We start from the raw sequence: 57,671 nt of genomic DNA, 5'->3' as shown, positions 1-57,671 counted from the left end.
CTTTTACGCAGCTTTTCTCCGGCGGTTCAGCTCGCTGAACCTCTCAACACGGCGGCATCGAAGCCGTTGTTCCGTGTCAGTGGTGGCGCATTATAGGGAGTTTGTGCGCCCTGACAAGGGGTTATTGAAAATAAATTTCTGACTGATTCTTTTTTCATCTTTAGAGTAAATAAACGTCGCAATACGTCTGTTTTCAAAGCAAATCAACCCCTGAAACCCTTTTTAAGTAATGTGATTCCTGCTGACACAATGCTATCCTTATTCATTGCAGCTCACATCCGCTACTCTAATCAACAAAAAGGATGCCCAATGATAAAATCCGTGCACAGTATGGCCGGGCTTCCGTGGATAGCCGCCATGGCTTTCTTTAATGCAGGCGATGGATGCCACCATACTGAACAGGGCAGGCTGACGGCCGCAAATTGAAAACCGTGCCGTCAGCCTGACCCGGAGTTGCCATTCACTGGTTCGAATATGTATGATCTGGCTACATATTTTGCTCAGAGACCACCACCATGATGACACGTAAAAGTATCGACACCGTCCTGCTCTCCGTTGCCGCTGATAAGCTTTCCCAGCGTGAATGGGACTGGATTAAGCTGATGAAGCCCATGGCTCCACCTCCGGCAATGGTCGCCAGCGCCATACTTGAGCATCGTCACGATGCAGCAGCACTCACCCGACTACAGGAAGCCGGAAATTAATCTGTCCCGTGGTTTCTGATTTCAGCCCCCGTCCGCTCAAAAAGCTCTTCACCACCAACCAGTGCTGGGCTTCCTTTCTGGATGCCGGCGGCCTGCGTGATATCGAAGTTGAAGCCGTCACAAAAATGCTGGCCTGCGGCACCCGCATCAGCGGCGTGAAAGAGTATGCCTGCGACAACGCGCAGTGTCCTCACGTCAGGTACATTACCAACGCCTGTCACAGCCGTGCCTGTCCGTCCTGCGGTAAAAAGGCCACAGACCTGTGGATTGCCGCGCAGCTTAACCGCCTGCCGGACTGCGACTGGCAGCATCTGGTCTTCACCCTGCCCGACACGCTGTGGGCCCTGTTTGAAGCCAACCGCTGGCTGCTCAACGACCTCTGCCGCCTGGCCGTCGACAACCTGCTGTATGCGGCAGGAAAACGCGGGCTGGATATCGGTATATTCTGCGCCATTCATACGTACGGCCGCCGCCTTAACTGGCATCCCCATGTCCACGTCTCCGTCACCTGCGGCGGTATTGATGAGCACGGAAAGTGGCGAAAAATCAGCTTCCGTAAGGACGCCATGCGCACCCGATGGATGTGGAATGTCCGGCAGCGCCTGCTGGATGCCTGGTCAGAAGGCATTGCGCTTCCTGTGGAGCTGATGCATATCACCACAGACTCACAGTGGCGGACGCTGATACTGACTGCAGGCGGACAATGCTGGAACAGGGCAGCCTGACGGCCGCAAATTGAAAACCGCACCATCTGCCGGACTCTGAGTTATTATACAGTGATTTGAATATATATGATCTGGCAACATATTTTTCTCAGAGTCTTTCCCCATGATGCCCCGTAAAAGTATCGATACTATCCTGCTATCCGTTGCCGCTGATAAGCTTTCACCGCGTGAATGGGGCTGGATAAAGCTGATGAAGCCCATAGCCACACCTTCGGTGATGTTCGCTGACGCCATACTGGAGCACCGCCACGATACAGCATCGCTCACCCGCCTCCAGGACACCGGGGATTAATCTGCCACGTGCTTTCCGGTTTCAGCCCCCGCCCACTCAAAAAACTGTTCACGGCTAGCCCGTGCTGGGCGTCTTTCCTCGACGCTGTGGTCTGTGCGATATCGAAGTCGAAGCCGTCACCAAAATGCTCGCCTGCGGCACCCGCATCAGCGGTGTGAAAGAGTATGCCTGCGACAACGCGCAGTATTCCCACGTCAGGTATATCAACAACGCCTGCCACAGCCGGGCCTGACCGTCCTGTGGTAAAAAAGCCACCGACCTGTGGATTGCCGCCCGGCTTAACCAGCCTGCCGGAATGCAACTGGATACACCCGGTCTTCACCCTCCCCGCTTCGCTCTGGCCACTCTTTGAAGTCAACCGATGGCTGCTTAACGACCTCTGCCGCCTGGCCGTCGATAACCTGCTCTATGCCGCCAGCAGGCGTGGACTCGATAGCGGTATTTTCTGGGCCATCCATACTTACGGCCAGCGACTCAACTGGCACCCTCATATCCACGTCTCCGTCACCTGCGGCGGTATCGATGCGCACGGGAAGTGGAAAAAATCAGTTTCCGTAAGGATGCCATGCGCGCCCGTTGGATGTGGAATATCCGCCAGTTACTCCTGAGCGTCTGGTCTGGTGGCGCGGCCTCATACTGACTGCCGGCGGCGATTACTGGCATGTGTGCATGTCAAAAAAGACTGCAGGGGGCAAAAACACCGTGAAATACCCGGGCCGTTACCTGAAAAAGCCGCCGATAGCGGCCTCACGGCTGGCGCACTACGCCGGGGGCGCGACGCTGAACTTCCGCTACCACGACCACAATACCGGTGAGCAGGCGACGGAAACGCTGACTCAGCGTGAGAGTCTGGCGCAGCTGAAACAGCATATCCCGGAGAAGTTCTTCCGGATGGTGCGTTATGTTGGTTTTCTGTCCAGCCGGGTGTGCGGAGAGAAGCTGCAGGTGGTCTACATATCAGATGGCATACAAATCAAAGTCTGATTGAATTTTAACCACCCCATTCCAGCGCAGAAATGGTTTCAATTTCCTGTACGTAAGGCAATACCAATTTTGAAAAAATCGAAGACGCTGATAGCGGTGAACACTCCAGGTGAATTAGATTACGGCCAGAATAAACAGAAAAGAGGGAGAGAAATAAATGGGATATTCTCGCCCTCTGTATTTCATAACGTTTATGGTTAACCGACCAAGCTGAATACAATGGCTGACATGGCAATCAGACCCATAATCACAACAAACACATTACTGATGTGGCCGCTGTATTTTTTCATCGCCGGAACTTTGTGGATAGCATACATTGGCATCAGAAATAGCAGCATCGCAATAATCGGGCCGCCGAGGGTTTCAATCATTCCCAGAATACTAGGGTTCAGCGTTGCGACCAGCCAGGAAGTTAACAACATAAAGATGCCGGTATACCGATTCAGCGTTGACAGCGCAATCGTTTTACCCTTGCTGCGCAGCGACTTAATTACCATACCGTTGAAACCTTCACGCGCCCCCAGATAATGGCCAAGGAAAGATTTAGTAATCGCAATAAAAGCAATGAATGGCGCGATATATTCAATCATCGGGCTTGAGAAATGGTTAGCTAAATAAGACAAGATTGAAATGTTCTGAGCTTTTGCTTCCAGCAGGTCGGCTGGCGACAGACTCAGGACACAGCTGAAGACAAAGAACATCACCGAGATAACCATCATGATGTGGCTAACTGCCAGAATGCGCGAACATTTTTTCTCGGCGTCATTACCGTATTCTTTATGTTTTGCGACAGCAAAAGAAGAGATGATCGGCGAGTGATTGAAGGAAAACACCATGACCGGAATGACCAGCCAGAGGGTCATGAGCATGCCGTGCCCTGGGGCGTTACCGGAAAGGGAGATATTTTCAAATATTGAGGCATTCCAGTGAGGGATAAGGTAAAATGCCAGCGCCATCAGCACAGCAACAAACGGAAACACCAGAATACTCATCGCTTTGACGATTATATCCTGGCCGAAATGGACAAGCGTCATTAAGCCGAGAATCAGAATAAGTGAAAGCAGCGTACGCGGGGGCGCATTCATATGCATCTGGTTAGTTATAAAACTCTCAACCGTATTTGTGATCGCCACACTGTACACCAGCAAAATAGGATAAATGGCGAAAAAATACAGCAGCGTAATCAGTTTACCTGCCGAAATACCGAAATGTTCTTCCACCACCTCGGTAATATCACCCTCCACATTTTTACCGGATAGAACAAAACGAGTTAATCCGCGATGAGCAAAGAAAGTAATCGGGAAGGCGAGAAATGCCATAATAATTAACGGAATTAATCCGCCAATTCCAGCATTAATAGGAAGAAAAAGAACACCTGCACCAATTGCTGTACCATACAACCCTAACATCCACATGATGTCAGTTTTGCACCAGTAACTTATCGATTTTTTAGGCAAAGCCCCGATCATTGTATTGTTCATTATTCCTCAGTATCTCATTATAAAATAATTATTTTTTCCACAAGAACGGTTGATGTTTTTTACTGCACACTTCATCGAAAAACCATCCTGACATGGTAACCCCTGCGATTAAATGTGGGCATAACACCCATCAGAAGCATAAAAGGCTGACCACCAATGTAACTTTGAGATCATAGTCAATAATATCGTTAAAAAGCACGGTTGCAAAGAGGTGATGAGATAGCCTCCCGTATTACTGAAATGCTTTATCTTTCAGATACACAGCTTCCCAGATGCATCTCGCACTAAGGACAGATGAAGAAAGTATCACAATAAAATGTGACGAGTATAAGTGCGCTCCGACCGGAGTGAAAGAAAACGCTACCTGGCGAAGCCGCAATGTATCGGAGACTTAGAGTCTGTCCCAAAAGGCGTCATCGTATAATGCATCCCGGTCATATCTGAGGGCAAAGTATGGCAGGCGGTAAAGGGCAGATTAGCGATGAACTCCGGGACAAAATGGCCCCGCTTATCCCGGAACACAAAACCGCCATCCTCCGGGTACGCGCCGAAAACGTGTTGATAATCGGGTCGCAATGAACGCCATTTTCTTCGTCCCCAGCACAGCCTGTCAGTGGAATGCACTCAATGCCACAGGGATAGGTTTATCAGATTCTGCGCACCGACGCTTCCGGGAACGGAGAGACGCAGGTGTCTTCGGGCGTTTCTGGCAGAACGGATCACTGGCCTGTGAGCACCCGGACAGCACGGACTGCTCATGGTTGTCGGTGGATGGCGGTATGACAACATCACCGCTGCCCGGGACAAAAAAACAGGACGCAACCCCACGGACAGAGGGAAACAGGGCGTAAAGCCCAGTCTGATGACAGATACCGGGGGGCTTCCTCTGCCACGGCTCGTCGCAGCAGCAGACAGGCATGACATCAAACTGGTGGCGGACACACCCGGTGCTCTTCAGACGGGGCGCCCGGGGCAAAAAACCGTACTCTGCCCGGACAAAGGCGACGGAGCGCCCGGGCTGAAAACAGACCGGTTGAGCCGTCGTGACGAACCTTATATCCCGCCCCGTAAAGAGGAATGAGATGCCAGTAAAACCACGAACTTCATGGCCCGTCGCCGGGAGGACGCACAGCCGGATGAACCGGTTTCGCCGGGCCCTGACCCGACGGGAAAAGACGCCTGAGAATGACGGGGGCCTTTTGCGTTTTTCCTGTGGTCTGATTGTCTGGAATAAAGTTCTGTTGAGACAGGCTGTTAGTCAATATTATCAATAAATTGACGTTGACAGTATTATTTTCCCCTTATCTCAAAAAACGGTCAGTGTGAATTACCACAGCTAATCCAGACACTTCCGGGCCGTTAATAATATTGGTTTTCATATTCAGTCGGTGACATCTGATTGTTCAACATCCTGGCGTTTCAAACTTTTTGAGATCCCTGATTTCAGGTCCAGTAACGACAAAAAACGGCTCTTTTCACATGCTCACGTTCGGGCTTGACCCTGTAAATAATTCTGTGTAACAGCCAGGGTATTAAAGGTGATCGATCAGCTCTCTCAGCACACCGTGCCAGAACAGGGCAGACAGCAGAAAGGACAGGGAATGAAATCGTTGTTATGCTGGAAGGGGAACAAACAGGTTATGACCAGAGGGTCTGGTCATAACGAAGATCAATCAGGCAGGAAGGTTGCTGTTGTCCTTATCGCCAGTCAGCAGCTTATCAAGCTGGTCGCCGCCAACATGACGAAAATCCTGACCTTTGACAAAATAGAAGATAATTTCACAGATGTTCTGACAACGATCACCGATTCGCTCAATGGCCCTGGCGCAAAACAGTGCAGTCAGCACGCTGGGAATAGTGCGCGGATCTTCCATCATATAGGTCATCAGCTGGCGCACGATGCTCTCATATTCTTGATCCACCTTTTTGTCTTCGCGATAAACATCAATGGCGGCATTCACATCCATTCGTGCAAACGCATCCAGCACATCATGCAACATCTGAATGGTGTGGTAGCCCAATGATTCCAGGCTAACCAGCAGCGGCTGATGCTGTTGACCAAATTTTTCAAGCGCGGTACGACTGATTTTCTCGGCTACGTCACCAATACGTTCCAGCTCAGAAATAGCTTTGATAATCGCCATTACCAGCCGCAGGTCACTGGCGGCAGGCTGGCGTTTGGCAATAATACGTACGCAGGCCTCATCAATGGAAACCTCCATCATATTGACCTTGTTGTCGCCATCAATGACCCGCTGCGCCAGCTCACCATCCTGATTGTGCATGGCAATAATGGCGTTGGTCAGCTGCTGCTCCACCAGCCCTCCCATGGTCAGCACCTGGGTACGAATATGCTCCAGCTCGGCGTTGAACTGACCGGAGATGTGTTTATTCAGATTCAGGTTATCCATTCTATTCTCCAGTCAACTCAACCGTAGCGGCCGGTAATATAATCTTCAGTTTGCTTCTGATAAGGCTTGGTAAACAACGTGTCGGTATCGCTAAATTCGATTAATTCGCCCAGATACATAAACGCGGTGTGATCGGAACAGCGCGCTGCCTGCTGCATATTGTGCGTCACAATCACCACGGTGTAATCCTGCTTCAGCTCGGTAATTAACTCTTCAATTCGTCCGGTGGAAATGGGGTCCAGCGCCGAGCAGGGTTCATCAAGCAGCAAAACTTCCGGGCGAATGGCAATGCCGCGCGCAATACACAACCGCTGCTGCTGGCCACCAGACAGGCTATAACCACTCTGGTGCAGCTTATCTTTGGTCTCGGTCCACAGGGCAGCCTTGCTTAACGCCCACTGCACGCGTTCATCCATATCAGCCCGGGAGAGCTTTTCAAACAGGCGCACGCCGAAGGCAATATTGTCGTAAATAGACATGGGGAAGGGCGTGGGTTTTTGAAAAACCATTCCAACTCTGGCGCGCAATAGTGAGATATCCTGGCTGGCCGTCAGAATGTTTTCGCCGTCGAGCAGAATCTCACCCTCTGCCCGCTGCTCAGGATAAAGAGAAAACATTTTGTTAAAGGTGCGCAGCAGGGTGGATTTGCCGCAGCCGGATGGGCCAATGAATGCCGTCACCTGGTTTTTAGTAATATCCAGGTTGATATTTTTCAGCGCATGGAATTTTCCGTAATAGAAGTTCAAATCGCGAACCTGAATCATCTTAGCGGAACTGTTGTCAGCCATTCTCTTTCTCGCTTATTTACGCCGCCGTAGCCGCGTATCTTAATTAATGTTTGCCTTTGGCAAAGATCACGCGCGCCAGTATATTCAGCAGCAGCACACAGACGGTAATCAGCAGCACGCCAGCCCAGGCAAGACCCTGCCATTGCGCAAAGGGACTCATGGCAAATTTGAAGATGGTCACTGGCAGGTTAGCCAGCGGCTGCATCATGTCCGTGCTCCAGAACTGATTCGATAGCGAAGTAAACAGCAAGGGTGCCGTTTCCCCGGCGATACGCGCCACCGCCAACAGTACGCCAGTCAAAATTCCTGAAATCGACGCTTTTAGCGTGATAGCTGAAATCATCTTCCACTTGGGCGTTCCCAACGCATAGGCCGCTTCACGCAGGCTGTCTGGTACCAGTTTCAGCATGTTTTCGGTGGTGCGAATAACGATGGGGATCTGCAACAGCGCCAGCGCGACCACCCCGGCAAGGCCGGTGAAATGCTGCATTCGGGCCACCACCAGTGTGTAGACAAACAGCCCAACCACGATAGAAGGCGCGGAGAGCAGGATATCGTTGATAAAACGAATCACCTCAGACAGCCAGAATTTACGGCCATATTCCGCCAGATAAATCCCCGCCATGATCCCAAGCGGTGTGCCTGCGACGGTTGCCCAGAATATCATCAGGCCGCTGCCTACCATCGCATTGGCCAGTCCACCACCTGCGGTATTCGGCGGCGGCGTGCTTTCGGTAAACAGCGTCAGGCTCATGCCGTCGAAACCCCGAGTTACCGTGGCCCAGAGGATCCATATCAGCCAGAACGGACCGAAGGCCATAGTCAGCAGAGAGAGGGTTAGGGCAATGCGGTTCTTAACGCGCCGCCAGGCCTGCATCTTACGGCGTGACGCGGCCAGTTCGACCCGTGCCTGAAGCTCCATCGCGGTCATGAGCGCGCTCCTTCACTTTTTGCCAGTCTGAGGATCATCAGTTTGGAACAGGCGAGAACGATAAAGGTAATCACAAACAGAATAAGGCCCAGCTCCATCAGCACAGCCGTATGCACGCCAGATTCCGCTTCCGCAAATTCATTTGCCAGCGCTGAGGTAATGCTGTTGCCCGGCATAAACAGCGACGGGCTGTCGAGCTGGTAGGTGTTACCAATAATAAAGGTCACCGCCATAGTTTCACCCAGAGCACGGCCCAGCCCCAACATCACGCCACCAATGACGCCATTTTTGGTGAACGGTAACACGATGCGCCAGATCACTTCCCAGGTGGTACAGCCAATGCCGTATGCGGACTCTTTCATCATTACCGGCGTCTGCTCAAATACATCGCGCATGACGGAAGCAATGTAAGGAATGATCATTATCGCCAAAATTATCCCGGCAGCCAGGATGCCGATACCGAATGCCGGCCCGGAGAAGAGCGCCCCGATAATGGGAATATTTGACATCACGTTGCCGAGTGGCGTCTGGAAATAAGTCGCAAACAGCGGGGCGAAGATAAACAATCCCCACATACCGTAAACAATACTGGGAATCGCTGCCAGCAGCTCAATGGCGACACCGAGCGGACGACGCAGCCAGTTGGGTGACAGTTCCGTCAGAAACAGTGCAATACCAAAGCTGACCGGGACGGCAATGATCAGGGCGATGATTGAGGTGACAATAGTGCCGTAGATCGGCACCAGCGCACCAAATTGTTCGTTGGGAGCATCCCAGGTTTTACTCCATAAAAAAGCGAAGCCAAACTTCTGAATGCTGGGCCAGGAAGAGATAATAAGCGAAACAATAATGCCGCCGAGTAACAACAATACAATCAGCGCAGCCAGTTTAACCAGCGCACCGAAAATAATATCGCCCTGTTTGCCGGGGGCTTTAAATATCAGTCGGGTTGTAGCCATAAAATTCCCGATGTTAAAAGTGTAAGGGCGGCATCGCTGCCGCCCGGGAGTAAGGACCGATTCAGTCGCTCCCTGTCACTGCTTAGTAAAGCGCTTTACCTGCGCTGTCTTTTACATTGGTTTTCCAGGCAGCGCGGATCCTTGTAACCACGGAATCTGGCAGTGGAGCATAATCGAGGCTGGTGGTGGTTTTGCCACCGTTCTTATATGCCCAGTCGAAGAACTTCAGTACTGCCTCACCTTTATCCGCGCTGACCTGCTCTTTTTTTACCAGGATGAAAGTGGTGGAGGTAATTGGCCAGGCATTGTTTCCTTTCTGGAAAGTCAAATTCTGGGCGAAAGATTGACTCCAGTCTGCGCCTTTTGCCGCATCGCTAAAGCTCTGCTCACTGGGTTCAACCGGTTTGCCATCGGCATCAACAAGTTTGGTATAGGCCAGATTATTCTGTTTAGCGTAGGCGTATTCCACGTATCCAATTGAGCCGGGCAGACGCTGAACAAACGCCGCCACGCCATCATTGCCTTTACCACCCAAACCCGTTGGCCAGTTTACGGTGTTACCTTTGCCAATTTTGCTGCTCCAGTCGCTGTTCACTTTTGACAGATAGCTGGTAAAGACGAAAGAGGTGCCGGAACCGTCAGCGCGGCGCACCACGTTGATATTGCTGTCTGGCAGTTTCACATCGGGGTTAAGTTTAGTGATAGCCGGATCGTTCCATTTTTTAATAGTGCCGAGATAAATATCCCCTACGGTTTTGCCATCAAGAATGAGCTGACCTGATTTGATGCCCGGAATATTTACCGCCAGCACCACCCCTCCAATCACGGTTGGGAACTGGAACAAACCGTTTTTAGCTAAATCTTCTTCTTTCATCGGTGCATCGGACGCACCAAAATCCACCGTTTTAGCAATGATCTGTTTCACGCCGCCGGAAGAACCAATCCCCTGATAGTTAACCTTTGCTCCAGTCACTTTGTTGTAATCTGCTGCCCACTTGTTATAAACGGGTGCAGGGAACGTGCCGCCAGCACCAGTCAGATTCGTCGCAGCAAGTGCTGAAACAGCGGTCAGAGAAAGGGCAACTGCCACGCAACGAGCCACCGTTTTTTGCATCAGAGTCATGTTCCCTCCAGGGGATAAAATTCAGGCTTTATACAGTTTTACTATCTATAAATATTGCTGCTGGAGGCAAAATAGGACAGTTTGATGACAGTAAAATGTAGGCTGTATGACAGTTTTGTGACAGAAAGCAAGGTCATGGTCGACTTTGTTTCATTAGGTTACAGCAGGAACGGCAATGCAAAGTCGGCGACGAATCGCCAACAATGGGAATAAGCGGGGACGGAAAATCCGGCCCCATAGCGAATCATTCCACAGTAACTGATTTAGCCAAGTTACGCGGCTGATCGACATCTGTCCCTTTAATCAGTGCAACGTGGTAAGAGAGCAGTTGCAGCGGCACCGTATAGAAAACCGGCGCGATAATTTCTTCAACATGGGGCAGCGATATAATGCGCATTCCATCGCAGTTGCTGAACCCGGCATCCCTGTCTGCAAAAACATACAGCAGGCCGCCACGGGCACGGACTTCCTCAATATTCGACTTCAGTTTCTCCAGCAGCTCGTTATTTGGCGCAATGACAATCACTGGCATATCAGCATCAATCAGCGCCAGTGGCCCATGCTTCAGCTCGCCTGCCGCGTAAGCTTCAGCATGGATGTAAGAGATTTCTTTCAGCTTAAGCGCGCCTTCCAGCGCGACAGGATACTGATCGCCACGCCCCAGGAACAGCGCGTGGTGCTTATCAGAAAACTCTTCTGCCAGCGCTTCTATCAGCTTATCCTGCGACAACATTTGCTCGATACGGCTGGGCAACGCCTGAAGCGCGTGAACAATATCGTGCTCGATTTCTGACGCCATGCCCTTGAGACGGCCAATTTTTGCCACCAGCATCAGCAATACCGCTAACTGTGTGGTAAAGGCTTTGGTGGAGGCAACACCGATTTCCGTCCCCGCTTTGGTCATCAGCGCAAGATCGGACTCGCGTACCAACGAAGAGCCAGCCACGTTACAAATGGCCAGCGATCCAAGGTAGCCAAACTCCTTTGACAGGCGCAATGCAGCCAGCGTATCCGCCGTTTCACCGGATTGCGAAAGCGTAATCAGTAAACTGTTTTTGCGCACGGCCGATTTGCGGTAGCGGAACTCCGAGGCAATCTCCACGTCACACGGCAGATTCGCCAGAGCTTCAAACCAGTAGCGGGAAACCATACCAGAATTGTAAGAAGTACCGCAGGCAACGATCTGAATATGTTCAACCTGCGTCAGTAACTGGTTCGCCTGTGGTCCCAGTTCGGAAAGATCAACTGCCCCGTGACTGAAACGCCCGCTAAGGGTGTTTTTAATCGCCATCGGCTGCTCGTAAATCTCCTTTTGCATATAGTGGCGATAAATGCCCTTATCCCCCGCATCATACTGCGCAGTAGATTCGATTTCACTGCGCAGTACCTTTTCGCCAAGGTGATCGAAAACCGTCACGTCGCGGCGGGTTACCTCGGCGATATCCCCTTCTTCCAGATAAATAAAACAGCGGGTGACAGGCAGCAGGGCAAGCTGGTCTGAGGCAATGAAGTTTTCTCCAACGCCACGTCCAATCACCAGCGGGCTGCCGGATCGAGCCGCTACCAGCACCGAGGGATCGCGGCTGTCGAGAATAACCATGCCATAAGCACCGCGTAACTGGGGGACAACCCGCTGCACCACTTCTCGCAATGACCCCCCCTGCTGCTGTTCCCAATGAGCCAGATGAGCAACCACCTCGGTGTCCGTCTCAGACGCAAAATGGTAGCCACGGGCGATAAGCTGCTCACGCAGCTGTGCATGATTTTCGATAATGCCGTTGTGAACAATGATGATATGTTCAGAGATATGCGGATGGGCATTCGCTTCCGAAGGTTCTCCGTGCGTTGCCCAGCGCGTGTGCGCAATTCCCGTTCCGCCGGGTAATGGCGTACTTTCTGCCGCTTCCGCCAGTATCTTCACTTTCCCAAGACGTCGAAAGCGGGTAACCTCGCCTGCAGCGGTGACCACCGCCAGCCCGGCTGAGTCATAGCCGCGGTATTCAAGGCGGCGTAATCCTTCCAGCAGAATTTCAGCGATATCACGTTGCGCTACTGCACCTACAATTCCACACATATTTTTTCCTGAGATCATGTCACGTCAGACCATTCATCTTGTCTTCTGACCTGATTATTCTGGTCTTTGCCGGTTCCCCGAGCCTTGTAGAGAGTGGGGATTATCGTTATTTATTGCTGATGCGTTGCAGCTCATCCATGGAACAAAAGCGGTCAACTAAAATTATTTTTTCTTTACGGGCCGCTGCCAGTCAGTTTTCAGAATTTGTTCTTTACGGTTATACAGCAGCCCTTTTGTGCTAACGTCTTTCATCACCGTTGTACCCGCAGCTATGGTCACACCTGCGGCAACGGTGACCGGTGCGACCAGCTGGGTGTCTGAGCCAACAAAAACGCTGTCGCCAATCACCGTCAGTGACTTGTTGGCACCGTCATAATTGCAGGTGATTGTCCCGGCACCAATATTGACATTAGCACCGATTTCCGCGTCGCCCAGATAACTAAGATGACCAGCTTTCGATCCCTTGCCCAGCGAGGCTTTCTTCATCTCAACAAAATTGCCCACATGCGCCCCTTCTGCGAGCGTTGCTCCCGGGCGTAAACGGGCAAAAGGCCCAACCGTACAGGACGCTGCCAGTTCGGCATTTTCCAGCACGCTGTAGGGACTGATTTCACAGTTATCCCCGATGACACAGTTTTTCAGCACGCAGCCACTGCCAATTTTTACGCGGTCACCGAGTGTGACGTCGCCTTCGATAATCACATTGGTATCGATTTCCACATCGCGGCCACAGCGTAGATTTCCGCGCAAATCGAAACGGGCAGGATCTTTCAGCATCACCCCGGCTAACAGTAATTTTTCGGCCTGTTGAACCTGATAAACACGTTCCAGCGCGGCGAGTTGCAGACGGTTATTTACGCCATCCGTCTCCGAGCTGTGTGAAGGCTGCACAGTTTCTGTTTTGCGGCCTTCCTGGTGGGCCAACGCGATAATATCGGTAATGTAATATTCGCCCTGCGCATTATTATTATTCAGCTTGCTCAACCAGCGTTTCAGATCTGCGCCATTGGCCAACAGAATGCCCGTATTAATCTCGCCGATTTTCAGTTGTTCGGGCAAGGCATCTTTCTGCTCGATAATCCCCACCACCGAGCCATTGTCACGAAGAATACGGCCATAGCCCGCAGGGTTATCCAGAATCACCGTCAGAAGTGCGATTCCGCCTTCTGGTTTCGCTTTGCGAAGACGTTTCAGTGTTTCAGGCGAAATCAACGGCACATCGCCGTAGAGCATCAGAATATCTTCATCATCGGAAAAGTAGGGTGCTGCCTGCTGCATCGCATGTCCAGTCCCCAACTGTTCTGCCTGTAAAACCCAGTTCAGCGAAGGTTCAGTCAGGGTTGCCTGTATCTGCTCCCCGCTGTGGCCATAAACGAGATGGACTCTGTCAGCGCCCACACCTTTAGCAGCATCAATGACGTGCTGCACCATCGGTTTGCCTGCAAGGGGATGAAGAACTTTGGGGAGATCGGAGTACATACGGGTTCCCTTGCCTGCTGCAAGGATCACCACACTTATCGCACTGTTTGACATAGACATCCTGCTTCTGATTTCTGACTCTCTGCTTTACGGCAAAAAGTAAACCTATAATGCGGCTAAAATACTACTTCTTTTACCGTTCAAAAATACTCTTTACCGGACGAGGGTCAACACCATTTTTCACCACGTTGGTGCAGGAATAATAGCATCAAAACGTCGACGATTTTTATGGTTTATGAATTATCCTCTGCTTAACTGGCAACCGCTGGCAGCTTACTACTGAACGCTTTCCAGAATGCTGCTGAAGATAGCAAATCATCTTTCAACAGGGCCTGTATTCTAATGCAATCAACGCCGATTTCCAAAAAGGCGGCGTTGATTGCATCCCACAGGAATGCGCTAATAACTCAAAAAGAAGTCCTGGCCGGCATGGTAAGATGCAAAACAGAAAGATAAACCTGTTTATAACCACGTCCACAGAACGTAGCGCCCTTACAGGGCGAGCGTCATCGCTTCGCGCTTCCGATGGTTTGCATGCCCTGAGCCCCGTTTTATACTCTGTGACATGTATATTCCGCGCCCTGCCAGACTGCTCTTCCAGTCGATGACGGCTGGAGTTTGTTCATCAATACGTTCGGCGACAGCGTGATCCCGTGGACCTGTCTCTGCGGTGTATTATTCACCATGAACAGCTGATTCATTGAGAACTATGGTTTGTTTATGAATAATGAGTTGGTGTAAAACCCTATTTCGTAAGGAGTGACGGGGTTTAACACCTTTGTATGTTAATAACTTCTTTTCTTAGACCCTACGAAATCTTGATGTATGATATGGGGCAGCATCATACTATGATGCTGTTTTTAAAATGGATTTCATCTTTTACGTTTAACGGGTATGCCTGACTTAAAATTTATGCAATTTTTTAATGCCAGATCCGTTTCTCTGGCATTAAATATGGCATGAGTCATGGTTAGGTAACGAATGAAATGGAAATAATCATCCTAATCATGATTTTTACTTAGAATCGATATTGCAGACCCGCTGTAATCGTATAGTTTTTATTTGATATCCCAGCAGCATCTCCTCCAATGGAGGCGGACTCGCCACTTTTAGTATCAATAATCTGAGTCCCTGCCTTAGCCTCCTCATATTTACTGTAGGTGAACTCAGCAAATACTTTGGCATTCAGAGTTACGTAATATCCGGCATCAATTGAAGTGCCATAGTAACGTGAACAGGGCAGGCTGACGGCCGCAAATTGAAAACCGTGCCGTCAGCCTGACCCGGAGTTGCCATTCACTGGTTCGAATATGTATGATCTGGCTACATATTTTGCTCAGAGACCACCACCATGATGACACGTAAAAGTATCGACACCGTCCTGCTCTCCGTTGCCGCTGATAAGCTTTCCCAGCGTGAATGGGACTGGATTAAGCTGATGAAGCCCATGGCTCCACCTCCGGCAATGGTCGCCAGCGCCATACTTGAGCATCGTCACGATGCAGCAGCACTCACCCGACTACAGGAAGCCGGAAATTAATCTGTCCCGTGGTTTCTGATTTCAGCCCCCGTCCGCTCAAAAAGCTCTTCACCACCAACCAGTGCTGGGCTTCCTTTCTGGATACCGGCGGCCTGCGTGATATCGAAGTTGAAGCCGTCACAAAAATGCTGGCCTGCGGCACCCGCATCAGCGGCGTGAAAGAGTATGCCTGCGACAACGCGCAGTGTCCTCACGTCAGGTACATTACCAACGCCTGTCACAGCCGTGCCTGTCCGTCCTGCGGTAAAAAGGCCACAGACCTGTGGATTGCCGCGCAGCTTAACCGCCTGCCGGACTGCGACTGGCAGCATCTGGTCTTCACCCTGCCCGACACGCTGTGGGCCCTGTTTGAAGCCAACCGCTGGCTGCTCAACGACCTCTGCCGCCTGGCCGTCGACAACCTGCTGTATGCGGCAGGAAAACGCGGGCTGGATATCGGTATATTCTGCGCCATTCATACGTACGGCCGCCGCCTTAACTGGCATCCCCATGTCCACGTCTCCGTCACCTGCGGCGGTATTGATGAGCACGGAAAGTGGCGAAAAATCAGCTTCCGTAAGGACGCCATGCGCACCCGATGGATGTGGAATGTCCGGCAGCGCCTGCTGGATGCCTGGTCAGAAGGCATTGCGCTTCCTGTGGAGCTGATGCATATCACCACAGACTCACAGTGGCGGACGCTGATACTGACTGCAGGCGGACAATGCTGGTACGTATACATGTCGAAAAAGACGGCGGGAAGTAAAAACACCGTAAGATACCTGGGCCGGTATCTGAAAAAGCCCCCGATAGCCGGTTCCCGGCTGGCGCACTACGCCGGCGGCGCCACGCTGAACTTCCGCTATCACGACCACAATACGGGTCAGCAGGCCACGGAAAGGCTGACGCAGCATGAAATGGTAAGACGTCTGAAGCAGCATATCCCGGAGAAACACTTCAGGATGGTGCGCTATTTTGGTTTTCTGTCCAACCGGGTGTGCGGTGAAAGACTGCCGCAGGTATACAGCGCGCTGGGTATGGATAAACCGGATCCGGCGGTGAAGATATGTTACGCGCAGCTGAGTAAGCAGTTCCTGCGGCGAGACCCGTTCGAATGCGTGCTGTGCGGCGGGCGAATGGTTTACCGTCGTGCGGTAGCTGGTCTGAATGTGCAGGGGCTGAAAATCCACGCACGGGATATCAGTCTGATGAGGTATATCCCGGCCTGACGCAGGGAAGATCCGCCCCGAGCACTCTGATAGCCTGAAAAACAACCAGAAAGAGCGCAAATCATCACCAGTCAGTGGCTCGCCGACGCCCTCGCGGACACACAAATCAAAAATGATTAAATTTCAACCAATTCATTCCGGCGCTGAAATGGTTTCAATTTCCTATACGTGAACCTGCTATCGCAAACAGCCTTCAGCGTTCTCCCCAGGCAAGGCTCTGCCGCATTAAGTCGCTGTCCGGTAACATGCTGTTTTTTTATATTACCTGCCCATGCTTCTGATCCGAAACGCCTGCATTACCCCACTGATGTTATCGCTCAGTGTGTCCACTGGTACCTAGATTACTCACTGAGTTTACGCAACCTAGAAGAGATAATGGCAGAGCGCGGTATTGTCGTTGACCATTCCACTCTGCATCGTTGGGTTATTCGCCTGTTGGCACTGCTGGATAAGGCTTTTCGTCGACACAGGCACCCAGCAGGTCGGCGGTGGCGAATGGATGAAACCTATATCAAAGTCAAAAGACATGGAAATATCTGTACCGTGCAGTCGGTACTGCGGGCCAGACCATCAATTTCCTGCTGACGGCTAAACGGGATACTGCGGCAGCGCCGCGTTTCTTTCGCAAGGCCATTCGCCAACATGGCGAACCGGAGGTCATAACCATCGATAAAAGTCGTGCCAGCACAGCGGCTCTATCCATACTTAATGCCGGAAAACCGGATGAAGAGACGGTTACGGTCAGGCAGAGTAAATACCTGAACAACCTTGTGGAACAGAACCATCGAAATATCAAACGGCGAATCCGACCAATGCTGGGATTCAAATCATTCCGGCGTGCTCAGACGATACTGGCAGTCATTGAATTAATCCAGATGATCCGCAAGGGACAGTACCAGTATCCTGACGGAGACGGATTGTCCCCAGCGGAAAATTCTATCGGCTGGCTGCCTGAAAAACAGGCAGCCCAATTTTGGCTAACCTCCCTGTGCTAATGCGACAGAGTCCAGAATCGTGTAGAGGGCCCAACAGTGCCGGACCCTTCTCAGCATCACAGCTTACCAGGGCATCCTCTGTCAAGACTAAGTATAGTTTTACCTGAGTCGCTCAGTTTACGTATTCCCGGTAAAAATGAGGATGCTCCTTCTGCTTTATCGTTATAGGCCCAGTTCACGTAGCTGATCTTATGTGCATTAAGAAATCTTATCCATGTTGCCGTTTCTTGTATATTTACTGAACCGTTACCATCTGCATTTACCGTTCCCCATTCCGTCACGAACACCGGTAATCTATGCTGTAATGCGGTCAACAGCTTGTACCTGAAGGGCTGTCCATGCGTGCCTGCGTAAAAATGAAATGCGTAGGCGATATTTATTCCGCTTAAAGGTGCCTGAGCGGCAACATCCACGTCCTGAGACCAGTTAGGCACTCCAACAATAATGAGATTATCCGGATCCTTTTCCCTAATTGCCGAAATAACCGCGTTCGCGTAAGGTCTGATTGTTTCTTTCCATGACACAGCAAGTGGTTCATTATAAATCTCATATATGACGTTAGGATATTTCCCGTATTTCGTAGCCAATCTCTGAAAAAATGATATAGCTTCCTTTTGGTAGGATTCCGCATGACTGCTGTGCCAGTCAACTATCACATACATGTTTGTTTTTATTGCGGCATCGATAACGCTATCCACACGATTGACATTTCCCTGCGGGTCGCTGAGGTATCCACCGCCATCTTCCACCCCCATAGCTGCACGAACAATTCCGGCATGCCAGTTAATTTTCAGATCTTCAATACTCGCTGCATTATAGAATTTCCCCCCACCCCATCCACTGTTGCTCCAAAATAGACTGTTACCACAAAGGCTAATATTGCTGTTTCCATAAAGTATTTTATTTCCTTGAACCTGAATAGGAAGAACTGCCATGGCTGGCATGCTGCTACAGATAACCGCGGTTAAAGCCATTTTTCTCAATAAATTTCTGCATAAGTACATACTGTCATGTCCTGTATTATATATTGTGTTAAATAACATAAATCAAAGTGGAAACTGTACACGCCCGGGAATAATTTTTACCTTTGATGATTCTTTATTTAATACAGCATCTGGAATATAATCACTAAGCTGATGACCATAAATGTCACGGTAACGTATTTTGATATTTCCCGGCCCGGTTTTATTCAGAATAAAATGGTTATAATCTGTTTTATTCGCCCGAATCCAATGTCCCAACTCATAATAATCCATACTCACAACAGGATATCGTGTTCTGCGAACCTGAATTGCTGCCCAATAAATCGTGGAGCCTTCTTTTATCCTGTACAGGACAGGCCCCTCATAAGGGCCAGGGATCACTTTCCAGTGTATGTTATCTACCCAGCCGGGGGGAATTCCGCTTATTTTTTTAAAGGCTCCGGGCGACAGGTCAAGTGCACAGCTTTTACCTTCAGGATACAGGTCCGTAACATATACATTTATGCTTCCGGCTGGTCCGGTTACCTGCAGCCAGGCTCCAGCGAGTGATGCCCGTATGCCTCCAGAGTTGAGCTGGTAAGGACTAAGGGCCGCTATATTCATACCTGCAGGAATGGGATCCAGCAGTAAAGCTCCGCCTGAGTAACCCGACCCTGTTTCGGTCGCATATCCCCTGCATACTTTGTTTTTTGACCAGATAGCATCAGCGGCTTGTGCTAACGTACTGCTCAGAGTCAAACCTAAAGTTAAAACAGCGCAGATGGGGGTAATTTTTGTCAACAATCTAAAAGACATATTGCTCCTTATGATAAAGGTGACTGAGAAAGTCAGAGCCGCTATTGAAAACCTTGAGATTTAGCGAAAGCATGGTTGTAATCACGTGGCAGCATTGAAATATTTTGAGCATCAATATGGGTAATTTCCGAACCAAGTCTGCCTGATTCAGCATTTTCAATAACCCGTTTCGTGTAATGAAGCTATTCCGGAGCACTGTATTGCAGATGACCTGAATTTATCGCCTGCGATAACTCATTTAATTTATTTTTACACGGCCAGGGACATTAGAGTAAGACTCCAAATCATCCACCTGATTTGGAATATCCTCCTCATGCTGAGTTGAGCTTATGCTGGCATTATTATGAACGTAATTACCTTCACAGATGAAACGTAGCGTCTCTGCGGTGCGAGCACGGCTGCACCCACGCCCGTTTCTTTTGCCAGACCTGAAGTCCAAAGCCTGCAGCAGTTGTGGCCTCAAGGCCACCGAGCAGTAGCACATCTCCTTTACCATGCCCTACCTGCTGTGGCCGTTCTTCAACAACAACTGGCCCCTGCTCAACGAGCTGTTCCGCTTCGTCACCCGCGCCATGGTCCGCCAGGCCTGCAGGCAAGGTATCGAAGTGGCGGTACGGGAAAAACCGAAACGCCCCGGGTTCGCGGTGCTGATGAAAATCTTCCTGGGCACAGATCCATATCAGTGCATCCTCTGTAAAGGCAGGCTGCGGATACCAGCTCTGGATCGGTGCGCCTGAAAAATAGGTTTAAGGTTAAAAATACGCCAAAGACGGCATTTTTATCAGAAAACTCATGTTGAACCTTGCCTTCACTGGTGCGGCTCTTGCCACCGTTCATGGTCAGGCAGCTCTATAAAGAAGCGATTCAATCTCCTAACCATAAAGGGCGGAATACACACAGCCCCATAAAACCATCATCGAAATAATTATTGGATAAATTTGAATAATGAGTAGATAAAAATTTCTATTAGTTCCAAATAGTTTTAAAAAATACATATTTCCTTTCAATCCGAACGGAGGTAAGCGTCAGTTCTGGTGCATTAACGGGTCTGAGTTGAGTAGGCCTGACAGTTACCCGGTCAGGCCCCTCCTCAGAACCGGGCGTGCGGAACTACCGCGTCTGGCTCCCGACAGACCCGTGCCCCCACACATATTCAGAGTGAATTGAACATTGATCGGTTTTTCCAGTTAGCTGGATAACCCAGCATTTTCAGGATTAGATCCAGTTTTACCCATACCAGAGGATGTCGGCCTACTTCACGTACAGGAAATTGAAACTATTTCTGCACTGGAATGGGGTGGTTAAAATTCAATCAGACTTTGATTTGTATGCCATCTGATATGTCAGCACTCTGCGGGGGGTATCATTGGTAACGCTTTACTGATTGGCGGCATGATTGAACGGTGTCTCTATACATCAGAACGTCTTCGCCAGTTAAATCCAGAAATTTATAATGTGCCCCGGCAAAGAAATTACGACCTGCTTTATTTCTTTTTAGAACAAGCACTTAACCCATTTATTGAAGCCCTGCATGTCCGCAGAACGCAGGGGAATCCTGCTTTTGAAAGGATTCTTGAGATTGTAGCGAGTGAAATCAATGCAAAGAGGTGAGCCTAAGAAGCTGAGTTTTTGGCGGAACACATTCCATACCGTTATTGAGACTGGCGCTTCACTTCTGGGAGGCGTGCTCCTCATCGTTTGTTGCTACTGGTTTTTCCATTATGAAACGTGGCATGAGCGTTTTATCGCTATCGGATTAACGATCTTAGTCGTCCACGTTATCGTTAAGCTTCTTCCTGAACGGACAGAATCGTAACCTGACTGAACTGGTGGCGAAGGTGCTGGCAACCATTCAGGCGACCCCGAAATTCTTCCAGGAGCTGGCGGCGCACTAAGCCGTTGTGACAGAAGGATTCGACAAACAAGACCGTTCACGTGTAATTTAACGGCAACAGAAAAAACAAAGCCCCGGAAATCATGCTCTACTTTGGCAAGCGGACATGATAACCAGGGCCAGGAACGAAACCTAAAAAGGATATTAGCACATGAACCGTGCCAGACAACAGCCCGCCATAAGCGCAGGACGCATTGCATAACACCGCACTCGAACTCTTCAACGACCGCTTACCGCACAAGCCGTAATTTTCGGACGATATGCACTTTGGTGTTCGCATTGCCGGTAAGGAACGCGCCATTCTGGCGAAATACATCCAGTTTAACCAGCCTCACGCCATGTTCTTGTAGTCCTCCCAATTATATCGGATATACGGTCGTGACGCAGACTTGCTGATAACGTATGCTTTGCGCTTTGGATGTAACATATGGCTAAAGTTGATGTCGTCTGCCCTCAGTGCAATGAAACTCATGCTGTACGATGTAACGGACATTCAGCATCCGGTGCCCAACGTTACATCTGCAAGCATTGTTCAAAGACCTTTCTGCTCAATTTTAGCTACTCCGGTGCCAAACCAGACACACACCAGACCATTGTTAATATGGCCATGAATGGTTACGGATGTCGCGATACCCCACGGGTTCTCGGTATCAGCCTCAATACGGTTCTGCGGCACTTAAAAAAATTTCCCCAAAGCAGGTAGCTGAGAATATCGACCCCGAAACGGAGGTTGTTATCTGCTGTGAAGCCGGTGAAAAATGGCCTTACGTGCGGTGTAAAAGCAATCCCCGGTGGTTGTTCTATGCTTATGACCGTATCCGCAAACGTGCTCTGGCCCATGTCTTCGGCCCGAGAAATGCCCCGACCCTGCGACGATTGCTGGCCCTGTTAAGCAAATTTAACATTGCCTTTTATATGGCAGATGCGTGGCCGGTTTATAAAGTTCTGTTAAGTGCAACAGGCCACGTGGTGAGCAAGAAATATACCCAACGGACAGAACGACATAATCTTAATCTTCGCACACATATCAAACGACTGACCCGCAGAACAATTTGCTTTTCGAAGTCAGAGGAAATGCACGATAAGATCATCGGTTGGTATCTTACTCTTCATCATTATCAATAAATCTGCGTCACGACCTCAAAGGCTGAGTGAATAAGTCAGAGACCAGCGGAGCACTGAGCAATAATATCAACGGGATAATGGAGGCGTCGAAAGGAGTTTCGGATCAGAGACATGGTCAGGAAACATCATAAAAAAACGGTATGTTACCTGATGACACCTTAATGCAATAAAACTCAGATTATTCTTAATGAAAACAGACCATCTTTTATTGATAGTTAAATTAATTGTTAGCAGCTATATTAATAGTGCTTTCAATTATCAATATAAAAATTAGTCAGGCATTCAATACGTTGTTCGTAGTCTACAGTATTTGTTTCTGTGTGCTCGGGTGCGCTGGATAAAGTTCAGGCAGACAGATGCGGCCAGAAAACACAGACTATGTGTGGGAGCATCGACTGAAAAGAATCACAGGGTATATTTTTGGCTCCCGGAGCAGAAAACACTTCGTGGGTTACTGAAGCTGCTGTCGGGGTTGAGTGTCGCTTTATGGTGCACAAATGGCTACAGGGCATTACAGTAGAGAGTTGCCAATGTGCACATTCGCTGAAAAGCCACATACACAACGTATATATAGAGTGAAAACCTGATACCAGGTAATCGTCTGAAACATCTGAACTGTAAGACGCTGGGATATTAAAAGTCACCTGAGATACACTACAGATTCATCAGCACTTTCATTGATAATTAGTATGGTTTCTGATGAATAATTAATTATTTAACTATATGACAAAATTAAGGTTGATCATGATGAACATCAGAATGTTTTTAGTCGCTCCTGTTTTATTTTCTTTATCAGTCAACGCTGATGAATTTCCTGATACAACCAACACGGTTTTAATGTCAATGGTAAATCTAAATAAATCAGCAAATTCAGTACGTTTTTATGCTTCTCCAAGAGAGCTAAACTACATTTCATCTTGCATGAAAGCAAATCATGATCATAAAACACAAGATGTATATATCATAAAACCCGCTGCATTCACTGTTCGTGAATTCTCGGATGATCACTGTTTTGATTATATTGCGAGTGAAAACTTCCGTATAAAACAATTAGGACCAAGCGCTTCCGTTTTTTTAAACGGAAAAAAACCATTAATTAAATATTATAAGTAAATAGCTGCGCGGAATAATGCTCCACTTTTAACCAGCCCATGCAGTGCAGGCTATCAGGGCTGTTTTCTTTGCCTGACCGAGCTATATCTTAATCAGTAAACGGCAGGTGTAGAGGTATCAGGCGCAGCTATTTAGCTAAGTGACATCGGCTCTGTCGCATTAGCACAGACAGGTTAGCCAAAATTGTGCTGCCGGCTTTTCAGGCAGCCAACAGATAAACTGTTCAGCCGGAGATAATCCGGCACCCTGTGGATACTGATATTGCCCTTTGCGTATCATCTGGATTAATTCAATGCCTGCCAGTATCGTCTGAGCACGCCGGAATGATTTGAACCCCGGCATCGGTCGCGTCCGTCGTTTGATGTTCCGGTGAACCTGCTCCAGAACCTGCTCCAGAACGTAGCACGCCTTTGGCGTGAGCGGCCCTGCTGCGCAGCTTCGGGTGTTTGCATGACCGGCGCTCCGCTTTATACTCTGCAACCATGCATATCCCCCGCCCCGCCAAACTCCTCTTCACCGTCGATGACGGCTGGAACCGCTACCTCGAAAAACACGGCGACAACATCAGCGACTGGACCCGACTCTCCGTTGAGCGCATGCTCGCCTGTGGCACCTGCGCCATGGGCGTACGCCGCTACTGCTGTGCCTCGCCGGACTGCACGCACTCCCGCTTCTTCTGCCAGAGCTGCAAGTCAAAGGCCTGCAGCGCATGTGGCATGAAATCAACTGAGCAGTGGATAGCCGGGCAGCAGCACGTCCTGCCCGACTGCGAATGGCAGCACATCACCTTCACCATGCCGCACTTACTGTGGCCGTTCTTCAGCAACAACTGGCCCCTGCTCAACGACCTGTTCCGCTGCGCCACCCGCGCCATGCTGAAGTGGGCGCGTCGGCAGGGTATAGAAGTCGGTATCTTCTGCGCCCTGCATACCTACGGCCGGCAGCTGAATCAGCATCCGCACATCCACGTTTCCGTCACCCGCGGTGGACTTGACGTAAAGCACGGCGTCTGGCGCAGCCTTTTCTTCAAAAAGAAGGCCGTGGAGGAAATCTGGCGGGGTGCCGTTATCCGCCTGCTGCGCAGCAGCTATGAGCGGGTCAGTCCCGGCACCCTGCCGGGACTGGGACATATCCGCGACGGGGAGCAGTGGCGGCGTTACCTGAAGGCACAGTATGGCCGGCACTGGAAGGTACACTTCGCGAAGAAGACCCGGGGAGCCTGGCACAGCGTTAAATACCTCGGACGCTACCTGAAACGGCCACCAGTGTCGGCTTCACGACTGCGACACTACGCCGGTGGCGCGGTGGTTCACCACTATCTCGATCACCGCACGGGAAAGCATAAACGCCAGATGCTGAGCCAGGAAGAGATGATCGGGCGCTATATCAGCCACGTTCCGGCGCGGCATTTTAAGATGGTGCGCTACTCCGGCTTTCTGTCCAACCGCAAGCGGGGCACGCTGCTGCCGAAGGTTTACGAAGCGCTGGAGATGACGGTACGGGAAAAACCGAAGCGGCCCGGGTTTGCGGTGCTGATGAAAGGCTTCCTGGGCACGGATCCGTACCAGTGCATCCTCTGCAAAGGCCGGCTGCGTTTTGCCGGCGCCGTGGCGGGTGATCACGCCACAAAAATGCTCTCTGACAGGCTGTATCAGATGGCGAAAAAACGATGGCTGCGGATGCCTGAGCTGGATCGGTGCGCCTGAAAAACAGGTTTCAGGTTAAAAATACGGCGAAGATGGCATTTTCACATCAAAACCCACACAGATCAGCAGCAGCAATGGAGTAGATCGTGCCACTTTTCATGGTCAGGCGATCTCAAAAGAGGCGATTCAATCTCCTAACCATGAACATAGCGCCCTTACAGGGCGAGCGTCACGGCTCTGCCGTTCCGAGGGTGTTCATGACCGGCTCACAGCTTTATACTCTGCGGTATGTTAATTTCTCAGGAAATCATTCACATGGCCCGTAGCAAAGCCCCCAGAAAGCGTAAACCCACGCCCTCGTCCCGACGCGCTATACCCGGATATCCTAAGCGTTTTCTGGTGTCCATTCCGCCCCGGAGCGATTATGACGACCCCGACGAGTTTTTTACGACACTCCGCAGGATGCCATTCGTCACTGTGTCCACCTGGGGCCACAGTTTTTCCTCGATACACACTTCGACCCGCCTCTCGTCTGCATCATCCGCGGCTTTGAGCCGCCTGACTCACCCGACGGCGATGTCGTCCTTGAGTCCATGCCAGCCGATGTGTTTATTATCGCCACAGAATCCGGCATGCTGCCGGTGACCTTCGCTCCCTGGGATAAACACACCGACAACTGGGCCGATGACTGTGACGACTGGCACTATAATACCGGTGCCACTGCAGAGCGATAATCCGCCGCATGTATATCCCGCGCCCGGCAAAACTGCTGTTCACCACTGATGACGCCTGGAACCGGTATATGGATAAACACGGGGACACCCTCAGCCCCTGGACCGTACTCTGCGTCGAGCGCATGCTCGCCTGCGGCACTGCTGCCATGGGGGTGAAGCGATACTGCTGCGCCTCCCCGGACTGCACCCACACCCGCTTCTTCTGCCAGACCTGTAAATCAAAAGGCTGCAGCTCCTGCGGACATAAGGCCACGGAGCAGTGGATTACAGAGCAACAGCAAATTCTGCCCGACTGCGACTGGCAGCATATCACCTTCACCATGCCCCATCTGCTGTGGCCCTTTTTCAACAATAACTGGCCTCTGCTCAATGCCCTGTTCCGCGCAGCCACCCGCGCCATGCTCCGCTGGGCCAGAAAACAGGGTGTGGAAGTCGGTATCTTCTGCGCCCTGCACACCTACGGTCGCCAGCTCAACCAGCATCCCCACATTCATCTCTCCGTCACCCGCGGCGGGCTTGATATTAAACACGGCGTATGGCGCGACCTCTTCTTTAAAAAGCATGCCGTGGAGGAAATCTGGCGCGGAGCCGTCATCCGGCTGCTGCGCCACAGCTATGACCTGATTAACCCCGGCAGGCTGCCGGGGCTGGGGCATATCCACGACAAAAAACAGTGGCTGCGCTATCTGCAGGCGCAGTACGGGCGCCGCTGGAAGGTCCACTTCGCGAAGAAGACCCGGGGGGCCTGGCGGAGCGTCAAATATCTGGGCCGGTACCTGAAACGGCCCCCCGTGTCGGCGGCGAAGCTGAGGCACTACAGCGGCGGCGCGGTGGTGCACCACTATTACGACCACCGTACGCAGCAGTACCGGCAGCAGACGCTGACGCAGGAAGATATGATCGGACGTTATATCAGCCATATCCCGGCGAAGCATTTTAAGATGGTGCGTTATTACGGTTTTTTATCAAACCGTAAACGGGGTAGCCTGCTGCCGAAGGTGTATGAAGCCCTGGAGATGGAAGCGCGGAAAAAACCGGAGAAGCCCGGCTTCGCCGCGCTGATGAAAGAATTTCTGCGCACGGATCCGTACAAATGCATTCTGTGCGGCAACCGACTGCGCTTCAGCAGTGCGCAGGCCGGGAGGCACGCGTCGGAGTTGGTGGCAGAAAGACTGCATAACATCGACCGGAAACGATGGCTTCTGGCACAGACTGCGGGATAAGTGCGTCTGAAAAACAGCTTTCAGGTTAAAAACGCGCCGCAAATGCCATTTTATGACCATAACGTTCCCGATGGCACATCATTACTGCATTACAGACACTGCTGCTCATGGTCAGGAAATTTTTAAAACGATGATTCAGTTTCCTAACCATGAACTTTCCCAGGCCCTCGGCATCATCAATGCCGCCACTCCTGAGCGCGCCCGTAGTCTCGCCGACCTTATTCCTCCCGAGCTTATTCAGCAGGCGCTCACCCTGACCGATACCGTTACTTTGCGTAAACGTAAACTTTCCCTCGAATCCATGATTTGGCTTGTCGTTGGGATGTCCATTTTTTGCGATCATCCGATGACCGAAATCGTCAATCTGATGGATATTACTGACCGGACCGGAGCTCCTTTTACCGCACGCAGCGCTGTCATTCAGCGCCGTAAGACTCTGGGTGAAAATGCAGTGCGGGAGCTTTTTGATATCACACAGCAGCACTGGAATCAGCAGGCTGCACATCCAAAATGGCACGGTCTGAATCTGTTTGCTGTCGACGGCGTGGTCTGGCGTACCGCCGATACGCCGGAAAACAGAGCCGTCTTCAGTAAACACAGCAGCCAGTACGGCGAAGGCGGCTATCCTCAGGTGCGAATGGTTTGTCTGATGGAGCTGAGCAGCCATCTGATCGCCGCCAGTGCATTCGACAGTGAAAAAGTCAGTGAAATGCGGCTGGCTGAGCACCTGACGGAGAAAACCCCGAATAACAGTATCACCCTGTTCGATAAGGGATTTTATTCGATGGGTCTGCTTCATCACTGGCAGACAGCAGGAGAACACCGTCACTGGTTGTTGCCGTTGAAAAAACACGTACAGTATCAGGTGGTTCGCCGTTTGGGGCGTGGAGATGAACTGATATGCCTGAAAACCAGTCCACGAGCCAGGAAGCAATGGCCAGGGATCCCGGAAGAAATGGTGGCAAGACTGCTGACCCGCAGGGTAGACGGTAAAGAGAGGCAGGTGCTGACGTCACTGACAGACCCGAATCGCTATCCGGGTAAAGATATCAGCGAGCTATATCGCCACCGCTGGGAAACAGAACTGGGCTACCGGGAAGCAAAGCAGGGTATGCTGGACAGCCGGTGGACATTACGCAGTCGCCTGCCGGAGCTGGTGAGACAGGAGCTATGGGGGGTACTGCTGGCTTATAACCTGGTGCGATATCAGATGGTGCAGATGGCGTTCCATCTGAAAGGAGATTACCTGCCTTACCAGCTGAGCTTCAGTGGAGCGATAAGCGAAATAATCCGGATGCTGATAACCCTGCCCTGGGCTTCGCCGGGAAAAATGCCGGGAGAACTGAGAACCCTGTATGAACAGGCGAAATGGCTTGTGTTACCGGGTAGAAGAGAGCGAAGTTACCCGAGAGAGTTGAGGGTAAAGAGCAGGAAATATCCGGATAAAAAGGTTGCTGGTCACCTTAAGTGACCAGCATTACCCTGCGGCTGACCGTTTAGCATTAATTGCAGCGAGGTATTACGGGCGACCAGTGCCTGGAGACTTTCAGCGACAGGTTGAGCCGCGCGTGGGTGATCACTTCGTCAGACGGCAGCGTAAAGCCAATGCCGGACTGAAGCTGACCACCGGTTAGCAGAATGCCGCGGGGCTGGCCCATCTGCGCAACCGTTACCACGCTGGACAGTCAGCATGGGGCTGCTCGTGGAAAAAGCAGGAAGTGTGGAAATCCGGTTAGTCACACCCTGCCCGACATATCCTTATGGCACAAGTGTTGAATGAATTATCGTCTGAAATAGCATCAATTAGTCAGGACAGACTATATTAACTTTCACAGAAGCAACATCAATACAAAAATGACGTTAGTAAATACTATTGCATTGAAATTTGGGTCGTGACGCAGATTTATTGATAATGATGAAGAGTAAGATACCAACCGATGATCTTATCGTGCATTTCCTCTGACTTCGAAAAGCAAATTGTTCTGCGGGTCAGTCGTTTGATATGTGTGCGAAGATTAAGATTATGTCGTTCTGTCCGTTGGGTATATTTCTTGCTCACCACGTGGCCTGTTGCACTTAACAGAACTTTATAAACCGGCCAGGCATCTGTCATATAAAAGGCAATGTTAAATTTGCTTAACAGGGCCAGCAATCGTCGCAGGGTCGGGGCATTTCTCGGGCCGAAGACGTGGGCCAGAGCACGTTTGCGGATACGGTCATAAGCATAGAACAACCACCGGGGATTGCTTTTACACCGCACGTAAGATGTACTAACTCAGACCTGATCTGACAGTTACCGGTTATTTATACAGGTGTCTGTCAGATTACATCTGGTTCAGATTTTTTTCTGCCCAGACTCGTTTACCATCAAGTAACGTGGCCATTGGCGTACGCCCGCAGCACATTTTTCCCTGATGAGTTCGCTCATTATTGTAATGCCACAACCAGTTGTCCAGATCCGTTTGCAGGCTCTCCAGGTCTTCGTATAACTTCTTACGGAACGTAACCTGATAAAAATCCTGCAAAATAGTTTTATGGAAGCGCTCGCAGATGCCGTTCGTCTGCGGAGACATCGCCTTCGTTTTTGTATGGTCGATATCGTTGATGGCCAGATACAGCTGGTAATCATGCTGCTCCACCTTACCACAGTACTCCGTTCCCCTGTCGGTCAGGATCCTCAGCATCGGCAGTCCCTGAGCCTCGTAGAACGGCAGTACGCGATCATTGAGCAGGTCTGCGGCGGTGATCGGCGTTTTACTCGTATACAGCTTGCAGTGTGCCACTTTCGAGTACGTATCCACGAACGTCTGCTGGTAGATACGACCCACACCTTTCAGATTGCCCACGTAGAAGGTGTCCTGCGACCCGAGATAACCCGGGTGAGCAGTTTCGATTTCTCCGCTGGCCTCGTCATCGTGGGCCTTCTTCTCCAGCGCTGCGATTTGAGCGTCGGTAAGCACGATGCCTTCTCTGGCGACCTTTTCCTCAAGTGCCTTCAGGCGTTTACGGAAGTTCTCCAGGTCGTGCCGTTGCCAGATGGAGCGCACGCCGCTACCGGAGATAAACACGCCTTTTTTACGCAGCTCATTACTGGTCCGGTGTTGCCCGTGGGCCGGGAACTCAACGGCATATTCAACAACAGCGCGTTCAGTGGCTTCGTCGGCGCGGTTCTTCAGGTTGGGGACGCGGCGGTTCTGGTTAATCAGCGCATCGATGCCGCCTTCAGCAGCCAGTTCCTGATAACGGTAAAACGTGTCGCGTGACACGCCCATGATCTTGCAGGCTTTTGATACGTTACCGAGTTCTTCGGCGAGATTGAGCAGGCCGGCTTTGTGTTTGATGATGGGATTGTTAGTATGAATCATGAGAGTTACCTCGCGTTTTGTTTAAGGATTAGACACCCATATCAAAACCGGTAACTCTCAACCTTTCAAGGTCCAGTGTCAGATCAAGTCGCGACTAATACACGTAAGACCATTGTTCACCGGCTTCACAGCAGATAACAACCTCCGTTTCGGGGTCGATATTCTCAGCTACCTGCTTTGGCGAAATTTTTTTACGTGCCGCAGAACCGTATTGAGGCTGATACCGAGAACCCGTGCGGTATCGCGACATCCGGAACCATTCATGGCCATATTAACAATGGTCTGGTGTGTGTCTGGTTTGGCACCGGAGTAGCTAAAGTTGAGCAGAAAGGTCTTTGAACAATGCTTGCAGATGTAACGTTGGGCACCGGATGCTGAATGTCCGTTACATCGTACAGCATGAGTTTCATTGCACTGAGGGCAGACGACATCAACTTTAGCCATATGTTACATCCAAAGCGCAAAGCATACGTGATCAGCAAGTCTGCGTCACGACCGAAATTTGCGTCTTTTTATTCAAGACAGTATTGATATACACCAAAGAATCTTTCATATACTTTATGGCATTTTCCAAATCGGCATTAACGCTGAAGGATGCATCAGGTTGAACAACAATTTTATCAACCTTCCCCAAAAATTCCTCCATATTTATATTTTTGGCGGCTGGTGCATTGATAGTCTTTTTTACATCATTGATAATCTCATTTAACTTCTTCATCACAATTTTATTTTTGATTGATAACTCAACAGCACTCAAATTTTTAATGTTACTTTCCAACTTTACCAGACAATCCATGACCTTAATCGTATCTTTCTGGCTGGTTTTTTTCTTATTTACAACAGCATAAACAGGTTCACTCCTGTTACGGCTTCCTTCATGGAAAGACGTTTTATCCAAATTTATTTCTTGATAAACAGGTTCCTGCTCGTAATATACTTCTTCATAAAATGTGTCATAGGATTCTATTGAGGAAGCAGTGTCGCGTCTTTCAGGAAGCGTTGTCATTTCGCCACGAGTATTTCTCATATCTCGCCATAAATTTCCGTGTTGTGCATTTGCATAACGTTCAGGAAAAGTACTATTCATTGAAGATAAATAACGATCATTATTATATCTACGGTTCGAATAATTATTTACTCGAACATTGACATCACCATATTCCCGCAATCCCTTTAGATCAGTATTGGCATTTTTTTCACAAGTGTCCGAAGATTTATCTCCCTGACAGACAACTGAAAAAACATGTGAAATTAACTTCATCTTTTTATTAAAACACTTACTCTGCTGCTGCTTTAATATATTAACTAGCTCTCTAAAAAGAGTACAATGCCTTGAATCTTCTTGGTGGAATATTTCCTCAGAACTCACGGATACATTTTTCAGACATGTTTTCAGATCGCCATAAGTGACTTTACCTTTCGATTTGGCTTGATATGCCAGCTCTTGAAAACTATACAGGTTATGTTGCTTCACATTTGGTAATGCAGAATCAGATAGCTTCAATGGCGTTTCCTCTTTCGTAATTTCATGATTTTTAGCCTACTTATCCAGGCAGGCTATAGATACCAAAAAACGATTTTCTATTCTGAAGAAAGCACTGAATTTCCAGTAATGCGCGAAAGAAAAATTACCGGAAAGCATTCACTATCAGCTGGCGAGATTTTCTTCCTGATCCACCGCAAAGCAGGCGATTTGCTGGTCGCCATACGTCTTCAGCTGCGGTTGCAGCTGAAGACAGGGGCTGAAACGGCGGCGGCAGCGTGCGTTAAATGCACAACCCGGCGGTGGGTTTAGCGGGCTGGGCAATTCACCGGTTAATTTGATGCGTTCACAGCGTTCATCTGGTTTCAGGCGCGGTGTGGCAGACAGTAGAGCCTGAGTGTAGGGGTGACGTGGGTTGCTGAAGATGGACACCTTGCTGCCCTGCTCCACGCAACGGCCGAGATACATCACCATCACCTCGTCCGCAATGTGTTCCACTACCGACAAATCATGGGAGATAAAGACATAGGAAAGCCCCAGTTCCTGTTGCAGATCCATCATCAGATTCAGTACCTGGGCGCGTACCGATACGTCCAGCGCCGATACCGGTTCATCAGCAATCAGCACGTCTGGATCGAGCATTAATCCACGGGCAATAGCGATACGCTGACGCTGGCCACCGGAGAACATATGCGGATAACGGTCGTAATGCTCAGTTTTCAGGCCAACTTTTTCCATCATCTCCAGGGTTTTTTCCCGCCGTTCCGCTTTGCTCAGGCCTGTGTTAATCAACAGCGGCTCTTCAAGGATCTGGCTGATTTTCTTGCGTGGATTGAGCGATCCATAAGGATTTTGAAAGACGATCTGGATCTTCTGACGCCGCAATTTCTGCGCGGCTGGATCGTGTTTTAACAAATCCTGCCCCTGATAAAACAGTCGGCCTTCGGTTGGCGTTTCAATCATGGTCAGCAGACGCCCCAGCGTCGATTTGCCACAGCCAGATTCACCCACCACCGCCAGTGTTTTGCCGCGTTCGAGGTTAAACGAGACACCATCCAGCGCTTTTACCAGACGTTCCTGGCTAAACAGCCCTTTCTTCACTGGATAGTGTTTTTTCAGATCGATCACCTGCATCAGCAATGCAGTATTCCTATTTTCAGGCTTCACAGGTCGGTCTCCCGGCATCGTCCAGTGGATAATGACATTTGGACTGACGTCCTGGAATATCACGTAATTGAGGCTCAACGGTTCGGCAAAGGTCATCCGCATAGGGGCAGCGCGGGTTGAGTAAACAACCATTGGGACGATCGTACTTGCCTGGCACCACGCCTGGCAGTGAGGCAAGACGCGCCTTGTCGGCGGCGAACTCCGGCAGCGCACGCAGCAGCGCCTGAGTATACGGATGACGCGGAGCCTTGAAGATATCCGCCGCCCTGCCAGTTTCCACCACCTGCCCGGCGTACATGACGATAATGTGCTGGGCCGCTTCGGCCACCAGTGCCAGATCATGTGTGATCAGAATCAACGCCATGTTTTCCTGACGCTGTAATTCCAGCAGCAACTCTATAATCTGCGCCTGGATGGTGACGTCGAGCGCCGTGGTAGGTTCGTCAGCAATCAGCAGCCCTGGTCGACAGGCAATCGCCATGGCGATCATCACGCGCTGGCTCATGCCACCAGAAAGCTGATGCGGGTAAACATCCAGACGGGATGCCGGATCGGGGATACCAACCTGCGTAAGCAAATCGATGGCACGCCGGCGGCGGGTTTTTTTATTGCCACCCTGGTGTACTTTTATCGCTTCCATAATCTGAAAGCCTACGGTGTAGCACGGGTTCAGGCTGGTCATCGGGTCCTGGAAAATCATCGCCACTTCCGAGCCAACCAGCTGACGCCGTTTTTTTTCCGAGATACGTTTCAGGTCGCGCTGGTTAAATTCCAGCTTGTCGGCCATCACCTTACCAGGATAATCAATAAGCCCCATAAGCGCCAGCGAACTAACCGATTTTCCAGAGCCGGATTCGCCGACAATCCCCACAACCTGCCCCTGTTCAACCTGATAGCTGATGCGGTCAACCGCCCGAAATGGCGCTTTTTCGTCACCGAAATGCACTGAAAGTTTGTCTACGTTTAATAATGCCATCTGCGCCTCTTACTGCTTGAGTTTGGGATCGAGGGCATCACGTAAACCGTCACCCATCAGGTTAAATGCCAGCACCGTCAGCAGAATCGCCACGCCGGGGAAGGTGACCACCCACCAGGCACTTTGCGCGTACTGCAACACGTCGGAAAGCATCGTGCCCCATTCCGGCGTCGGCGGTTGTGCTCCCATACCCAAAAAGCCCAGCGCAGCCATATCAAGGATAGCGTTTGAGAAACCCAGTGAAGCCTGCACAATCAGCGGCGCGAGACAATTCGGCAAAATATTGACAAACATCTGCCGCACCGCCCCCGCTCCGGCCACGCCTGAGGCGGTGACATAGTCGCGGCTGACTTCAACCAGCACCGCCGCGCGGGTCAGTCGGATGTAATGCGGCAATGCAACAAAGGTCAGCGCGACAGATGCGTTAATAATTGACGGACCAAAAATCGCCACCAGCACCAGCGCCAGTAACAGACTTGGCAGCGCCAGCATGATATCCACCAGACGCATAATGATCGCATCGGTCGCGCTGCCAACATAACCAGCGATCAGGCCAAAAATCACGCCAAGGATCAGCGACAGCACCACTACCAGACATCCCACCAACAGCGAAAGACGTGCGCCATACATCAGGCGCGACAGCACATCGCGGCCAACGTCATCGGTACCCAGAATAAACTGCCAGCTGCCGCCTTTCTGCCAAACCGGTGGGTGCAGTAACGCCTCGCGAAACTGCTCGGCAGGCGCGTGCGGGGCAAGAAAATTGGCAAACACCGCGATAAGAAACATCAACACGACGTAAACCAGACCCGCCACCGCGCCTTTATTACGCTTGAAGTAGTGCCAGAATTCCTGAAACGGGGTCATCGGCTTGGGTGCAGCAGTCACGCTGCCAGAATCGACTAAAGACATGCAGCCCCCGTTATTTTTTATGACGAATGCGCGGGTTGACCACGCCATAGAGGAGATCAACCAGCAGGTTGACCAGAATAATCAGCGTGGCCACCATCAGCACACCGCTCTGTACAACCGGATAGTCGCGGCGTTGCAGTGCATCGATCAGCCAGCGACCCAACCCTGGCCACGAGAAAATTGTCTCGGTCAGGATGGCTCCCGCCAGCAGCGTCCCCACCTGCAACCCAATGACGGTCACTACCGGCAGCATCGCATTACGTAGGGCATGGACCACGATCACCCGCAGCGGGGTCAGACCTTTCGCGCGTGCGGTACGGATATAATCCTCACCCAATACCTCCAGCATCGCCGAGCGCGTCATGCGCACGATGACCGCCAGCGGTATCGTTCCCAGCACAATGGCAGGCAGGATCATGTGCATTACCGCGTCTTTAACGTCGCCGGGTTCACCCCACAGCAAGGTATCGATCAGCATAAACCCGGTGAGCGGCTTGCTGTCATCAAGGAATACCGTGTCGCCAATACGCCCCGCCACCGGTGTCAGGTTCAGCTGCACTGACACCAGCATAATCAGCATCATTCCCCACCAAAAAATCGGCATGGAATAACCGGTTAAGGAGATACCCACGGCAGTGTGGTCGAAAATGGAGCCGCGTTTTACCGCCGCCAGCACCCCCACCGGGATGCCGACGGCAATGGCGAAAATCATCGCGCAGATGCCCAGTTCCAGCGTCGCTTTAAAACGTGGAACGAATTCCTGCCAGACGGGAATACGGCTTTTCAGGGAGATACCAAGATCGCCGTGGAGCACGCCCTGAATGTAGGCAATATATTGTTGCCACAATGGCTTATCCAGCCCCATCTGGGCCAGAAGCTGTGCGTGACGCTCTGGTGACATGCCGCGTTCGCCTGCCATAATCAGCACCGGGTCGCCGGGGATCATATGCACAAACGCGAAAGTAAGTAAGGTGATACCAATAAACGTCGGGATGACAAGTCCCAAACGTCGGAGTATGAACTGCAACATAATCCGGATTCTCTGTAATTTTCCGCAGGTCGTTGCCTGCAGAATTATATTTGCTCACATCCTGCGGCCAGATGCTGACAGCCGCGACGCCTTGTTGGGCGTCTTTACCATTTTGCTTTCGGACGGTTGAACTTCCGTGCGGTATCGCCTGAATCGGGCCGGGAACCGACCCTGTGGAGAGCATGGAACGGCCGGTGTTCCGGCACAGAACCTTATTCCTTAATGTCGACGTTATCGAAGTGATGTTTACCTAATGGGTCCACCACGTAACCTGACACTTTCTTGCTAACCGGCTCATAAACCGTGGAATGCGCAATGATTAATGCAGGTGCTTGCTCATGCATCATCACCTGAGCCTGCTTGTAGTATTCAACACGCTTGTTGTGATCGGCCTCGGCACGCGCGGGTTGGATCAGTTCTTCAAACGGCTTGTAACACCAGCGGGAGTAGTTGGAACCCTCTTTCGCAGCGGCACAGCTGAACAGGGTGGCAAAGAAATTGTCCGGGTCGCCATTGTCACCTGTCCAACCCATCATCACGGTTTGGTGCTCGCCCGCTTTCGCCCGCTTCAGGTATTCGCCCCATTCGTAGGTAACAATTTTGGCTTTCACGCCAATTTTCGCCCAGTCGTTTTGCACCATCTCCGCCATACGACGGGCATTCGGGTTATAGGGACGTTGTACCGGCATTGCCCACAGATCAATGGTAAACCCGTCCGCCAGCCCCGCTTCTTTCAGCAGCGCTTTGGCTTTTTCCGTATCGTAAGGGTAATCCTGCACCGCATCGTTATAGCCCCACATCGTAGGTGGAATCAGGTTCTTCGCGGTTTGTCCGGCACCCTGATAGACCGCATCAATGATCGCTTTTTTGTTGACTGCCATGATCAGCGCCTGACGCACTTTGACGTTATCCAGCGGTTTTTTCTCGGTATTGAACGCAAGATAGCCAACGTTCAGACCCGGAATTTGCATCAGGTTGATGTTTTTATCTTCCTTCATACGGGCGAGGTCAGCCGGATTCGGGAAAGGGATGACCTGGCACTCGCCTTTTTGCAACTTAGCGTAGCGGACGGAGGCATCTGGCGTGACAGAGAAGACCAGACGGTCGATTTTTGGCTTGTTACCCCAGTACTGGTCAAATGCTTTGTAAAGGATGCGGGAATCTTTTTGGTACTGCATCAGTTGGAACGGGCCTGTACCAACCGGGTTCAAATCCAGCTTTTCCGGCGTGCCCGCCTTGAGCATGTTATCGGCGTATTCCGCTGAGAGTATAGAGGCAAAGTCCATGCCCAGGTCGGCAAGGAATGGCGCTTCTGACCGGGTCAGAACAAAACGGACAGTATGGTCATCGACTTTCTCAACTTTCTCAATGATTTTCGGCATATCCATGCCTTCAAAGTATTCATAGCTGCCGCCAGACACGCTGTGGTACTTATTATTTTTATCCAGCTGACGTTCAAAGGAAAATACAACGTCATCCGCATTGAAGTCACGTCCCGGCTTGAAATCTTTGGTGGTCTGCCACTTTACGCCTTCACGCAGGTGAAATGTGTAGGTCTTGCCATCAGCGCTGATATCCCACTTTTCAGCCAGGCCTGGCTGAAGCTCAGTGGTACCCGTTTTGAATTCAACCAGGCGATTGTAGATCGGCACAGAACTGGCGTCATAGGTCGTGCCAGAAGTAAACAGCTGCGGGTTAAATCCTTCGGGTGAACCCTCTGAGCAATAAACCAGGGTTTTAGCCTGAACGCCAGCGGAAACGGTCAAGGCGATCAGGCTCAACCCGACCTTTAGCATTCCTGTCTTAGCCACGGAAATACGCATGCTTCTGCTCCAATGATGATGTGTTGTTGTGTGCATGTGCGTCGGACATTGTTTTTTTAATGCAATCCTGACGTCTGGCCTTACGGCGGCTGAAGGGGATTAAGTCGGGTAAGTGCTGAAGATGAAAACCATCAGACAAATCCGCATCCTTCCTCACTGAAGCTTCAATTTGTCAACAGTTGCAAAGAAGGTCAATACAGCATTGAGCTATTTACACGATCAACGGGGTAACAGCTGATAACACAATAAAAAGAAAAACCGCTTTTTTCTGGTTCCATAAACCTAATAATTAAAAAAAAGCAGATTTATATTTTTCAAAAAAAACTCTTTACAGATATTTTCTTCGAAAAAAAACCATTAAAAAAACCACCAACCTGTACGTCCGTGAAAGATACGCTTTGCTTATGGCTGCGCAATCAGCCGAATATTCTGCAACAAGAGTGCAAAATATAAACAATATGTTAGAAAAGGACATTAAAAAAATGCGGCGCAAATTAAGCGCCTGATTGCAAAGAAACAGGGTGCCCAGTACGGTGATAAATACTATTATTGCTGATCGTTTTTAATCAACAGCACGGCATAAAAACCTTGTGCCCGTTTTAAAGAAAGAAACGTTAATGGAAAACCGCACATGAGAGCGTATTAATAATGACTCCGCCTGCAACAATAAACACCAGGCCGATTATTGCTGGTGAATCCAGATATTGGCCATGCCATAACCAGACGACCAGCGAAATCAGTACAATGCCGACGCCAGACCAGATGGCATAGGTTACGCCGACAGGCATGTGCTGGAGCGTGAGAGAAGAGAAAGGCAGTAAAACGCCACGCTATAAGATACGACCTCCCCACACTGGGCCAGAATCGGGTAAAACTCTCTGATGGCTTTAATAACGTGGTGCCAATAACTTCAGGAATGATGGCGATCAAAAGCGGCAAATAGATTCCTGTCATTAAGCGCCCGTTAAGGCTTTATTGGGTAAATCCACAGTTCCCAACCGTAGCTGCCGGTAACTAACAGCCAGTCGGTGAAGAACGTGCTGGAAGAGTAAAGCTGACAACCTTTTACCTCAGCCTGAGGCAGGCAAATCGTCCCTGTACCTGAATTAAGTTCATTGATTCTGCACAAGAATTAAAATGTCTTACACAACAGCCCCCGGCCAGGACCAATTTGAGCAAATAACTCACTGGAAAACGACGTTCTGAACAACAACAGCGTTGCATCATGAACACCCGTGAGAAATAGCAAACTCTCTCAGACAGATCTGAATTATTCAGGATAGTGACTATACCGAATTCAAACATAAATCTTTTCGCATCCATTGAATTTAGGAAAGTTATCAGTACTAAAGACTATTTAGCAAGAATGTTTCCAGATATTTCTCTTTTATATTCATAGAGTAAGACTACACGACCCGATGACTGCGCCCTCCTTCTTTACACTTACTGATGATTTATGTAAAAAAAATTGATAATCATTATCATTCACTTACAATTCATTGCACTTCATGGAAACCCAAGGAGACAGGAAGAAGATGAAAAATCAGCAGAACAGGACGAGTACGCTTTCCGGCAAACGAATGGCGAGAGGAGTCGCAGGATTAATACTGGGCCTGATAAGTGTTGCGGCACAGGCGGTGACCGTGACGGATATCGCCGGGCGAACCGTCACGGTGCCGGATGATATTCAGCGTATTTTACTGGGCGAAGGTCGGTTATTTTACGCCATTTCCCTGCTGGAAGGTCAGAAACCCTTAGACAGGATTGTCGGCTGGCAAGGCGATTTCCGCATGCTGGATACGCAAACCTACGCCATTTACCAGGCCAAATTTCCGCAAATAGACAACATCCCTCTGATTGGTAAAAGCAGCGCCGACAGTATCAGCCCGGAAAAAGTGCTTACGCTGAATCCGCAGCTGGCTATCTTCGGTTTATCAGGACACGGTCCGGGCCTCAAAAGTGAGCTGGTTAACCAGCTGCAGAAAGCTGGCGTACCGGTGGTGTTTGTTGATTTCCGTACGTCACCGCGAAAGAACACGCTACCCAGCATGGCGCTGTTGGGAAAAGTGCTGAACCGTGAAAAACAGGCGCAGGATTATATCCGCTTCTATCAGGATCACATTCAGCGCGTCACCGACGTTATCAACGATATTCCTGAGCAGGGCAGGCCTAAAGTCTTCATCGAACTGCGCGCAACAACAACCGCTGAATGCTGCCACTCAGCCGGTAACGGTAACATGGGTGACTTTATCGAGCAGGTGGGTGGCGTGAATATCGCCAAACCGCTGCTACCGGGACCGCTGGGGCTGGTGAATCTTGAAAAAGTCATCGATGTACAGCCCGATGTTTACCTGCTCACAGGTGGCAGTAAGCCGCCGAAAGCAGGCGCTCCGGTACCGTCCGGGCTGGTTCTGGGCGCACAGGCCACGCCGGAACAGGCACGTGCCAGCCTCACTCCCCTGTTGGCGCGGAAAGGCATCGACACGCTTGATGCGGTCAAAAAGGGCCGCCACGTTGGCATCTGGCATAACTATTACAATTCGCCATATAACGTGCTGGCCGTGCAGGTTTTTGCCAAATCTTTCTATCCGCAGAAATTTGCCGACCTCGATCCCCAGCAAACGCAGCAGCAGCTCTATAAGCAGTTTCTCGCCATCGAGCCGACAGGCACTTACTGGACTGACTAAAAGGGCATCGCCCCGTGCTGACGGGGCTTTATCTCAAGGAGAGAACACATGATTAGCGTTAACATTATACCGACAGTTAAAACCGGACTGCTCGCACCGCTTATCTGTACCGCCTGTGCTGTCATGGCTGAAGACACCAGCAGCATCGACGAAAAAACAGAACAGATGGTGGTCACCGCCTCTGCGGTTGCACAAAGCCTTAACGATGCACCTGCCAGTATCAGCGTGATTACCCGGGAAGACCTGCAAAAGAAACCGGTCCAGAATCTCGCGGCGGTACTGAAAGATGTGCCAGGCGTGCAGCTCACCAATGAGAGCGACAACCGTCAGGGCGTCAGTATCCGTGGACTGGGCAGCGGCTATACGCTGATCCTGGTCGATGGCAAACGAGTCAATTCGCGCAACGCAGTTTTTCGGCATAACGATTTCGATTTAAATTGGATCCCTGCTGAATCTATCGAACGTATTGAAGTAGTGCGTGGACCGATGTCATCGTTGTACGGATCAGATGCGTTGGGCGGCGTGGTCAATATTATTACCCGTAAGGGGGAAACAGCGTGGCATGGCACCCTGAGTGCGGATACCACCATTCAGGAACACCGTGATCGTGGTGACAGTGGTAACGGTAATTTCTTCGCCAGCGGTCCGCTGATGGATGATTTACTGGCGGTAAAAGTCTATGGCGCCCTGGGGAAACGCGAGAAAGATCGCGCCAGTTCCGCCAGCGGCAGTACCGGCCAACCCCGTATCGAAGGTTACACTTCCCGCAATGCCAATGTTGAATTCTCTCTGACGCCGGATAAGGAGCAGGATATCACCATGAGCTACGGTCGTGACCGTCAGGATCGCCATTCCGACACGCTAAATAAAAATCGTCTCGAACGTGAAAACTATGCTGTCGGCCATAATGGTCGCTGGGGATGGGCAAATACTGACCTGCGTTTTTACGGTGAAAACATCAGGAATAAAAATGCGGCCGCCATCACCTCGAAGAACAACGTGCTCGATGGCAAAGTGGTCGTCCCGCTGGACGAATACAGTCAGTTGCTGACGTTGGGTGGCGAATACCGCAACGACAGGCTGGATGACCGTATCAACATGAAAAACGGCGGTACCGCTCAGGCTAATCAGTACGCCCTGTTCCTCGAAGACGAGTGGCGACTCTTCGAAAGTTTTGCACTGACCGGCGGTGTGCGCATGGACGATCATCAAAACTATGGTGTCAACTGGAGTCCACGCCTCTACCTGGTCTGGAACGCCACTGACAACGTGACGCTAAAAGGCGGTTGGGCCTCCGCCTTCAAAGCACCGTCCCTACTGCAACTGAGTCCCGACTGGCAAAGCGTGTCCTGCCGTGGCAGCTGTAATGTCGCGGGCAGCAAAGACCTGAGAGCCGAAACCAGTGAAAGTGTTGAGCTTGGCCTGTATTACGCCGGGCAGGACGATGTGACCGCCAGTGCGACCGTCTTCCAGAACGATATCGACGATATGATTACCGTGGTCCGTACCGCTAACCGTCAACTGGCACAGCGCTATCCAAATTTTGTCGGTTTCGATACCAGCGGCAATCCGATATTCCAGTATTACAACGTCAACAAAGCGCGCATCCGCGGTGTGGAAACAGAGCTGGGTTTACCACTTTTCGAGACACTGCGCCTCAAGCTCAACTATACCTACAACGACGCCCGCAACCTGAGTCAAGGCGGCAATAAACCCCTGTCCGAGCTGCAGTTCCACACCAGCAATGCGACGCTCGACTGGAAACCGTTCGCGGACTGGAGCCTTTATCTTTCCGCCAACTACAGAGGCAAAAGCCGCACCGTCACCGACGGTAACGCCACGCCGGGCGGCTATACCCTCTGGAACACAGGCGGTTCTTATCAGATCGGTAAAAACGTGAAACTGCGTGCCGGGATACTTAACCTGACGGATAAAGATCTGAACCGGGACGATTACAGTTATAACGAAGACGGCCGACGATATTTCGCCGCCGTGGATTACAGTTTCTGAGGTGATGCCCCCTGCTGAAGGCATCCGGTAACCCTGTTTCATAAAAAACCGTTGCGGTTACACAACGGGACAGGCATGACCGGATGCCGGGATTCAGGTTTTATCTGGCACTGGCTGTGACGTCCCGGCAGGAGCGGCACACCAGTTGTTGGCGTCATTGATTCCGCCATTGGGAAAGGTATAACCAAGGCAACCCATGATACTGTCGAACAGCTCAACGTGACGATGGGTTTTGCCCGTGTGCTGTTGAGCCTTCAGGCGGTCAAACGCATGCTGGTTACGCGGATCGGCCAGATATTTATCGGAAGCCCAAACAATCAGCGGTACCCTGAACTGCTCCGGCGGGGCCATGTTGCGCGGCGTACTGTGCAGGTGCATGTTTTCATCGATCGATTCACCGTGGTCGGCCGCATAAAAAACAATGGCTTTCTTATCACGCAGTTGATCGAATACGCTGTCCAGAACGGTATCGGTATAGAGAACGGAATTATCAAAGGCGTTTATCAGCATCGCCTTGCTACAGGTTTCGTCCACGCCCATGCATTCCGGCTGATAGCGGGCGTAATCACGCGGATAACGCTGCGAATAGAGATAATGTGAGCCTTTGGTATGCAACACCACCAAATGCCTGCCATTTGGGTGGCGATCAAGTGACTTTTTCAGTTCAGGAATTAACAGCATATCGTCCACCGATTTCCCCTGATTTTTCTGCTCAGAGCCTATCTGCTCCCGGAACGCATAATTGTCGGTATCCGTATTATTGTAAAACCACACTTCACTCTGCATAGCGAACAGCTCTGAACTAAAACCCAACTTTTTCAGTACCGCAAAGACATTTTGCTCTTTTAACATTCTGCCAGGCCCGTCATCCGTGCCGCCTTCGCGCACAAACATACAGCGCAGCGAGAGCTTCGTTGCGGTATTGCAGGACTCGCCGCGAAAGACCACCAGATTCTTTTCTTTAGCAAGCTTAGGTGTGGTGTCACGGTCGTAGCCCAACAGCCCCATATGATCCCAGCGGGTGGTTTCACCGATGACAAAAACGACATAGGTATCATCCAGCCCCGCTGGCGCGGTATAGGTAAAATGTTCAGCCGGGTTAAACAAATCGTTACTGTCCATTTTTTCGTCGAGACTGCTATAGACAAATAAACCCAGTGCAGAGAGCCAGTTTGACGGGAGATAAGAATGTGCCACCACGCCACCATAGCTGGGTAAATCGATATTTGTTTGCCTTTCAGCAATATTTTGCTGGCGGTCAAGATAGCGAATCGACAGCCAGACCAGTGCCACCGACAGTAGCAAAACGGACAGAGGTTGCAGGCGTTGCCCACGGGTTTTCAACTGTTCAGGCAGCGTGTGACGCAAATCATTACGCCAAATCAGTACCAGCGGCACCAGGCTCACTGACGCCATCCATAGCGCGAAATGGTAGCCAACCACTTCTTTCGAGAGGTCGGTATCAGTGGTCATCACGGAAGCGATGATGCCGTAGCCAATCACCACATTAAAGAAACACATGTAATAGCTGGCAGAGACGGAAATAAGCACAAACAGGGACGTGGTGATACGCCAGAAAATTCCCCCCCAGCGATAGCAGACGGATCAGAAAAAAGGTCAGCAAGACAATCGCGACCACTTCTGCAAGCGCAGAAAACCAGTTTAACGCGATAGATTGCGTCAGAAAGGGATGGAAACGACGGTAAAACACCGGAAGATTGAGGAAAATCCCAATATAAAAGGCCAGCAGAAAAGACAGCTTCTGCCGGCTCAGTGATTTTATATAATTTATGCAACCTTTCCCGGTATCACTCAAACAGCTTCTAAACAAATCTGAACGCTAATCAGGCCCTCCTATCAGGTCAGAGTTCGGATTAACAATACGTTTTTAACCGTAAAAAAACGCCCAGGACTATGCTCAGAGCGGGTACGCAACTTTCTCAACAGATGGCGTAGTTAAACATATTAATGGAAATAAGTCGGCTTAATCCTGTCATCAATAGCAGAACAGGCGGTGATGTTGCGGGATATAGCGGGGTAGCGGACACCACCCCAGTGAGTGTTTACTATCAGTTAATGATGTTCAGCGTTACATCAATGTTATTACGGGTCGCGTTTGAATAAGGGCAAACAATGTGTGCCGCATCAACCAGCTTTTTCGCTTCCGCGTCATCCATCCCTTCAAGATGTATATTCAGTTTCGCTTCAATACCAAAGCCGGTTGGCAATGGGCCAATGCCAACTTCACCTTCAATAAATGCGTCTTTTGGTATAGAAATTTTGTCACGGTTCGCGACGAACTTCATTGCACCCAGGAAGCAGGCAGAATAACCGGCAGCAAACAGCTGCTCAGGGTTAGTTACCTCACCACCTGCACCTCCCATTTCTTTTGGTACGCCCAGTTTCACATCCAGCACGCCATCAGAAGAGGTCGCGCGACCATCACGGCCACCTGTAGCTTTGGCTTTTGCCTGATATACAACTTTTTCTAAAGACATGTTTAGACTCCTTTAGTCTTACTTTGATTTACACAATTAAATCGTGCGCTATTTATATCAGTTCATTTTAATTATAGAACGTCGTTCCACCACATGCTTAACACATCAGCCGTTAAGATTGTCTCGCAGGCTTTCAAGTTCCTGCTTAAGCGATTGTAATGTCGCGACATCGCTGGGGGCGGCGCAGGCGATGGAATCCGGGATACCCGTAGCTTTACTGCGCAACTGCTGGCCCTGCGCGGTAAGGGTTATTACCACCTGTCGTTCATCTTTACGCGAACGCTGACGATGAAGCAGCCCGGCGCTTTCCAGTCTTTTCAGCAGTGGCGTCAGCGTGGCTGAATCCAGAAAAAGACGGCCACCAATTTGCGAAACGGTCACGTTGTCCTTCTCCCACAAAACCAACATCACCAGATACTGTGGATAGGTAATATCCAGTTCACTCAGCAACTGTCGGTAAAGTTTGTTTAAAGCCAGATTCGCGGAATAAAGCGCAAAACAAAGCTGTTTATCGAGCAACAGTGGCGGATCTTGTGCTTCTTTGTCATCTTTATCTGTAGTCATGGGTCATGATATAGATATCTCACTATATAATAGCAAGAAATTTATTTTGGGGAGAACGGCGATGCATTCACTGGAAGATCGTGCCAGGCGCTATGCCACCAAAGCGCACGCAGCAGCAGGCCAGCGCCGCAAATATACCGACGAACCCTATATCGTTCATCCGGCCGCCGTCGTCGAGCTGATCCGTAGTGTGGGTCACAATGAAGCGATGCTGGCCGCCGCCTGGCTTCACGATACCATTGAAGATACACCAGGCACGCTGAGTGATATCCGCACGCATTTCGATGATGAGGTGGCAACACTGGTTGAGATGCTGACAGATAATCAACTGCCGGAAGTGACAAACCGCGCAGCCCGAAAGGTTGCTCATTTTCGTCACAGCGCGCAGATCTCAGCGGAGGCGCAAACCATTAAACTGGCAGATATCATTGATAATACCCGCTCGATTATTCAGTTTGATGCCGATTTTGCCAGCGTTTATCTGGTGGAGAAACGCATGCAAATATCACTGCTCAGGAAAGGCGATACTACGCTGTTGCAGCAGGCGTCAGGCATTATTGAGCGCAGCATCAACCAGCTCACCCAGGCACCTTATCACATCCCCGTTAGCTGGTTTACACGTCAGCAGCAACAATACGCGCTGGCAGACTGAGCGAGATGATAACGGCAGAAAACCGCCTGTCAGGACTGCTTATAGAAAATATCGCCAGACTCAGCCTTGATGATTTTGCCATCTGCCTTGCTGTAGAGCACATAGTTTCCCCCCATATAAGTCCAGCTGGTGCCTTCGTCAGGCTCAGAAAGATTACGGGTTTTCCAGTCAACGATTTCATATTTTTTAGTGCGGTAGCGATCGGGTATAACGCTTCCAATGGTGAAACGCTGGAAATCAGCAAAAAAGGATTTTATTTCATAAGGGTTGGCCGGATCGCGTTGCTCTTGTACATCGCTATTCGGATTCTGCATTGCCTGAGCCTGGGCACCCGTCGACGAGCCTTTTGGCGTATCCGGGTTTGTTGCTTCCGGGTTACCAGGACTTTGATCGTCCACACCTGCTACGGGAGCGGTAACAGCGGGTGCAACCTGCTCACCTTCAGCACTGGCGATAAGGGGTACCGCACCCATTAGCATAGCGGTGATCAAAACATACGTTGACTTACTCATAGTGTCTCCAAATTGCACAGTGCCTTTTACGGGCATATTCGCTGAATTCTACAAAATAATCCGGCGCTTTTTTACTATTTTGCCTCATCAAAACGCCGGGAATGCAATGCTGAACATTTCGCCATTGAAAATAAAGCGTTTCCGGCAGGAAGATACACAAAATTTAAAAAAACAGAAATGTGCCTGACGCGCGAGGCCGTTTGGCGAAACGCCATCGTATCCGGGTGAGACAATGAAGACAAATCGCGACAAAGGGGATGTAAATAACCCGGTTTCCTGCACCGGAAACCGGGCAAACGCTAGCGGGGATTAAACCAGCGCGTCTTGAGATATTTTACTGCCTCTTCAGTTTGAGGCTGGGTTAAGTAAGCCTGTCTGAATAATATTACCCCGGAGACTTCCGGCAAACTGTCGTTGAGATCTAACTGCCTTTTCAGCTCAGGTACGCCGCCAGAAACGGTCCAGTCCGGTTCGTTTTTGGATGGCGTCCCGACTTTGTAAAGCGCCATACCGATGTAAAGCCGGGTCGGCGTGTCCTTCACTGCATCCGACCACCATTTTACCAGCACGTCGTAGCGGGCAATCTCACGGCCCACCGGCCAGTACAACTGTGGCGCAATATAGTCCAGTAAACCTGATTTTACCCACTGCCGGGTATCCGCATAGGCGCTGTCATAGGCAGGCGCTCCCGCTTTGGTGTCGGACCCCAACGGGTCGTCCACTTTATTTCGCCAGACGCCTGCCGGGCTGATACCCAGTTCAACATGCGGCTTCAGCGCCCTGACCGCTGCCGAAACCTGCTTTATCATTAAAAGGGTGTTATTCCTTCTCCATTCTGCTTTCTTCGAAAACGCTTCACCATACTGACGATACGTAGCGTCATCCTGAAGCGGTGACTGCGGCGTTTCATAATAGAAATAGTCATCGAACTGAATCCCATCAACGGGATAATTCTTAACCACCTCCGTCACCACGCTGGTGATCCAGTCGCGTACCTCAGGTAAACCGGGATCAAGCACAAAGCGGTCGCTGGCGGTACGTATCCAGTCAGGATGAAGCGCATAAACGCTGGCAGGTGACGTGCTTAACGTATTTTGCAATACCGCTGCGGTTTCTGGTCGGGTATCCATAGAAACACGATAAGGGTTGAGCCAGGCATGAACCTTAATCCCGCGTTTATGGGCCTCGCTTAATATAAACGCGAGCGGATCGTAGCCAGGGTCTTTACCGATGCCCCCTGTCAGCACGGCAGACCACGGCAAAACAGAGGAATGCCAGAGCGCCGTTGCATCAGGCTTGATCTGGAAAAAGACCGTGTTAATGCCGGTTTTTACCATCTCATCCAGCGCGTCAGTCAACGCCTGTTTTTGCATGCGGATCCGGTCAGTTTCCGTTGCGGCTGTCAGCGATGCCGCAGGCGGCCAGTCCAGCCCAGCCACCGTGGAAAGCCAGACGCCCCGTACAGGCGGGGGCGCTGAGGGCAGCTCAGGTGGCTGAGATTTATGCGCACAGCCAGCCAGCCCCAGCAGCCCCACAGCCACAACCATGCAAAATATTCTTTTCGCTATATAAAACATACTTTTCCTTTATTAGTATTGCTTCTCAGGTTTGACGATATTGCTGAATCAGCGCGTACGCGATGGACTCGGTTTCCGCATCGGCATTCCCACTGATATCTGTAGGCCGGAAATGCATCTGGAACGCAGCAATATTTTTACGGGTTGCCTCATCAAGAATGCCATGTTGTGGAATCTGGTCATAACCGTATTGCTTAAGTAATAACTGAATATTTTTAACCTCCGCAGGTTCCAGGGCCGCGCGGCCAGCAAGATACTGGCTCACCGCTATTGGGTCAGGCCAGGCACCGATACCCATCGCCGCCAGCCGTTCCCAGGGAAAGAGTTTTCCCGGATCCTGCTTTCTGAGTGGTGCGATATCAGCATGCCCGATGACGTTATCTGGCGTTATCTGATAGCGGTGAATGATATCTTTCGCCAGGGCCGCAACCGCAGTGATTTGCTTTTCACTGAAAGGATACCAGGTGCGCTGGCCATTTACATCATCAGTAAAACCCGAATTAACAATTTCAATACCAATGGAACTGTCATTCAGGTTACTCCTGCCATTCCAGCTACTTACACCAGCATGCCAGGCTCTTTTATTTTCATCAACCAGTTGTAGCACGACCGGTTTTCCATTTTTCATCGCTGGCTCTTCAGGAATAAGATAATGGGCGCTGACATTGCCCTGCGTAAGCTCTTTCAGAGATTGTTCATCATTCAACGCCGTATAATGCATGACAAGAAAACGCACCCGTTCATTCTGTCCTACTGCTGTCGTTGTCTTGTTAGCGAAATACCCCGCTCGCTCTGCTATTTTCATTGGCTGTGTGGCACATCCTGTCAGGGATATTGCCAGTCCAACTATTGCGAGATTTCTTTTTATTTTATCAAATCGTGAAAAAAATATATCCTGCTGCATAAGTCAAAGCTCCTTTTATCATCTCCGATAACACTTTTCCAGACGTCATTATTTTTATCATCATATGTGATTTATATTCAGAATAAAACAACCATGAACTTCAGATAAGTTAAAAGTCAGCATGAGATAATAATGTTAATGAAATAAGTCTTTATTTCTCTCTCATGGATAAGCAATGTTTCTGTGTAATGGCTCATGGCAAAAAAAGAAACCGACCTCCTTTCGGTATTATTGCGCCGGATAAACGTATGGAATTGTGCTGCATTTTTGCCGTTGCCGCACCGCCGGAAGCTGGCGGCATGAGCTGCGTGATCGTGCGGTTGCGGACTTGTGATTTTTCAGGAACACCTGGCTACAACACATCAAAAAATGCCAGAGATAACGGCATGCGGTGCGGATATAAAGTCATCTGGAGGCAGGATATTCCGGGATAATAGCGATTTTCCGCAAATAATAATATATTCATCAGCACCGGGGGCCGTCACTGATATTTCAGGAATCAGGGTTAATTTGAGAAATGAATTAAAACAGTAAAACAAATAAAAACTAACACCTCTATTAATAGCATAAGAAAATTAACTAAACTTTAATCTCAGATGCCATTCAGAGAAAATACCTTTTGGCGTGCGTACAGCGGTGCATTGCTTAATGCCCGGTCATTGTCATACGCCGCAGGAAAACAGAAAAAAGCACAATACAAGGCCATGTCGATAACACCGCGTCTGGGGTAATTTTAATTTTTTCACGCGACACTTATTGTTATTTACTCATGTGAAAAAGGCCTGAATAGCAGCACCATACTCTCTTTTATGCCACACCTTCTACAGCAAGGACCCGCATTGACCGCCAGTGTAATATAACCGCGCGAAATAGTGCTCCATTTTTGGTCAGCACATGAAGAGTAAAGCATCAACGCTATTTTCTCTGCCTGAGCGCGCGGCATCAGCCCTGGATATAATGACCTTACCCAACATGCCACCTGGCAGTAAGCCAAAGATGTAGCGGTATCAGGCTCGGCCATTCAGCAGTCTGCTGTAGTACAATGAGATTACCGTATGTCAGAAATGGCAGGCTTAAACCTATCAGGCGCAGAAATTTATTCTCTGCATCCGGTGATCGGTGAAAACATCGCTTATTAACCCTAAACCTTATTCACGCTCCGGGGCGCGTTTTCAATGGCTCAGGCATACCTGACATTCTGGTCTCCTGGTGACAGCAGAATGTCCCATTTTGGCCTTACCGCTGCATCGCGCTTCTGCCATCATGGCGTAACCCCGGTTTTCAAGAGGTCTGGATATGCCAGCATCGGTACTTTTAGTCATTGACGCCCAGCCATCTTTTTACCATCGTGGTTATCAGCAAGCCGCAGAAACGCCAGCGTTTGAACAGCGTCTCAGTGAACTGATTGCTGGCTGCCAGCAGCACGGCATTCCGGTTGTTGATGTGTTCCACCCTGAAGCGCAAGGCCCCTTTTCTCGGGCATCAGGATGGGTGAAGTGTCCGCCCTTTCTTACTCATCAGCCGGCAAACAGCGTGTACAAGCGCGTTTATAATGCCCTGACCGAACCCGGTCTGGAACCGTGGCTCCGCGAACGGCAGGTCAATCACCTGATTATTAGCGGCATACGCACTGAACAATGTTGCGAAACCACCGCGCGGGTGGCATCCGACCCTGGCTATCGGGTGACGTTTTTTACCGAAACTACCCTGACATTTCCCATCACCCATAATAATCTGACACTCAGTATAGACGACCTGGGTCACCGCACTGAAAGTGTGCTGATTCATCGCGTTACCGATATTCGCCGCATGAACGAGTGTTTAGAGGAACTGCCCGGGGGCACCTTTTCACTGCGCTATATTGGCCCGAACGAAAAGATCACGACGTCCACCGATATGACGTTAGCGACATTGAATCCCTCCCGGAAACACTGCGCGACGGCAGCCTGCTGGTGATCCCGGGTGTGTCTGATTCCGGTATCTGGTTCGACACGCCACAGGCTGTGCAGGTTAGCCATTGGCTAATGCGTATGCAACCGGCCATTCACGCCAGTCAAATTACCTTATTTTGCATTTGTTTCGGTTCCATTCTGGCGGCGCGAAGCAGCCTGCTGCACGGTTTTCAGTGCACCACGCATCACGAAGTCATCCACCAACTGAAAGCCGCGGAACCCATGGCGATGGTGAAAGAAAACCAGATATTCGTCGAAGATCGCGGAATATGGAACAGCACCGGGCTCGACCTGTCACTGCCCCTGATCAATCGCCTGTGCGGCGTTCAATGTCGCACGAGAAATGGGGGTCTGGTTTCGCCGTTCAGGAGAAGACCCTCAGCTGTCGCCGTGGCTGCGCTATCGTGACCATTTGCATCCGGCTATCCACCGCGCCCAGGATTTGCTGACTGAACCGCTAGAACAAAGCTGGCCGCTGGAGGAACTTGCTGCCCGCACGCACGTCAGTGGCGTCATCTGGCACGCTTGTTCCGGCTGCATTTGGGCATCAGCGCCAGAGAATACCATCAACAATTCAGGGTGGCGATTGCCCAGCAGGGGGAAGGCATGGAGAAAGCAGCATTATCAGCGGGATTCTCCTCTGCCCGCCAGCTTCGCCGCGCGCTAACACGCTGGCCACATAGCAAAACTTCAGCAGAGCCTCAACTGACATAATGACGCGAATCCAGACGCCTCAACCCCACCGCCAGCAGCAGGCTGCCCAGTAGGGTGAGGGAAAAAACCAGCGGAATATCCAGCCACGGACGGCCCCTATCATCGAGATGATCCGTACGGATAAAATGAATAAACAGCGCATGAAAACCATAAATCGGTAAGGAATAGCTGGAAATCGTTGCCAGCAGCGGCAACGGGCGCTGGTTGAGCGTGTTTTTAAACAAAATCAGCAGGCTGACGGCAGCAATCAATACCGCTGGCCCACAGTACACGTATCAGGTATCGGCAAATGCGCCGTTTATTGCCATCTGCTGGCGGGTCCCGACGGCAATCACCGCCACGCGCACAACAAAGACGCCCCCGGCCAGCCAGCTCACTCCCTGCCTGCCTGCCTGCCTGCTGGTGTCAGGCATACCGACTGCGCGGCCAAACAAGGCATAAAGAACGTAATAAATACTGTCACCACTCAGCCAGAGATTCAGCGGTAGCCAGTGCAACGCCCCCACTGACCGATCAACGTTATCGGGATTGGCAAACACCACCAAAATCAGCGTCACCATAACCAGATAGCCCGCCTGTACCGACCTGACCTGGATCAGCGGTGAAAGCAGGTAAATGAGAATGATGGCGAAGAAAAACCACAGATGGTAGAACACCGGTTTTTGCAATAAGTAATGCAGAGACTGCCCGGCATTAAGGGGCGTCAAGCCAGTGGATATACGCCAGGGCAACCGCACTGTAAAACAGCAGGCACAGCATAATCCGCAAAAAATGGCACCCCTTAGCGCTGCGTTCACCAAAAAACAGATAGCCAGAAATCATAAAGAAAATGGGCACACAAACCCGTGAGGCAGAATTCAGCACATTCGACACCTCCCAGCAGGACAGGCCAATGGTGGTGCCACGAATCACATACCAGATGGTGGTATGGATCATAATGACCATCAGGCAGACCACCGCACGCAAATTATCTATCCAGGCAGTCTTTTCCTTCATCACTTTTCCTGCGCGTGTTCTCCGTGGCTATGAGGGTAGCTTTCCGGAAATTATTCGACAACATAAGGCGTCATCGATCGCTAAAGATAACGACATGCCACGCTATGCCAACTTAGCCATGACATCGGGCTGACTATCCGGCGGTCAAAGGGTATACTGACGCCCACTTTTAAAACTGCTTCGCGTGCGAATTCAACATGCAAAAGTTTGATACCAAAACATTTCAGGGGCTGATCCTGACTCTTCAGGATTACTGGGCACAGCAGGGTTGCACCATTGTGCAGCCGCTGGATATGGAAGTGGGCGCGGGAACTTCTCACCCAATGACCTGTCTGCGCGCAATTGGCCCGGAGCCAATTGCTGCCGCCTATGTGCAACCGTCACGCCGTCCAACCGACGGTCGCTATGGCGAAAACCCGAACCGCCTTCAGCATTACTATCAGTTTCAGGTGATCATCAAGCCCTCCCCGGACAACCTTCAGGAGCTGTACATTGGCTCCCTGAAAGAACTGGGAATGGACCCGACCATTCATGATATCCGCTTTGTGGAAGATAACTGGGAAAACCCAACGCTGGGCGCATGGGGCCTGGGCTGGGAAGTCTGGCTGAACGGTATGGAAGTCACCCAGTTCACCTACTTCCAGCAGGTTGGCGGTCTGGAATGTAAACCTGTTACCGGCGAAATTACCTACGGTCTGGAACGCCTGGCGATGTATATCCAGGGGGTGGACAGCGTTTACGATCTGGTATGGAGCGACGGCCCGCTGGGCAAAACGACCTACGGTGATGTTTTCCACCAGAACGAAGTGGAACAGTCGACCTACAACTTTGAACACGCTGACGTTGATTTCCTGTTTAGCTGCTTTGACCACTACGAGAAAGAAGCGCAAAGCCTGCTGGTGCTGGAAAAACCGCTGCCTCTTCCTGCTTACGAGCGTATCCTGAAAGCGGGTCACACTTTCAACCTGCTTGACGCCCGTAAGGCAATATCCGTAACCGAGCGTCAGCGCTACATTCTGCGCATTCGCACCCTGACCAAAGCCGTGGCTGAAGCCTACTATGCGTCCCGTGAGGCGCTGGGCTTCCCGATGTGCAATAACAAGAAATAAGAGGCAGCTATGACTGAGAAAACTTTTCTGGTGGAAATCGGCACCGAAGAGCTGCCGCCAAAAGCGCTGCGCAACCTTGCCGAATCTTTTGCCGCCAACCTGACCGCCGGGCTGGATGCCGCTGGCCTCAACCACGGTGAAGTAAGCTGGTACGCTTCGCCGCGCCGCCTGGCGCTGAAAGTGGCCAGCCTGAGTACCGCCCAGCCGGATCGGGAAGTGGACAAACGCGGCCCGGCTATCGCCGCCGCATTTGATGCTAACGGCATCCCAACCAAAGCCGCAGAAGGCTGGGCGCGCGGCTGTGGTATCACCGTCGACCAGGCCGAGCGCCTCAGCACCGATAAAGGTGAGTGGCTGCTGTATCGCGCCCAGGTCAAAGGCGCAAGCGCAAGTGCTCTGCTGCCGGCGATGATTGACACGGCACTGGCAAAGCTGCCGATCCCTAAGCTGATGCGCTGGGGGGATTCTGACGTGCAGTTTGTCCGCCCGGTACACACCGTTACGCTACTGTTGGGGGATGAAAGCATTCCCGCTACTCTGCTCGGCGTTCAGTCTGGCCGCACCCTGCGCGGTCACCGCTTTATGGGCGAGCCTGAATTTACCATCGACCATGCCGATCAGTACCCGCAGATCCTGCTGGAGCGAGGCAAAGTTCAGGCGGATTTCGGCGCGCGTAAGTCACAGATTAAAGCTCAGGCCGAGGCCGCTGCACGCGAGATCGGCGGTATTGCCGATCTCAGCGACAGCCTGCTCGAAGAGGTGGCTTCCCTGGTGGAATGGCCGGTGGTACTCACGGCAACCTTCGAGGAACGCTTTCTCGCCGTACCGGCTGAAGCACTGGTTTACACCATGAAGGGCGACCAAAAATATTTTCCCGTCTATGATGCGGCGGGCAAATTGCTGCCAAACTTCATCTTCGTCAGCAACATTGAGTCGACAGATCCTCAGCAGATTATTGCCGGTAACGAGAAAGTGGTGCGCCCACGTCTGGCCGACGCAGAGTTCTTTTTCAATACTGACCGTAAAAAGCGTCTGGAAGACAATCTGCCACGTCTGGAAACCGTTCTGTTTCAGAAAGAACTGGGCACCCTGCGTGATAAAACCGACCGAATTCAGGCGCTGGCGGGCTGGATTGCCGGGCAGACTGGTGCAGACGTTAATCATGCGACCCGTGCGGGCCTGCTGTCCAAATGCGACCTGATGACCAATATGGTGTTCGAGTTCACCGACACCCAGGGCGTGATGGGGATGCACTATGCACGCCACGACGGTGAAGACGAAGACGTTGCCGTCGCCCTGAACGAACAGTATCAGCCGCGTTTTGCCGGTGATGATTTACCCTCAAGCCCGGTGGCCTGCGCGCTGGCTATTGCCGATAAGATGGATACGCTTGCCGGGATCTTCGGTATCGGTCAGCATCCGAAAGGTGATAAAGATCCGTTCGCGCTGCGCCGTGCCGCGCTGGGCATACTGCGTATTATCGTTGAGAAGAATCTGCAGCTTGATTTGCAAACCCTGACCGAAGAAGCCGTGCGCCTTTACGGCAGCAAACTAAGTAACGCCCAGGTTGTTGATGAAGTGATCGACTTTATGCTGGGCCGCTTCCGTACCTGGTATCAGGAAGAAGGCCACAGCGTGGACACCATTCAGGCGGTACTGGCGCGTCGTCCAACGCGCCCGGCGGATTTCGATGCGCGTATGAAGGCGGTCTCTCACTTCCGCACGCTGGAAGCCGCAGCCACGCTGGCCGCAGCCAACAAACGCGTTTCCAACATTCTGGCCAAATCCAGCGAACCGCTGAATGAGAGTGTTCAGGCTTCGTTGCTTAAAGAGAATGAAGAGATCCAACTGGCGACCTATGTATCAGCACTGAGCAGCAAGCTGGCCCCCTGGTTTGCCGAGGGACGCTATCAGGATGCGCTGATCGAGCTGGCGGAACTGCGTAGCGCGGTGGATAACTTCTTCGAGAAGGTGATGGTGAATGCAGAAGACCGCGACATCCGCATCAATCGTCTGACGCTACTGGCAAAACTGCGCGAGCTGTTCCTGCAAGTGGCTGATATTTCGCTGCTACAGTAAAAACAGCAGCAGTGAGTGTGAGCCGGACGGGCGGATGTGAATCCGCCCGTTTTTTATCCCTGCATGAACACCACCTCCTATGGAGGTGGTGTTCATGCAGGGATAAAAATGGCAATGTCAGTACACAGTAGCAAAGATAAACATTATCGCTGGCATGATATTTTGCCACGTCACTGGTTAACGTATGCCCGACATCTTGGGATAAATAACGAACTCGTAAAGGGCTGACTGGCATGCTGTATTGCACAGGTGCCTGCCAGCCTGGAAAACGTCATACTGCACCTTCCCCACTATTTTGAACCTCAGGTAGCAGAAAATATTACAGCTGGCGTGCTGGAAACGGTCGTGCGCTATCTCATTATCAGCCATACCTTTTTGATCTTTATCTGCCAGATAAATGGAAATACTAAAATGGGGCGCAGGCCGCACAGACAAAAACATCATGCTGGAGGCATGCCACAGCATGATTAATATTCTTCATGTCGGCACTGCCGATTCCCGTATCCTCCTGCACAGACTTGAACTATTCTTTCAGGCGCGGTACTGACCGCCTATATTTGCCTCAAGCCCTTCTATTACAGGAGTTACTTCCAATGACGACAGGAATTTCGCGCGTCTGGACACGTTTTTTCGTGCCGGTTCTCGCACTGTTTTTAGTCTTTCAGCTAACCGGCTGTGGCGACAAAGACGCCGACCAGCGCAAAGCATTTATCGATTTTCTGCAAAATACCGTGATGCGTAGCGGTGAACATCTACCCAACCTGAGTGAAAGTCAGAAGCAGAATTTCGGCAATTACGTCAAGGACTACGCCATCCTTTATGATTTCTCACAGCAGGTAAACCGTGCGGTAGATTCCGGCATGAAGCCCGTGGTGGATGAATTAAACGCTATTCGCACGCCACAGGATTATCTGACCCATCGTGATTCACTGCGCCAGACCAGCGGCTCCCTTGGCGTATTGACACAGCAGATTCAGACGGCGAAGACTCAGGCAGACGGCAGCAAGGCGGCGCTGAAGCAGCCAGAAGACCTGAAAACGGTCTACGACAGCGTTTATAACAAAGTGGTCACGCAACCGGCCAACGCACTGCAACCTCTGCTTCCGGGTCTGCAAACATTGAGCCAGGCAGCGATACAAGCCGGGGATTTCCTGCAACAACAAGGAACTCAGGTAACATTTAATGGCCAGACTATCCAGTTTCCCAATCAGCAGCAGGCGACACACTACAATACGCTGATGAGTACCATTTCAGCGAATGCTCAGGTACTGAACCAGGCGCAAAGTGCGCTACAGGGCGGATTCCAGTAATATCCAGGTGCCGGAACAATCCGGCACTTTATTCCTTCCCTTCTCACCACTGCTTTCGTGCCCACCGCGCTTTATCCGTGCTGCAGCAGGCTGGTGTCAGAATCATTGTTTTATCCAGCGGTGAATCAATCCGCGTCATTGTTG

The 57,671-nt window shown here is 50.8% G+C and carries 39 protein-coding genes and 19 pseudogenes; 27 read left to right on the top strand and 31 right to left on the bottom strand.

Annotated elements, in window-relative coordinates:
- Positions 1–515: 515 nt before the first annotated feature.
- The 4 genes and pseudogenes from LU633_RS00600 to LU633_RS25675 form a co-directional block, all read left to right on the top strand.
- Positions 516–704 carry a hypothetical protein gene (locus LU633_RS00600; protein ID WP_020322936.1) on the top strand — a complete coding sequence of 63 codons (189 nt, stop codon included), beginning with the start codon at positions 516–518 and terminating at the stop codon, positions 702–704.
- 8 nt (positions 705–712) lie between these two features.
- A pseudogene (locus LU633_RS00595) lies at positions 713–1,417 on the top strand (IS91 family transposase); the annotation flags it as partial.
- A gap of 115 nt (positions 1,418–1,532) precedes the next feature.
- Positions 1,533–1,721, top strand: a complete 189-nt coding sequence (locus LU633_RS00590; protein ID WP_040465908.1) for a hypothetical protein — start codon at positions 1,533–1,535, stop codon at positions 1,719–1,721.
- A gap of 8 nt (positions 1,722–1,729) precedes the next feature.
- A pseudogene (locus LU633_RS25675) lies at positions 1,730–2,690 on the top strand (IS91 family transposase); the annotation flags it as partial.
- Positions 2,691–2,902: 212 nt separating this feature from the next.
- Here the strand turns inward: LU633_RS25675 and LU633_RS00570 are convergent.
- A complete protein-coding gene (locus LU633_RS00570; protein ID WP_016192996.1) occupies positions 2,903–4,186 on the bottom strand; it encodes a serine/threonine transporter in 1,284 nt (427 codons plus the stop codon).
- A gap of 453 nt (positions 4,187–4,639) precedes the next feature.
- On the opposite strand from LU633_RS00570, the pseudogene LU633_RS00565 reads away from it, so the two are divergent.
- A pseudogene (locus tag LU633_RS00565) lies at positions 4,640–5,460 on the top strand (IS5 family transposase).
- Between the two features lie 399 nt (positions 5,461–5,859).
- Here the strand turns inward: LU633_RS00565 and phoU are convergent.
- From phoU to LU633_RS00525, 8 genes and pseudogenes are all read right to left on the bottom strand, one after another.
- Positions 5,860–6,597: a phosphate signaling complex protein PhoU gene (gene phoU, locus LU633_RS00560; protein ID WP_016192999.1), complete on the bottom strand. Its 738-nt coding sequence runs from the start codon at positions 6,595–6,597 to the stop codon at positions 5,860–5,862.
- 17 nt (positions 6,598–6,614) lie between these two features.
- Entirely contained in the window at positions 6,615–7,385 is a 771-nt protein-coding gene (gene pstB, locus LU633_RS00555; protein WP_016193000.1) for a phosphate ABC transporter ATP-binding protein PstB, read from the bottom strand.
- Between the two features lie 43 nt (positions 7,386–7,428).
- The gene (gene pstA / locus LU633_RS00550) at positions 7,429–8,316 is read right to left on the bottom strand and encodes a phosphate ABC transporter permease PstA (RefSeq protein WP_016193001.1); all 888 of its coding nucleotides are present in this window, start codon (positions 8,314–8,316) and stop codon (positions 7,429–7,431) included.
- Positions 8,313–9,275 carry a phosphate ABC transporter permease PstC gene (gene pstC, locus LU633_RS00545; RefSeq protein ID WP_016193002.1) on the bottom strand — a complete coding sequence of 321 codons (963 nt, stop codon included), beginning with the start codon at positions 9,273–9,275 and terminating at the stop codon, positions 8,313–8,315. The genes pstA and pstC overlap by 4 nt, the downstream gene beginning before the upstream one ends.
- Positions 9,276–9,357: 82 nt before the next feature.
- Positions 9,358–10,398 (bottom strand): phosphate ABC transporter substrate-binding protein PstS, encoded by a 1,041-nt coding sequence (gene pstS, locus LU633_RS00540; RefSeq protein WP_016193003.1) that lies wholly within the window; start codon positions 10,396–10,398, stop codon positions 9,358–9,360.
- A 244-nt stretch (positions 10,399–10,642) separates the two neighbouring features.
- A complete protein-coding gene (gene glmS, locus LU633_RS00535) occupies positions 10,643–12,472 on the bottom strand; it encodes a glutamine--fructose-6-phosphate transaminase (isomerizing) (RefSeq protein WP_016193004.1) in 1,830 nt (609 codons plus the stop codon).
- A gap of 162 nt (positions 12,473–12,634) precedes the next feature.
- Positions 12,635–14,005, bottom strand: coding sequence for a bifunctional UDP-N-acetylglucosamine diphosphorylase/glucosamine-1-phosphate N-acetyltransferase GlmU (gene glmU / locus LU633_RS00530; RefSeq protein WP_016193005.1), 1,371 nt, complete (start codon positions 14,003–14,005; stop codon positions 12,635–12,637).
- A gap of 964 nt (positions 14,006–14,969) precedes the next feature.
- Positions 14,970–15,185: pseudogene (locus LU633_RS00525) on the bottom strand (omptin family outer membrane protease); the annotation flags it as partial.
- Positions 15,186–15,302: 117 nt separating this feature from the next.
- Between LU633_RS00525 and LU633_RS00520 the strand changes: the two are divergent.
- From LU633_RS00520 to LU633_RS00510, 3 genes and pseudogenes are all read left to right on the top strand, one after another.
- Positions 15,303–15,491, top strand: coding sequence for a hypothetical protein (locus LU633_RS00520; protein WP_020322936.1), 189 nt, complete (start codon positions 15,303–15,305; stop codon positions 15,489–15,491).
- Between the two features lie 8 nt (positions 15,492–15,499).
- A complete protein-coding gene (locus tag LU633_RS00515) occupies positions 15,500–16,699 on the top strand; it encodes an IS91 family transposase (protein ID WP_046372110.1) in 1,200 nt (399 codons plus the stop codon).
- 258 nt (positions 16,700–16,957) lie between these two features.
- A pseudogene (locus LU633_RS00510) lies at positions 16,958–17,654 on the top strand (IS6 family transposase).
- Positions 17,655–17,750: 96 nt separating this feature from the next.
- Here LU633_RS00510 and LU633_RS00505 read toward each other — a convergent pair.
- Both LU633_RS00505 and LU633_RS00500 read right to left on the bottom strand, forming a co-directional pair.
- Positions 17,751–18,638, bottom strand: coding sequence for a glycoside hydrolase family 5 protein (locus tag LU633_RS00505; protein WP_233481970.1), 888 nt, complete (start codon positions 18,636–18,638; stop codon positions 17,751–17,753).
- A 102-nt stretch (positions 18,639–18,740) separates the two neighbouring features.
- Positions 18,741–19,472: an expansin EXLX1 family cellulose-binding protein gene (locus LU633_RS00500; RefSeq protein ID WP_046372116.1), complete on the bottom strand. Its 732-nt coding sequence runs from the start codon at positions 19,470–19,472 to the stop codon at positions 18,741–18,743.
- A gap of 399 nt (positions 19,473–19,871) precedes the next feature.
- On the opposite strand from LU633_RS00500, the pseudogene LU633_RS26415 reads away from it, so the two are divergent.
- From LU633_RS26415 to LU633_RS00480, 5 genes and pseudogenes are all read left to right on the top strand, one after another.
- Positions 19,872–20,086: pseudogene (locus LU633_RS26415) on the top strand (IS91 family transposase); the annotation flags it as partial.
- Between the two features lie 742 nt (positions 20,087–20,828).
- Positions 20,829–21,083: pseudogene (locus LU633_RS00490) on the top strand (hypothetical protein); the annotation flags it as partial.
- A gap of 200 nt (positions 21,084–21,283) precedes the next feature.
- Positions 21,284–21,367: pseudogene (locus LU633_RS25870) on the top strand (NadS family protein); the annotation flags it as partial.
- Between the two features lie 193 nt (positions 21,368–21,560).
- Positions 21,561–21,710 (top strand): annotated as a pseudogene (locus LU633_RS00485) (replication initiation protein); the annotation flags it as partial.
- Between the two features lie 83 nt (positions 21,711–21,793).
- Positions 21,794–22,491 (top strand): IS1 family transposase gene (locus LU633_RS00480; RefSeq protein ID WP_233481968.1). Its coding sequence is split into 2 segments (ribosomal slippage): positions 21,794–22,055 and positions 22,055–22,491, totalling 699 coding nucleotides; the frame shifts between segments, so codons are not numbered across the junction.
- Between the two features lie 18 nt (positions 22,492–22,509).
- Here the strand turns inward: LU633_RS00480 and LU633_RS00475 are convergent.
- A pseudogene (locus LU633_RS00475) lies at positions 22,510–22,604 on the bottom strand (IS6 family transposase); the annotation flags it as partial.
- Between the two features lie 631 nt (positions 22,605–23,235).
- Here LU633_RS00475 and LU633_RS00470 point away from each other — a divergent pair.
- The gene (locus tag LU633_RS00470; protein WP_152664222.1) at positions 23,236–23,604 is read left to right on the top strand and encodes a hypothetical protein; all 369 of its coding nucleotides are present in this window, start codon (positions 23,236–23,238) and stop codon (positions 23,602–23,604) included.
- Positions 23,605–23,763: 159 nt separating this feature from the next.
- Here LU633_RS00470 and LU633_RS00465 read toward each other — a convergent pair.
- Positions 23,764–23,985, bottom strand: a pseudogene (locus LU633_RS00465) (DDE-type integrase/transposase/recombinase); the annotation flags it as partial.
- A 101-nt stretch (positions 23,986–24,086) separates the two neighbouring features.
- Between LU633_RS00465 and LU633_RS00460 the strand changes: the two are divergent.
- The 4 genes from LU633_RS00460 to LU633_RS00445 all read left to right on the top strand — a co-directional run bounded on the left by LU633_RS00460 (position 24,087) and on the right by LU633_RS00445 (position 28,678).
- Positions 24,087–25,310 (top strand): IS91 family transposase, encoded by a 1,224-nt coding sequence (locus tag LU633_RS00460; RefSeq protein ID WP_046372114.1) that lies wholly within the window; start codon positions 24,087–24,089, stop codon positions 25,308–25,310.
- 533 nt (positions 25,311–25,843) lie between these two features.
- A complete protein-coding gene (locus tag LU633_RS00455) occupies positions 25,844–25,984 on the top strand; it encodes a hypothetical protein (RefSeq protein WP_161796965.1) in 141 nt (46 codons plus the stop codon).
- A gap of 8 nt (positions 25,985–25,992) precedes the next feature.
- A complete protein-coding gene (locus LU633_RS00450; protein WP_046371879.1) occupies positions 25,993–27,207 on the top strand; it encodes an IS91 family transposase in 1,215 nt (404 codons plus the stop codon).
- Between the two features lie 130 nt (positions 27,208–27,337).
- The gene (locus LU633_RS00445) at positions 27,338–28,678 is read left to right on the top strand and encodes an IS4 family transposase (protein WP_046372113.1); all 1,341 of its coding nucleotides are present in this window, start codon (positions 27,338–27,340) and stop codon (positions 28,676–28,678) included.
- Between the two features lie 8 nt (positions 28,679–28,686).
- Here LU633_RS00445 and LU633_RS00440 read toward each other — a convergent pair.
- The 11 genes and pseudogenes from LU633_RS00440 to LU633_RS00390 all read right to left on the bottom strand — a co-directional run.
- Positions 28,687–28,892 (bottom strand): annotated as a pseudogene (locus LU633_RS00440) (cellulose biosynthesis cyclic di-GMP-binding regulatory protein BcsB); the annotation flags it as partial.
- Positions 28,893–29,110: 218 nt separating this feature from the next.
- A pseudogene (locus LU633_RS00435) lies at positions 29,111–29,473 on the bottom strand (IS1 family transposase); the annotation flags it as partial.
- A 58-nt stretch (positions 29,474–29,531) separates the two neighbouring features.
- Positions 29,532–30,572 carry an IS481 family transposase gene (locus LU633_RS00430; RefSeq protein WP_046371813.1) on the bottom strand — a complete coding sequence of 347 codons (1,041 nt, stop codon included), beginning with the start codon at positions 30,570–30,572 and terminating at the stop codon, positions 29,532–29,534.
- A gap of 100 nt (positions 30,573–30,672) precedes the next feature.
- Positions 30,673–31,016, bottom strand: a pseudogene (locus LU633_RS00425) (IS1 family transposase); the annotation flags it as partial.
- A 31-nt stretch (positions 31,017–31,047) separates the two neighbouring features.
- Complete coding sequence (locus tag LU633_RS00420) at positions 31,048–32,076, bottom strand: hypothetical protein (protein WP_046372112.1); 1,029 nt, start codon at positions 32,074–32,076, stop codon at positions 31,048–31,050.
- Between the two features lie 144 nt (positions 32,077–32,220).
- Positions 32,221–33,240, bottom strand: a complete 1,020-nt coding sequence (gene dppF, locus LU633_RS00415; protein WP_152664292.1) for a dipeptide ABC transporter ATP-binding subunit DppF — start codon at positions 33,238–33,240, stop codon at positions 32,221–32,223.
- Complete coding sequence (gene dppD / locus LU633_RS00410; RefSeq protein ID WP_016193016.1) at positions 33,212–34,198, bottom strand: dipeptide ABC transporter ATP-binding protein; 987 nt, start codon at positions 34,196–34,198, stop codon at positions 33,212–33,214. The genes dppF and dppD overlap by 29 nt, the downstream gene beginning before the upstream one ends.
- Positions 34,199–34,207: 9 nt before the next feature.
- Entirely contained in the window at positions 34,208–35,110 is a 903-nt protein-coding gene (gene dppC / locus LU633_RS00405; protein WP_016193017.1) for a dipeptide ABC transporter permease DppC, read from the bottom strand.
- A 10-nt stretch (positions 35,111–35,120) separates the two neighbouring features.
- The gene (dppB, locus tag LU633_RS00400; protein ID WP_016193018.1) at positions 35,121–36,140 is read right to left on the bottom strand and encodes a dipeptide ABC transporter permease DppB; all 1,020 of its coding nucleotides are present in this window, start codon (positions 36,138–36,140) and stop codon (positions 35,121–35,123) included.
- Between the two features lie 212 nt (positions 36,141–36,352).
- On the bottom strand, positions 36,353–37,963 hold the full coding sequence (gene dppA / locus LU633_RS00395; protein ID WP_016193019.1) for a dipeptide ABC transporter periplasmic-binding protein DppA: 1,611 nt from the start codon (positions 37,961–37,963) through the stop codon (positions 36,353–36,355).
- A 614-nt stretch (positions 37,964–38,577) separates the two neighbouring features.
- Positions 38,578–38,917: pseudogene (locus LU633_RS00390) on the bottom strand (SMR family transporter).
- A 581-nt stretch (positions 38,918–39,498) separates the two neighbouring features.
- On the opposite strand from LU633_RS00390, the gene LU633_RS00385 reads away from it, so the two are divergent.
- On the top strand, positions 39,499–40,650 hold the full coding sequence (locus LU633_RS00385) for an ABC transporter substrate-binding protein (RefSeq protein ID WP_016193021.1): 1,152 nt from the start codon (positions 39,499–39,501) through the stop codon (positions 40,648–40,650).
- A gap of 48 nt (positions 40,651–40,698) precedes the next feature.
- Positions 40,699–42,660, top strand: a complete 1,962-nt coding sequence (gene cirA / locus LU633_RS00380; protein ID WP_016193022.1) for a catecholate siderophore receptor CirA — start codon at positions 40,699–40,701, stop codon at positions 42,658–42,660.
- Between the two features lie 93 nt (positions 42,661–42,753).
- Here the strand turns inward: cirA and eptB are convergent.
- From eptB to LU633_RS00365, 3 genes and pseudogenes are all read right to left on the bottom strand, one after another.
- A pseudogene (gene eptB / locus LU633_RS00375) lies at positions 42,754–44,452 on the bottom strand (kdo(2)-lipid A phosphoethanolamine 7''-transferase).
- Positions 44,453–44,729: 277 nt separating this feature from the next.
- Positions 44,730–45,158 (bottom strand): organic hydroperoxide resistance protein, encoded by a 429-nt coding sequence (locus tag LU633_RS00370; RefSeq protein ID WP_016193023.1) that lies wholly within the window; start codon positions 45,156–45,158, stop codon positions 44,730–44,732.
- Between the two features lie 105 nt (positions 45,159–45,263).
- Positions 45,264–45,722: a MarR family winged helix-turn-helix transcriptional regulator gene (locus tag LU633_RS00365; RefSeq protein ID WP_016193024.1), complete on the bottom strand. Its 459-nt coding sequence runs from the start codon at positions 45,720–45,722 to the stop codon at positions 45,264–45,266.
- Positions 45,723–45,783: 61 nt separating this feature from the next.
- Between LU633_RS00365 and LU633_RS00360 the strand changes: the two genes are divergently transcribed.
- The gene (locus LU633_RS00360; protein WP_016193025.1) at positions 45,784–46,374 is read left to right on the top strand and encodes an HD domain-containing protein; all 591 of its coding nucleotides are present in this window, start codon (positions 45,784–45,786) and stop codon (positions 46,372–46,374) included.
- A 29-nt stretch (positions 46,375–46,403) separates the two neighbouring features.
- On the opposite strand, the gene LU633_RS00355 is transcribed toward LU633_RS00360, so the two are convergent.
- The 3 genes from LU633_RS00355 to LU633_RS00345 form a co-directional block, all read right to left on the bottom strand.
- Entirely contained in the window at positions 46,404–46,886 is a 483-nt protein-coding gene (locus LU633_RS00355; protein WP_016193026.1) for an RcnB family protein, read from the bottom strand.
- Positions 46,887–47,185: 299 nt separating this feature from the next.
- Entirely contained in the window at positions 47,186–48,463 is a 1,278-nt protein-coding gene (locus tag LU633_RS00350) for a glycoside hydrolase family 10 protein (protein ID WP_040465910.1), read from the bottom strand.
- Between the two features lie 25 nt (positions 48,464–48,488).
- On the bottom strand, positions 48,489–49,367 hold the full coding sequence (locus tag LU633_RS00345; protein ID WP_016193028.1) for an N-acetylmuramoyl-L-alanine amidase: 879 nt from the start codon (positions 49,365–49,367) through the stop codon (positions 48,489–48,491).
- Between the two features lie 188 nt (positions 49,368–49,555).
- Here LU633_RS00345 and LU633_RS00340 point away from each other — a divergent pair, with 188 nt between their 5' ends.
- From LU633_RS00340 to LU633_RS00330, 3 genes and pseudogenes are all read left to right on the top strand, one after another.
- On the top strand, positions 49,556–49,801 hold the full coding sequence (locus LU633_RS00340; RefSeq protein WP_016193029.1) for a hypothetical protein: 246 nt from the start codon (positions 49,556–49,558) through the stop codon (positions 49,799–49,801).
- 862 nt (positions 49,802–50,663) lie between these two features.
- A pseudogene (locus LU633_RS00335) lies at positions 50,664–51,200 on the top strand (cysteine hydrolase family protein); the annotation flags it as partial.
- A pseudogene (locus tag LU633_RS00330) lies at positions 51,177–52,033 on the top strand (GlxA family transcriptional regulator). The pseudogenes LU633_RS00335 and LU633_RS00330, both read left to right, overlap by 24 nt.
- On the opposite strand, the pseudogene LU633_RS00325 reads toward LU633_RS00330, so the two are convergent.
- Positions 52,021–53,029 (bottom strand): annotated as a pseudogene (locus tag LU633_RS00325) (acyltransferase). The pseudogenes LU633_RS00330 and LU633_RS00325 sit on opposite strands and share 13 nt — an antisense overlap.
- Positions 53,030–53,226: 197 nt before the next feature.
- Here LU633_RS00325 and glyQ point away from each other — a divergent pair.
- From glyQ to LU633_RS00310, 3 genes are all read left to right on the top strand, one after another.
- A complete protein-coding gene (gene glyQ, locus LU633_RS00320) occupies positions 53,227–54,138 on the top strand; it encodes a glycine--tRNA ligase subunit alpha (RefSeq protein ID WP_016193032.1) in 912 nt (303 codons plus the stop codon).
- Positions 54,139–54,147: 9 nt separating this feature from the next.
- The gene (gene glyS / locus LU633_RS00315; RefSeq protein ID WP_016193033.1) at positions 54,148–56,217 is read left to right on the top strand and encodes a glycine--tRNA ligase subunit beta; all 2,070 of its coding nucleotides are present in this window, start codon (positions 54,148–54,150) and stop codon (positions 56,215–56,217) included.
- 593 nt (positions 56,218–56,810) lie between these two features.
- On the top strand, positions 56,811–57,527 hold the full coding sequence (locus tag LU633_RS00310; protein ID WP_016193035.1) for a DUF3053 domain-containing protein: 717 nt from the start codon (positions 56,811–56,813) through the stop codon (positions 57,525–57,527).
- Positions 57,528–57,671 lie beyond the last annotated feature (144 nt).

Origin of the sequence: Erwinia tracheiphila, assembly GCF_021365465.1 — a bacterium.
In the GTDB taxonomy this organism is placed as follows: domain Bacteria; phylum Pseudomonadota; class Gammaproteobacteria; order Enterobacterales; family Enterobacteriaceae; genus Erwinia; species Erwinia tracheiphila.
Note: the sequence above shows the minus strand (reverse complement) of the source record. Positions and strands in the feature narration are given on the sequence as shown.

What these genes read in the sequence shown, in the direction of transcription:
- LU633_RS00600 (WP_020322936.1), top strand. Translation starts at nt 516, where the DNA reads ATGATGACACGTAAAAGTATCGACACCGTCCTGCTCTCCGTTGCCGCT.
- LU633_RS00590 (WP_040465908.1), top strand. Translation starts at nt 1,533, where the DNA reads ATGATGCCCCGTAAAAGTATCGATACTATCCTGCTATCCGTTGCCGCT.
- LU633_RS00570 (WP_016192996.1), bottom strand. Translation starts at nt 4,186, where the DNA reads ATGAACAATACAATGATCGGGGCTTTGCCTAAAAAATCGATAAGTTAC.
- phoU (WP_016192999.1), bottom strand. Translation starts at nt 6,597, where the DNA reads ATGGATAACCTGAATCTGAATAAACACATCTCCGGTCAGTTCAACGCC.
- pstB (WP_016193000.1), bottom strand. Translation starts at nt 7,385, where the DNA reads ATGGCTGACAACAGTTCCGCTAAGATGATTCAGGTTCGCGATTTGAAC.
- pstA (WP_016193001.1), bottom strand. Translation starts at nt 8,316, where the DNA reads ATGACCGCGATGGAGCTTCAGGCACGGGTCGAACTGGCCGCGTCACGC.
- pstC (WP_016193002.1), bottom strand. Translation starts at nt 9,275, where the DNA reads ATGGCTACAACCCGACTGATATTTAAAGCCCCCGGCAAACAGGGCGAT.
- pstS (WP_016193003.1), bottom strand. Translation starts at nt 10,398, where the DNA reads ATGACTCTGATGCAAAAAACGGTGGCTCGTTGCGTGGCAGTTGCCCTT.
- glmS (WP_016193004.1), bottom strand. Translation starts at nt 12,472, where the DNA reads ATGTGTGGAATTGTAGGTGCAGTAGCGCAACGTGATATCGCTGAAATT.
- glmU (WP_016193005.1), bottom strand. Translation starts at nt 14,005, where the DNA reads ATGTCAAACAGTGCGATAAGTGTGGTGATCCTTGCAGCAGGCAAGGGA.
- LU633_RS00520 (WP_020322936.1), top strand. Translation starts at nt 15,303, where the DNA reads ATGATGACACGTAAAAGTATCGACACCGTCCTGCTCTCCGTTGCCGCT.
- LU633_RS00505 (WP_233481970.1), bottom strand. Translation starts at nt 18,638, where the DNA reads ATGCCAGCCATGGCAGTTCTTCCTATTCAGGTTCAAGGAAATAAAATA.
- LU633_RS00500 (WP_046372116.1), bottom strand. Translation starts at nt 19,472, where the DNA reads ATGTCTTTTAGATTGTTGACAAAAATTACCCCCATCTGCGCTGTTTTA.
- LU633_RS00470 (WP_152664222.1), top strand. Translation starts at nt 23,236, where the DNA reads ATGATGAACATCAGAATGTTTTTAGTCGCTCCTGTTTTATTTTCTTTA.
- LU633_RS00460 (WP_046372114.1), top strand. Translation starts at nt 24,087, where the DNA reads ATGCATATCCCCCGCCCCGCCAAACTCCTCTTCACCGTCGATGACGGC.
- LU633_RS00455 (WP_161796965.1), top strand. Translation starts at nt 25,844, where the DNA reads ATGCCAGCCGATGTGTTTATTATCGCCACAGAATCCGGCATGCTGCCG.
- LU633_RS00450 (WP_046371879.1), top strand. Translation starts at nt 25,993, where the DNA reads ATGTATATCCCGCGCCCGGCAAAACTGCTGTTCACCACTGATGACGCC.
- LU633_RS00445 (WP_046372113.1), top strand. Translation starts at nt 27,338, where the DNA reads ATGATTCAGTTTCCTAACCATGAACTTTCCCAGGCCCTCGGCATCATC.
- LU633_RS00430 (WP_046371813.1), bottom strand. Translation starts at nt 30,572, where the DNA reads ATGATTCATACTAACAATCCCATCATCAAACACAAAGCCGGCCTGCTC.
- dppF (WP_152664292.1), bottom strand. Translation starts at nt 33,240, where the DNA reads ATGCCGGGAGACCGACCTGTGAAGCCTGAAAATAGGAATACTGCATTG.
- dppD (WP_016193016.1), bottom strand. Translation starts at nt 34,198, where the DNA reads ATGGCATTATTAAACGTAGACAAACTTTCAGTGCATTTCGGTGACGAA.
- dppC (WP_016193017.1), bottom strand. Translation starts at nt 35,110, where the DNA reads ATGTCTTTAGTCGATTCTGGCAGCGTGACTGCTGCACCCAAGCCGATG.
- dppB (WP_016193018.1), bottom strand. Translation starts at nt 36,140, where the DNA reads ATGTTGCAGTTCATACTCCGACGTTTGGGACTTGTCATCCCGACGTTT.
- dppA (WP_016193019.1), bottom strand. Translation starts at nt 37,963, where the DNA reads ATGCGTATTTCCGTGGCTAAGACAGGAATGCTAAAGGTCGGGTTGAGC.
- LU633_RS00385 (WP_016193021.1), top strand. Translation starts at nt 39,499, where the DNA reads ATGAAAAATCAGCAGAACAGGACGAGTACGCTTTCCGGCAAACGAATG.
- cirA (WP_016193022.1), top strand. Translation starts at nt 40,699, where the DNA reads ATGATTAGCGTTAACATTATACCGACAGTTAAAACCGGACTGCTCGCA.
- LU633_RS00370 (WP_016193023.1), bottom strand. Translation starts at nt 45,158, where the DNA reads ATGTCTTTAGAAAAAGTTGTATATCAGGCAAAAGCCAAAGCTACAGGT.
- LU633_RS00365 (WP_016193024.1), bottom strand. Translation starts at nt 45,722, where the DNA reads ATGACTACAGATAAAGATGACAAAGAAGCACAAGATCCGCCACTGTTG.
- LU633_RS00360 (WP_016193025.1), top strand. Translation starts at nt 45,784, where the DNA reads ATGCATTCACTGGAAGATCGTGCCAGGCGCTATGCCACCAAAGCGCAC.
- LU633_RS00355 (WP_016193026.1), bottom strand. Translation starts at nt 46,886, where the DNA reads ATGAGTAAGTCAACGTATGTTTTGATCACCGCTATGCTAATGGGTGCG.
- LU633_RS00350 (WP_040465910.1), bottom strand. Translation starts at nt 48,463, where the DNA reads ATGTTTTATATAGCGAAAAGAATATTTTGCATGGTTGTGGCTGTGGGG.
- LU633_RS00345 (WP_016193028.1), bottom strand. Translation starts at nt 49,367, where the DNA reads ATGCAGCAGGATATATTTTTTTCACGATTTGATAAAATAAAAAGAAAT.
- LU633_RS00340 (WP_016193029.1), top strand. Translation starts at nt 49,556, where the DNA reads ATGGCTCATGGCAAAAAAAGAAACCGACCTCCTTTCGGTATTATTGCG.
- glyQ (WP_016193032.1), top strand. Translation starts at nt 53,227, where the DNA reads ATGCAAAAGTTTGATACCAAAACATTTCAGGGGCTGATCCTGACTCTT.
- glyS (WP_016193033.1), top strand. Translation starts at nt 54,148, where the DNA reads ATGACTGAGAAAACTTTTCTGGTGGAAATCGGCACCGAAGAGCTGCCG.
- LU633_RS00310 (WP_016193035.1), top strand. Translation starts at nt 56,811, where the DNA reads ATGACGACAGGAATTTCGCGCGTCTGGACACGTTTTTTCGTGCCGGTT.